The sequence below is a fragment of the Clostridium pasteurianum genome (assembly GCF_001705235.1).
Taxonomy (GTDB): Bacteria; Bacillota; Clostridia; order Clostridiales; family Clostridiaceae; genus Clostridium_S; species Clostridium_S pasteurianum_A.
This window is the reverse complement of sequence record NZ_MCGV01000001.1, coordinates 2,998,916-3,056,586: the sequence shown is the minus strand read 5'-3', so window position 1 is coordinate 3,056,586 and position 57,671 is coordinate 2,998,916. Positions and strand designations below refer to the sequence as shown.

At 29.8% G+C, this 57,671-nt stretch carries 52 protein-coding genes and 2 other annotated features (2 of these 54 running past the window's edge); of the genes, 12 read left to right on the top strand and 40 right to left on the bottom strand.

Going from position 1 to position 57,671, the window contains the following annotated elements:
- The 15 genes from BEE63_RS13700 to BEE63_RS13630 all read right to left on the bottom strand — a co-directional run.
- Positions 1-608, bottom strand: the 5' portion of a protein-coding gene (locus BEE63_RS13700; RefSeq protein WP_066021921.1) for a tagatose bisphosphate family class II aldolase. 247 nt of this gene lie to the left of the window's left edge; 608 of the gene's 855 nt are visible here — the first part of the coding sequence; the start codon lies at positions 606-608; the stop codon falls past the left edge of the window.
- Between the two features lie 105 nt (positions 609-713).
- Positions 714-1,235 (bottom strand): galactose-6-phosphate isomerase subunit LacB, encoded by a 522-nt coding sequence (lacB, locus tag BEE63_RS13695; protein ID WP_066021920.1) that lies wholly within the window; start codon positions 1,233-1,235, stop codon positions 714-716.
- Positions 1,236-1,255: 20 nt separating this feature from the next.
- On the bottom strand, positions 1,256-1,684 hold the full coding sequence (gene lacA, locus BEE63_RS13690) for a galactose-6-phosphate isomerase subunit LacA (RefSeq protein WP_066021919.1): 429 nt from the start codon (positions 1,682-1,684) through the stop codon (positions 1,256-1,258).
- 180 nt (positions 1,685-1,864) lie between these two features.
- Positions 1,865-2,632 (bottom strand): DeoR/GlpR family DNA-binding transcription regulator, encoded by a 768-nt coding sequence (locus BEE63_RS13685; protein ID WP_066021918.1) that lies wholly within the window; start codon positions 2,630-2,632, stop codon positions 1,865-1,867.
- A 207-nt stretch (positions 2,633-2,839) separates the two neighbouring features.
- A complete protein-coding gene (locus BEE63_RS13680) occupies positions 2,840-4,255 on the bottom strand; it encodes a PTS galactitol transporter subunit IIC (protein WP_066021917.1) in 1,416 nt (471 codons plus the stop codon).
- 167 nt (positions 4,256-4,422) lie between these two features.
- Positions 4,423-4,725, bottom strand: a complete 303-nt coding sequence (locus BEE63_RS13675) for a PTS sugar transporter subunit IIB (protein ID WP_066021916.1) — start codon at positions 4,723-4,725, stop codon at positions 4,423-4,425.
- A 51-nt stretch (positions 4,726-4,776) separates the two neighbouring features.
- Positions 4,777-5,268 carry a PTS sugar transporter subunit IIA gene (locus BEE63_RS13670; RefSeq protein ID WP_066021915.1) on the bottom strand — a complete coding sequence of 164 codons (492 nt, stop codon included), beginning with the start codon at positions 5,266-5,268 and terminating at the stop codon, positions 4,777-4,779.
- Between the two features lie 352 nt (positions 5,269-5,620).
- A complete protein-coding gene (budA, locus tag BEE63_RS13665) occupies positions 5,621-6,337 on the bottom strand; it encodes an acetolactate decarboxylase (RefSeq protein WP_066021914.1) in 717 nt (238 codons plus the stop codon).
- A gap of 308 nt (positions 6,338-6,645) precedes the next feature.
- Entirely contained in the window at positions 6,646-7,716 is a 1,071-nt protein-coding gene (locus tag BEE63_RS13660; RefSeq protein WP_066021913.1) for a mannose-1-phosphate guanylyltransferase, read from the bottom strand.
- 180 nt (positions 7,717-7,896) lie between these two features.
- On the bottom strand, positions 7,897-8,298 hold the full coding sequence (locus BEE63_RS13655; protein WP_066021912.1) for a PH domain-containing protein: 402 nt from the start codon (positions 8,296-8,298) through the stop codon (positions 7,897-7,899).
- 621 nt (positions 8,299-8,919) lie between these two features.
- The gene (locus BEE63_RS13650; RefSeq protein ID WP_066021911.1) at positions 8,920-9,282 is read right to left on the bottom strand and encodes a DUF6483 family protein; all 363 of its coding nucleotides are present in this window, start codon (positions 9,280-9,282) and stop codon (positions 8,920-8,922) included.
- Between the two features lie 119 nt (positions 9,283-9,401).
- Positions 9,402-10,019 (bottom strand): DNA-3-methyladenine glycosylase, encoded by a 618-nt coding sequence (locus BEE63_RS13645; protein ID WP_066021910.1) that lies wholly within the window; start codon positions 10,017-10,019, stop codon positions 9,402-9,404.
- An 8-nt stretch (positions 10,020-10,027) separates the two neighbouring features.
- Entirely contained in the window at positions 10,028-11,185 is a 1,158-nt protein-coding gene (locus BEE63_RS13640) for a MalY/PatB family protein (protein WP_066021909.1), read from the bottom strand.
- Positions 11,186-11,726: 541 nt separating this feature from the next.
- Positions 11,727-12,896 carry a tRNA uracil 4-sulfurtransferase ThiI gene (gene thiI, locus BEE63_RS13635; RefSeq protein WP_066021908.1) on the bottom strand — a complete coding sequence of 390 codons (1,170 nt, stop codon included), beginning with the start codon at positions 12,894-12,896 and terminating at the stop codon, positions 11,727-11,729.
- Positions 12,893-14,032, bottom strand: a complete 1,140-nt coding sequence (locus BEE63_RS13630) for a cysteine desulfurase family protein (protein ID WP_066021907.1) — start codon at positions 14,030-14,032, stop codon at positions 12,893-12,895. Before BEE63_RS13630 ends, thiI begins: the two co-directional genes overlap by 4 nt.
- Before the next feature lie 324 nt (positions 14,033-14,356).
- Between BEE63_RS13630 and BEE63_RS13625 the strand changes: the two genes are divergently transcribed.
- Complete coding sequence (locus tag BEE63_RS13625; protein WP_066021906.1) at positions 14,357-14,902, top strand: GNAT family N-acetyltransferase; 546 nt, start codon at positions 14,357-14,359, stop codon at positions 14,900-14,902.
- Positions 14,903-15,035: 133 nt separating this feature from the next.
- Here the strand turns inward: BEE63_RS13625 and BEE63_RS13620 are convergent, their stop codons facing one another.
- Positions 15,036-15,302 carry a hypothetical protein gene (locus BEE63_RS13620; protein WP_242874800.1) on the bottom strand — a complete coding sequence of 89 codons (267 nt, stop codon included), beginning with the start codon at positions 15,300-15,302 and terminating at the stop codon, positions 15,036-15,038.
- Between the two features lie 182 nt (positions 15,303-15,484).
- On the opposite strand from BEE63_RS13620, the gene BEE63_RS13615 reads away from it, so the two are divergent.
- On the top strand, positions 15,485-15,661 hold the full coding sequence (locus BEE63_RS13615; RefSeq protein WP_066021904.1) for a small, acid-soluble spore protein, alpha/beta type: 177 nt from the start codon (positions 15,485-15,487) through the stop codon (positions 15,659-15,661).
- 74 nt (positions 15,662-15,735) lie between these two features.
- Here the strand turns inward: BEE63_RS13615 and gatB are convergent, their stop codons facing one another.
- The 5 genes from gatB to BEE63_RS13590 form a co-directional block, all read right to left on the bottom strand.
- Positions 15,736-17,169, bottom strand: coding sequence for an Asp-tRNA(Asn)/Glu-tRNA(Gln) amidotransferase subunit GatB (gene gatB / locus BEE63_RS13610; protein ID WP_066021903.1), 1,434 nt, complete (start codon positions 17,167-17,169; stop codon positions 15,736-15,738).
- Between the two features lie 3 nt (positions 17,170-17,172).
- On the bottom strand, positions 17,173-18,609 hold the full coding sequence (gene gatA / locus BEE63_RS13605) for an Asp-tRNA(Asn)/Glu-tRNA(Gln) amidotransferase subunit GatA (protein ID WP_066021902.1): 1,437 nt from the start codon (positions 18,607-18,609) through the stop codon (positions 17,173-17,175).
- A gap of 13 nt (positions 18,610-18,622) precedes the next feature.
- Positions 18,623-18,919 carry an Asp-tRNA(Asn)/Glu-tRNA(Gln) amidotransferase subunit GatC gene (gatC, locus tag BEE63_RS13600; protein WP_066021901.1) on the bottom strand — a complete coding sequence of 99 codons (297 nt, stop codon included), beginning with the start codon at positions 18,917-18,919 and terminating at the stop codon, positions 18,623-18,625.
- A 355-nt stretch (positions 18,920-19,274) separates the two neighbouring features.
- Entirely contained in the window at positions 19,275-20,567 is a 1,293-nt protein-coding gene (gene aspS / locus BEE63_RS13595; protein ID WP_066021900.1) for an aspartate--tRNA(Asn) ligase, read from the bottom strand.
- A gap of 58 nt (positions 20,568-20,625) precedes the next feature.
- Positions 20,626-20,878, bottom strand: a binding site (T-box leader).
- 66 nt (positions 20,879-20,944) lie between these two features.
- On the bottom strand, positions 20,945-23,386 hold the full coding sequence (locus BEE63_RS13590) for a sugar phosphate nucleotidyltransferase (protein WP_066021899.1): 2,442 nt from the start codon (positions 23,384-23,386) through the stop codon (positions 20,945-20,947).
- 212 nt (positions 23,387-23,598) lie between these two features.
- Here BEE63_RS13590 and BEE63_RS13585 point away from each other — a divergent pair, with 212 nt between their 5' ends.
- Positions 23,599-24,099, top strand: a complete 501-nt coding sequence (locus BEE63_RS13585; protein WP_100369886.1) for a flavin reductase family protein — start codon at positions 23,599-23,601, stop codon at positions 24,097-24,099.
- A 389-nt stretch (positions 24,100-24,488) separates the two neighbouring features.
- On the opposite strand, the gene BEE63_RS13580 is transcribed toward BEE63_RS13585, so the two are convergent.
- From BEE63_RS13580 to BEE63_RS13540, 9 genes are all read right to left on the bottom strand, one after another.
- Positions 24,489-25,433: a DUF6263 family protein gene (locus tag BEE63_RS13580; protein WP_066021897.1), complete on the bottom strand. Its 945-nt coding sequence runs from the start codon at positions 25,431-25,433 to the stop codon at positions 24,489-24,491.
- A gap of 105 nt (positions 25,434-25,538) precedes the next feature.
- Positions 25,539-26,369, bottom strand: coding sequence for an Mrp/NBP35 family ATP-binding protein (locus BEE63_RS13575; protein WP_066021896.1), 831 nt, complete (start codon positions 26,367-26,369; stop codon positions 25,539-25,541).
- A 27-nt stretch (positions 26,370-26,396) separates the two neighbouring features.
- Positions 26,397-27,251: a hypothetical protein gene (locus tag BEE63_RS13570; protein ID WP_066021895.1), complete on the bottom strand. Its 855-nt coding sequence runs from the start codon at positions 27,249-27,251 to the stop codon at positions 26,397-26,399.
- Positions 27,252-27,332: 81 nt separating this feature from the next.
- Positions 27,333-27,971 (bottom strand): hypothetical protein, encoded by a 639-nt coding sequence (locus BEE63_RS13565; protein WP_066021894.1) that lies wholly within the window; start codon positions 27,969-27,971, stop codon positions 27,333-27,335.
- A 32-nt stretch (positions 27,972-28,003) separates the two neighbouring features.
- Complete coding sequence (locus tag BEE63_RS13560; protein ID WP_066021893.1) at positions 28,004-29,395, bottom strand: hypothetical protein; 1,392 nt, start codon at positions 29,393-29,395, stop codon at positions 28,004-28,006.
- 63 nt (positions 29,396-29,458) lie between these two features.
- Positions 29,459-30,292, bottom strand: a complete 834-nt coding sequence (gene rsmA / locus BEE63_RS13555) for a 16S rRNA (adenine(1518)-N(6)/adenine(1519)-N(6))-dimethyltransferase RsmA (protein WP_066021892.1) — start codon at positions 30,290-30,292, stop codon at positions 29,459-29,461.
- Entirely contained in the window at positions 30,279-30,836 is a 558-nt protein-coding gene (gene rnmV, locus BEE63_RS13550) for a ribonuclease M5 (protein WP_066021891.1), read from the bottom strand. Before rnmV ends, rsmA begins: the two co-directional genes overlap by 14 nt.
- Positions 30,837-30,995: 159 nt before the next feature.
- Positions 30,996-32,063 (bottom strand): G5 and 3D domain-containing protein, encoded by a 1,068-nt coding sequence (locus tag BEE63_RS13545; protein WP_175400849.1) that lies wholly within the window; start codon positions 32,061-32,063, stop codon positions 30,996-30,998.
- A gap of 329 nt (positions 32,064-32,392) precedes the next feature.
- A complete protein-coding gene (locus tag BEE63_RS13540) occupies positions 32,393-33,154 on the bottom strand; it encodes a TatD family hydrolase (RefSeq protein WP_066021889.1) in 762 nt (253 codons plus the stop codon).
- Between the two features lie 295 nt (positions 33,155-33,449).
- Between BEE63_RS13540 and BEE63_RS13535 the strand changes: the two genes are divergently transcribed.
- Positions 33,450-33,647, top strand: coding sequence for a cold-shock protein (locus tag BEE63_RS13535; protein WP_010966272.1), 198 nt, complete (start codon positions 33,450-33,452; stop codon positions 33,645-33,647).
- A gap of 57 nt (positions 33,648-33,704) precedes the next feature.
- On the opposite strand, the gene metG is transcribed toward BEE63_RS13535, so the two are convergent.
- On the bottom strand, positions 33,705-35,645 hold the full coding sequence (gene metG, locus BEE63_RS13530) for a methionine--tRNA ligase (protein ID WP_066021888.1): 1,941 nt from the start codon (positions 35,643-35,645) through the stop codon (positions 33,705-33,707).
- A gap of 56 nt (positions 35,646-35,701) precedes the next feature.
- Positions 35,702-35,949, bottom strand: a binding site (T-box leader).
- Positions 35,950-36,066: 117 nt separating this feature from the next.
- Between metG and BEE63_RS13525 the strand changes: the two genes are divergently transcribed.
- Positions 36,067-36,684, top strand: coding sequence for a 3'-5' exonuclease (locus BEE63_RS13525; RefSeq protein WP_066021887.1), 618 nt, complete (start codon positions 36,067-36,069; stop codon positions 36,682-36,684).
- Between the two features lie 453 nt (positions 36,685-37,137).
- Here BEE63_RS13525 and BEE63_RS13520 read toward each other — a convergent pair whose 3' ends face one another.
- Together BEE63_RS13520 and BEE63_RS13515 are read right to left on the bottom strand one after the other, a co-directional pair.
- Positions 37,138-37,986, bottom strand: a complete 849-nt coding sequence (locus tag BEE63_RS13520) for a metallophosphoesterase family protein (RefSeq protein ID WP_066021886.1) — start codon at positions 37,984-37,986, stop codon at positions 37,138-37,140.
- 13 nt (positions 37,987-37,999) lie between these two features.
- The gene (locus tag BEE63_RS13515) at positions 38,000-38,779 is read right to left on the bottom strand and encodes an SDR family NAD(P)-dependent oxidoreductase (protein ID WP_066021885.1); all 780 of its coding nucleotides are present in this window, start codon (positions 38,777-38,779) and stop codon (positions 38,000-38,002) included.
- Between the two features lie 158 nt (positions 38,780-38,937).
- Between BEE63_RS13515 and BEE63_RS13510 the strand changes: the two genes are divergently transcribed.
- Both BEE63_RS13510 and BEE63_RS13505 read left to right on the top strand, forming a co-directional pair.
- On the top strand, positions 38,938-39,939 hold the full coding sequence (locus tag BEE63_RS13510; protein ID WP_066021884.1) for a YceG family protein: 1,002 nt from the start codon (positions 38,938-38,940) through the stop codon (positions 39,937-39,939).
- A 5-nt stretch (positions 39,940-39,944) separates the two neighbouring features.
- Positions 39,945-41,084: a toxic anion resistance protein gene (locus BEE63_RS13505; protein WP_066021883.1), complete on the top strand. Its 1,140-nt coding sequence runs from the start codon at positions 39,945-39,947 to the stop codon at positions 41,082-41,084.
- A gap of 328 nt (positions 41,085-41,412) precedes the next feature.
- Here the strand turns inward: BEE63_RS13505 and BEE63_RS13500 are convergent, their stop codons facing one another.
- From BEE63_RS13500 to BEE63_RS13490, 3 genes are all read right to left on the bottom strand, one after another.
- On the bottom strand, positions 41,413-41,880 hold the full coding sequence (locus BEE63_RS13500; protein WP_066021882.1) for a PTS sugar transporter subunit IIA: 468 nt from the start codon (positions 41,878-41,880) through the stop codon (positions 41,413-41,415).
- Between the two features lie 155 nt (positions 41,881-42,035).
- Positions 42,036-45,245, bottom strand: coding sequence for a DEAD/DEAH box helicase (locus BEE63_RS13495; RefSeq protein ID WP_066021881.1), 3,210 nt, complete (start codon positions 45,243-45,245; stop codon positions 42,036-42,038).
- Positions 45,246-45,256: 11 nt separating this feature from the next.
- Positions 45,257-45,886: a uracil-DNA glycosylase gene (locus BEE63_RS13490; protein WP_066021880.1), complete on the bottom strand. Its 630-nt coding sequence runs from the start codon at positions 45,884-45,886 to the stop codon at positions 45,257-45,259.
- 545 nt (positions 45,887-46,431) lie between these two features.
- Between BEE63_RS13490 and BEE63_RS13485 the strand changes: the two genes are divergently transcribed.
- From BEE63_RS13485 to add, 4 genes are all read left to right on the top strand, one after another.
- Positions 46,432-47,520: a tetratricopeptide repeat protein gene (locus BEE63_RS13485; RefSeq protein WP_066021879.1), complete on the top strand. Its 1,089-nt coding sequence runs from the start codon at positions 46,432-46,434 to the stop codon at positions 47,518-47,520.
- Positions 47,521-47,607: 87 nt separating this feature from the next.
- Complete coding sequence (locus tag BEE63_RS13480; protein ID WP_066021878.1) at positions 47,608-48,399, top strand: thymidylate synthase; 792 nt, start codon at positions 47,608-47,610, stop codon at positions 48,397-48,399.
- The gene (locus BEE63_RS13475; RefSeq protein WP_066021877.1) at positions 48,399-48,869 is read left to right on the top strand and encodes a dihydrofolate reductase; all 471 of its coding nucleotides are present in this window, start codon (positions 48,399-48,401) and stop codon (positions 48,867-48,869) included. The genes BEE63_RS13480 and BEE63_RS13475 overlap by 1 nt, the downstream gene beginning before the upstream one ends.
- Before the next feature lie 50 nt (positions 48,870-48,919).
- Positions 48,920-49,918 carry an adenosine deaminase gene (gene add / locus BEE63_RS13470; protein ID WP_066021876.1) on the top strand — a complete coding sequence of 333 codons (999 nt, stop codon included), beginning with the start codon at positions 48,920-48,922 and terminating at the stop codon, positions 49,916-49,918.
- Positions 49,919-50,207: 289 nt separating this feature from the next.
- Here the strand turns inward: add and BEE63_RS13465 are convergent, their stop codons facing one another.
- Together BEE63_RS13465 and abc-f are read right to left on the bottom strand one after the other, a co-directional pair.
- Positions 50,208-53,138 (bottom strand): insulinase family protein, encoded by a 2,931-nt coding sequence (locus BEE63_RS13465; RefSeq protein WP_066021875.1) that lies wholly within the window; start codon positions 53,136-53,138, stop codon positions 50,208-50,210.
- Positions 53,139-53,244: 106 nt separating this feature from the next.
- Positions 53,245-54,831: a ribosomal protection-like ABC-F family protein gene (gene abc-f / locus BEE63_RS13460; protein ID WP_066021874.1), complete on the bottom strand. Its 1,587-nt coding sequence runs from the start codon at positions 54,829-54,831 to the stop codon at positions 53,245-53,247.
- 578 nt (positions 54,832-55,409) lie between these two features.
- Here abc-f and BEE63_RS13455 point away from each other — a divergent pair.
- Positions 55,410-55,811 carry a CBS domain-containing protein gene (locus tag BEE63_RS13455; RefSeq protein ID WP_066021873.1) on the top strand — a complete coding sequence of 134 codons (402 nt, stop codon included), beginning with the start codon at positions 55,410-55,412 and terminating at the stop codon, positions 55,809-55,811.
- Between the two features lie 80 nt (positions 55,812-55,891).
- On the opposite strand, the gene BEE63_RS13450 is transcribed toward BEE63_RS13455, so the two are convergent.
- Together BEE63_RS13450 and BEE63_RS13445 are read right to left on the bottom strand one after the other, a co-directional pair.
- Complete coding sequence (locus tag BEE63_RS13450; protein WP_066021872.1) at positions 55,892-57,205, bottom strand: DUF4179 domain-containing protein; 1,314 nt, start codon at positions 57,203-57,205, stop codon at positions 55,892-55,894.
- Positions 57,195-57,671: the 3' portion of an RNA polymerase sigma factor gene (locus BEE63_RS13445; protein ID WP_081312551.1), read on the bottom strand. It continues 48 nt past the right edge of the window; 477 of the gene's 525 nt are visible here — the last part of the coding sequence; the start codon falls outside the window, past its right edge — the gene reads right to left on this strand; it ends in the stop codon at positions 57,195-57,197. The genes BEE63_RS13450 and BEE63_RS13445 overlap by 11 nt, the downstream gene beginning before the upstream one ends.

The window sequence follows — 57,671 nt, the reverse complement described above, 5'->3', positions numbered from 1 at the left end:
ATTGATACCTTTTCTCTTATTTCCTTAAGTCTTTCAAAATCAAGCTTTGGTACACCCTTATATAATCCATGAGCAGTACCTATTGCAACTGCTAATGAATCTATTCCTGTTTTCTCTACAAATTCTTTTGCTGAATCAGGGTTAGTATACATTGCATCTTTATCACTTACAACTACACTTTCTTCTCTGCCGCCAAGCATTCCAAGCTCTGCTTCTACAACTGTACCATTTAAATGAGCATATTCTACTACTTCTCTTGTTGTTTTAATGTTGTCTTCAAATGGCATTCTTGATGCATCTATCATTGCGGATGTAAATCCTACGTCTACGCAGTGCTTAAGTCTTTCTACATCTTGAAAATGATCTAAATGCATTGCTATTGGTATATTTGTATGCTTTGCTGCAGCTGCTTTAGCTATAGCTACTAAATAATCCTCACCGCTGTAATCTATAGTTCCAGGAGTTCCTGCAATTATTACTGGTGAATTTAATTCACTGGCTGTTTCAACTACTACTCTAAATGTTTCAAGATTGTGTATATTAAATGCTGGTACTGCATAATGTTCTTTTTGTGCTTTAACCAATAATCCCTTTGTTGTTACTAACATAATTTGATACCTTCCCTTCATAATTTATAGGGTCTGCAACAAAATTTATTTGCAACAGTACGTACAAATTTATTTTTTACACACGAACCCTATTATTTTTAATATCTATTCTCTTGGATATCCTCCGTTGTCCCATTTTTCTAAGAATTCATCAAAGAAATGCTCATTTCCGAATTGCCCCTTATCGTCCTTTATTAGTGAATCAATTCCCTCTATTATTTCTTTATTTTCCTTAGTAGGCTTGTACTGTGCTTCAAGAAAAGCATCTATTATATTCTCAATTAAACCTATTCCTGTTATTCTTCCACCAACAGCTATAATATTTGCATTTAAATATTCTTTTGCATATCTTGCTGTTCCTACATCTCTAACTAATGCTGCTCTTACTCCTTTTACTTTGTTTGCTGAATTTGATATTCCAACTCCAGTTCCACACAAAATAACTCCTAAATCTGCCTCACCTGATGCAACTTTTTCAGCTGCCTTTTTACCATATATAGGATAATGTGTTCTTACAAAATCATAGGTACCATTATCAATAACCTTATGACCTTTTGATTTTAAATACTGTGAAATCTTCATTTTTATATCAGGAACTATATGATCTGAACCAATTGAAATTACCATTTTACTACCTCCTCATAAATTTATAGCATTTTATTTAGCATATCTACTCTTATTTGATGTCTCCCACCAGCGTACTTTTCAGCTATATAAGCATCAAGCATTCCCTCTGCAAGTCTTTTTCCAACAATTCCTGCACCAATTGCAAGCATGTTAGCATTATTATGCTGGCTTGTCATTTTAGATGAATGTTCATCTGAAACTTCCGCACATATTACTCCCTTATGCTTTGCTCCAACCATAAAAGAACCTGCACCATATTCATCTATTGCTATACCTCTTTCTACTTCTTTGTTCATAATTGCTTCTGCAACTAAATTTGCTGATTGTACAAGATTAAGACCTCTTTCTGGAGTTTTATCTATTACTTCAATTCCCTTACCTTCCAGATATTTTTTCAAATGCTCTTTTAATTCAAAGCCATCTGTATCAGATCCTATTGCTATTTTCATAAAATTGCCTCCTTTTATAAATTTCATTCTATTTTTTATATTAAAAACTTTTATATCATTCTCTTCTATGCTATAATGTAGTTTACACACAATATTAATCCACAGAAGAGGAAAATAAACTTTTTTCTTTTGTAATATTTATTTGTCTCATATTATGTATACATAATATGAGATTATTTTTTATCTACAGATTATCTTTACCTTTTTTCCATACTGTTCTTGTAAATCTTCATTTATATTTTCATCTGTAATAACCGCTGTAGCATCACTTAAATTGTAAAAGCTAAAGAAATCTTGCTTACCTATTTTACTGCTGTCACACAATATAATTTTTTTTATTGCATTGTCCATAATTATTCTTTGTGACACGCCTTCTTCTTCATTTGAAGTAGTTATATTATCACCATGTATCCCGTTGGTACCAACAAATGCCATTTTAACTCTCATACTTTTTAAATTTTCATTTGTAAAATTCCCAACAAAGACATCCGTACGTGAACGATATCTCCCGCCAACCAATATAACCTCATAGCGATTGTCATCTTTAAATTTCAAAAAAACTGTCATTGAATTCGTTATTACTTTTACATAAGAAACTTTTAAATAATCGTATATTAACTCACTAGTGGTTCCTGGACCGATGTAGATAATATCATTATCATTAATCATCCTACTGGCTAGCCGGGCAATGTACCTTTTCTGTTCTATATTGATCTTTCTCTTCTCATTATTGGAAAGTTCTTTAAATGTATCGTTAGCTGTTTCTGTGTTTACTTTTTTAGCTCCACCATAGATTCTTTTAATTAGTCCTCTTTCCTCAAGGACTTTTAAATCTCTTCTAACTGTTATTTCAGTAACACCCAACTTTTCATTAATATCCGTTGTTTTTATGATATTATTTTTATTAACACTTTCCAGTATTCTTTGGAATCTTTCTTCCTTAAGCATATTGTATTCCCCCGTAACTAACCATGTGAAATCATATACAAATTCTTTTTACAACTATATGTTATCACTTACTTGTATCCATTTCAATACTATTTATGATTTATTTTATTATTTTTTTGAACTTTTTTGTTCGAAGTTTGTATTAAGTAAATCCACCTTATGTAAGGTGGATTTATTTATTTTATTCAGTTTGTGTATTTCCATATACTATTTTGCTTCAGCATTTGCCTTTGCATATTCTGCATTACGTTTTTTCATTTGTTTAGCATACCAAATGAAGAGTAATACGTATGCTGCAAGTGCTAACGCAACATATAATCCTGTAGTAATATTACCAGTTCCAAAGAATTTACCAATAAGAATTGATATGAATTTTTCTACTGGTCCTTCACAAGTTGAATGAGATATCATAGTTGATGCTGCTAGTCCTTTTGGAAATGCTCCAACTTGTTTTGCTAAGTTTGTTACACAAGGTGCTATTGCAGTACCTGCCCATAAGAATATAGGTATTTCAAGTATTCCGATAATTATCATTCTTATCATTTTTCCACGAGTAACTACTAAAAGAGCTGGTGTTATTCCCATTGCTATAATTCCGCCTAAAGGTAAAAGTTTATTACCTGGTAAAAATAATGAAACTATCAAAAGTATTGGAGCCATTATATTAGCTACAGCCCATATTTCTGCTCTTCCGGCTACGAACGGCCAATCAATACCAATATTGAATCTTCTTCCTTTTAATCTCGTACTTAAGAAGTTAGTTATACCTTGTGATAGTGGTTCAACAGCTGCTATAAACCATGAACCTATTACAGAGAATAATTCCAAACATGTTGCACCTATGAACGCTAATGTGAATATCTTTATAACACTTTGATGTCCTAATACTCCAACAAACACACCAAGGTAAGCACCTATTGCAAATTTGCTTCCCCAGAAACCTATTTTGTTATTTAATTGAGCTGCATCAAAATCGTATTTATCTAAGAAAGGTAAAAACTTATCTATAAGCTTATCAAAAACCATAATTATAGGATTCATCATATAATTTAAATGTGTAGTAGTAGTAGGATTAGTCTCTGGCATATCCAGAAGATCATTAAATGTAGGTTTCATTAAGTCTGAATTGATTATCTTTAAAATTCCTAAGAATACAACAAATATTGTTGCTACTAATAGATTGTTACAATAAAACATTATTAATATTCCGCAAAATGCCGGATGCCAAACATCAAATATATCAACATCTAATGTATTAGTTTTATTTAGCACAAGCATTATAACATTTACAATTACAAGTATAAATAAGAAAAATAGCGTGTACATGGAACCCCATGTTATAGTAGCTACTGGTGCCCAGCCTAAATCTGTTATAGATAGGTTTATACCCGTAGATTTAACGAAAGCCTGCAAAGCATCTGAAAAGTTAGTAGTAAGTAACGAAATTATTTGCCCTATTGCTGTTAATGCAATTGCAAGTTTAAGACCACCCTCAATTGCTTTAGAAACTTTTACACGCATTAAAATTGCCAATACTGATAAAACGATGAACATCATTGGTGCTGCTCCTAGATTTATCAGTGGCTTAAAAATAGCATTTGCAAATTGAATAATTCCACTCATATAAATATCTCCTTTACTTTCTATCTAAAAGTTTTAAAGTATTTTATGCAAAAACATTTTCTCCATCTGCGTATCGGTTATATTTATATTTTATTTTTACCTTTTATCATCCACACACAATACTAATCCACAAAATAAGAAAATGTTAATGTCATCACTAATTTTAATTATTTTCCTATCTTTTTTATTACTGACTCAAGTTCATCAAATACAGGCTGTGCCATTGCTGGGATTCTGTATAATATCGCTCCTGCTTCAACAACCGGTATTTTGATTTCAAAACCAACATCAACTTTTGAGATTGGTGTAAATATATCATATTTTGATATTAATTCTTCTGTGATATCTTTAACCATCATAGCATCTGCCTTAACCTCATAACCTCTACTTTTCATTTCTTGTTCTATTGCATCCTTAATTTGATGACTTGAATTTACTCCTGCGCCGCAAGCTGCTAAAATTTTAATCATTATAATTACCTCCCTTTATTTTTTACAATTTATATTTTCTAAAACAATGAACTAAATATCCACTGTTTCTTTGCATGTAATAAATTCATAAATTTTTTTCTCATCATTCAATTCTAATAACTTGTCCATGTTTGATTTTTTAGTTATAAAATCCATTATATTTGCTAATATATTGACTTGTGCATCGTTTTCATCATTTATAATCATAAACAAATATTTTACCTTTAAGCTCTCATCAGGTGAAATCATATTTTTAAATTCAATTTCGTTTTTAAGTTTTACAAATACAATACATTTACTGCTGCAATATTCTCTTTCAGTATGTGGTATAGCTACATTGTATTTTTGTCCTTCTACCACACTTAAATCCATTCCTGTAGGATAATTTTTTTCTCTCTCTATAATTCCTTTAACAAAATTTTTTTTTACTAATCCTTTGTTAATGAGTTTTTGTCCTATTTTTTCAAATATCTCATTACTATTTTTAGCATCTTCAATAAAAATCAAATCTTCTCTAAATAACTGTGATATTTCCTTAATCATATTATCCTACTCCCCCTACAATATTAATTCATCACTTCAATACCATGTAATGTTTGTGTTTGTGTTTGTGTCCATTTATGTCTAAATATGTTTTGTTTTCGTTTACAGTTATATAATATTCCTTTATTATGCTTTTGTCAATAATAATTTTGTAATATTTTTATTTTATTCTTGTTCTATTTATGTATCACTTGTTAAAAATATTGTTATATATTAAGTTTTTAAATCTCATAAACACTTGCATGATAATCTTTTCAAATATAATAATGAGCTGTTAATAGCATTTTAAAATCCCTATTACAACAGCTCATCTTGTTTTTATTATATATTTTCTTATGATACCTTCTGTATACTACTTTTCAACACTGCTTATTTCATCATTTCTATCTTTTACTTTCATACTGTAGAAATTTTCATTTTCAGGTAATTCCATCCTAAAACATAAACAATTTTGAACAATACCATCCACCTGTTTAACTGAAAGCTCACTAACATGTCCTCCAAATTTTCTATCCTTACTCAAAAAATGAAAATGGTAACCTGGTACATTAAGTCCTTCTACATAATCCGGACATCTAAATCCAACTATATCTCCCTCAATATCTTTATACTGAAACATTGGCTGATCTTTTACAGCTTCAGCCATAGGTTTATATGGTCTCTCCTGTTTTACAACTGTTCTAGTTTTTACATAGTTAAATTTTCCGTGTAAATAAAAAGCATAAAATATGTTTTTACTTTCAATAAATCCATCAAGTTTATCCTTTAGTTCATTATAAGAATTACAATTTTCAATATTATATGTATTATAATCTTCAAATTCTGTAATAACTGCAAATGGAACTAACTCATTTTCAGAACATACATATACACTTCCATCTGGTTTTGTTCTGTAAAAAGTCCCATTTAAAAGCGTCATTTCACCATCTAATCCCCTAAATGTTCCTATACCGAAATTTCCCTTCTTTAAAAGTTTCTTAAGTGATGCACACCCATCATATAAACCCGAAACTAGTGCATTTATTGTAGACATTTGATATATATGGTTAGGAGTTTCTCCGTTTATCATTTTTACATTCACCTCAAAACAAATTATAACATATAAGATATTAAAGCAACATAAAGGATATAACAAAAATAATTAAGAGTTAAAAATTAAGAATGAATAATGATTTTCCCCCGCTTTACTCTGGAAAACCTAATAATATATAAGAGAACATTTACACCAGTATAAATGAAAAAATGTAAGTTTAAAAATTTTTCGTAGTGTAACGGAGAAAAAGTTACATTCATTCTCAATTCTTCATTCTTAATTTTTAATTATTAACGCAGCAACTCCAAGTATCAGTTATAATAAATTTTTTCCTTGCTTTATCCTTAAAGATAGTCTTCTACATCCTTGTTATTATTTAATTCTTCGACTAAATGCTTTAATTCTTGATCACGATTTTTGTCCATTATTAAAACTACATTTCCAGCATCAACGACTATTAAGTCCTTAACCCCGAAACAAATTATGAGGTTTTTGTCTCCAAATATAGAGCAGTTCTCTGTATCCTCTAAAAAAACATTATCAGTTACAGTATTCCCCCCATCATAGCTTTTTAAAAACCTTGCAAGAGAAGAGAAATTACCTAAATCATCCCATTCAAAATTTGATTTTACCACATAGGCTTTTCTAGTTTTTTGCATTATTCCAAAATCTACTGATATACCATCTATAGCTTTATACTGTTCATTTATTACTTCTTCCTCTTTATCGCTTCCAACTGACTCGTATATTTTTGTCATAGCTTTATACATCTTTGGCAGATATTTATTCATTTCTCTTAGATAAGTATCTGCTCTCCATACAAACATACCACTATTCCACAAATAATTTCCTTTGCTTAAAAGATCCTTTGCAACTTCAATATTAGGTTTTTCAAGAAATCTTTCAACTTTATATATAGATTCATAATTAATAACTTTATCACCAATTTGAATATATCCATACCCAGTTTCAGGTCTTGTTGGCGTGATGCCTATTGTTACGACACCCCTCCTTTTATCCACAATTTCAACAGCCTGCTTTATAGTATCTGTAAATTCTTTTTCGCTTTCAATATAATGGTCTGAAGGCAGCACTATCATTGTGGCATCGTTGTCCTTTTTTAAGAGTTTTACTGCTGAAAGCCCTATACATGTAGCAGTTTCTTTATTCTCAGGTTCTGTAAATATATTATCCTTATTTATTTCTGGAAGTTCCTTTTGTATTTTACTTATATATCTTTCATTAGTTACAATATATATATTATCTTTATCAACAAGAGCTTTAATTCTATCCACAGTATTTCTCAAAAAGCTCTTGTTATGCACAAACTTAAGGAATTGTTTTGGATTTTCCTTTCTTGACAGTGGATATAATCTTGTTCCCTTGCCTCCAGCAAGTATAAGTGCATATAACAAAAAAAACACCACATCACTTATTGCTTATCATTGTATAATATGAAAAACATAAGCGTATGGTGAATAAGATTTTATGTATTTTTCATTTCAAAGACTTCTCATCAATTATTCCTATCCTTATTGAAACAAATTTATTATTAGAATCACCTAAAAAAACATAAAAAATTCGAGTTAGCTATTTTACTTATATAATTCAACTAACTTTAATAAATTTTTTTTATGATTTGACAAGCCTACACATATATTATTAGGTTTAAATTCAAGCTTGCTGCCATTAGGAAATAATAATTTTATTTTAGTTTTAAGTATACCTTTTTTTACAATTACCTCAGTAACATTTTTCATTGAAATATCGCTAACATTTTCAGTTAAATCACCTGTTATTGGGTTTACCTCTGCAAGAATTATTCTTTTCTTTGTAAAGCAAACTATCAAATGTTTATTTAGTAGCATCGCAGAGCCACCATATAAAAGATATTCTCCAGCAGAAGCGAATGACATTGAATAGAAGTAATACCCATATTCATCCTCTGGTGATAGTATCTTTTTAAATGCATCATTTAAATATGAATTGTTAATCATTCTTTAATCTCTCCTTACAATTTATATATTGAACTAACTAAATATATTAATATTATAATTATTAATATATTTCTAATTATTTTATTTCGCTGCTCTTAAGTTTTATTTTTAATAATGAAACCTAATGGGCCAAAGTTTTTATTAAGTATAATTGGAATCATTAGTCTAGCGAACATATATGCAGCATATTTCTTTAAGACCATTGCTGTAATAATACTAGTATTGTTGAATACAAAGCTAATAAAAGTCATTAAAATATGGCTTATCCAATAACCGCTTCCTCAAAAGCAGCAATTATAGGTATTTTATCAGTTGGATTTTCATTCTTTTGAAAATTATATAGCCCATACCCTTCTCCATTTAAACTACCTCGCACATTTTTCTACAATATATATTATATACAATTTTTATCATTATTTCTATATAACTTTATTTATTGCTATAATAATACTAATTTGTATTTAAGACATTGTAAAAAAGTATCATACTGTGTCGCTTCACAATATGATACCTTTTATATAAAATCATAAATTTAACCTTACCACTTATTGCTTATCATTTTATAATAATATGGCAAACATAATTATGTGGTGAATAATTCGCTAAAACATATCAAGATTACTATTCATACAGTTTTTTCACATCTTCTATTCCTTCAACTATTTCGCGCTTTGAAAAGTTACATTGTTTAAGTCTCTTTTCACTCCATTTACTAAGATTTTCATAAAATAATAAGGCTGTTTCTAAATTTGATGCTGATTTGCATTTTTCTATTTCCTGAAACAGCATATTTTCAGCTTTATTAATTTCGCCCTCTTCTATATATTTATTTATCATAATTGAAAGCATCTGACTTTCAGAAATAGATACACTATTCTTCTGCTTACCCACTAATGATTCCATAACATTTTTCCCTGTAACAATCGTAGCTGCCAATTGTGTACATGACTTTATTAATCTTAAAATATAATCCTTTTCTTGCATATAACGCCCCACCCCTATACTTATTTTAAGTATATATAGATAATTTATAAATAGTATATAATTATCATAATTTCAATACTTTAAGTACTAAATAATTATACTGTTTATTTTATATCACATTATTCCTTTTTTAGCACCGACACATACTTATTACCTTTTATATAAAATCTCCATAAATAATCTTTGGCTTCCTCTGCATAGTCAATTCCAACTCTTTTAGCCTCTATTATTTCAAAAGCTCCACTGTCTCCATCTTCAATATAAAGTTCATCACCTAATAAATCCATAGAATTCTGCTCTCTAGCTATATCCATAGCACTGCAAAGTTTAGAAGGTCCATTGGTTAGATTTTTAAGCTGATACTTATTAAGCTCACTGTAAGGTTTCTTAAACCTTCTTTCACTCATAGTTTCTATGCCAGAAACAGGTTCTATTGCCCTTATAAGAACTCCCTCTGGAATACCCTCCTTCATGGCAACTACATTCATGCAATAGTATAATCCATATATAAAATATACATAAGAGTACCCAGCTGGTCCATAAAGTGCTTCATTTCTGGGAGTTCTTCTTCCACCATAAGCATGAGCACCTTTATCTTTAATTCCCCTATAAGCTTCAGTTTCCACAATCTTGCCTGAGGTTTTTACACCATTTATTTCATGAACTAATATCTTTCCCAAAAGCTCCTTTGCTACAGCAATTGTATCTCTGCTATAAAATTCACGCATAAGCTTCAAGTTATCACCTACTTTTCATTTAAAGCATTTTTAATTCTTATGAGTGCTTCCTTTAAGGTACTTCTTGGACATGCTATATTTATTCTTTCAAATCCATTTCCCTCTTCTCCAAATATATAACCATCATCAAGCCATACCTTTGCATTTTTAAGCATAAACTCTTTAAGCTCTTTAGGTGCCATATTAAGACTCGTAAAATCAAGCCAAACTAAATATGTTCCTTCAGGCTTTATAACTTTTATTTTTGGCATATTTTCATTTATATATTCTTGAAGAAACTTTAAATTTCCATTTAAATATTCCATAAGTTCATTTAACCAGGCTTCGCCCTCATTATAAGCTGCTATTGATGCTTCAATTCCAAAAACATTTGGCCAGATAGGTATACTTCTCTCCATAACTTTTAAAACTTTTCTTCTTACTTTTTCATCCGGAATTATAATACTTGAAATCTGAAGTCCTGCAAGATTAAACGTTTTACTTGGTGATATGCATACTACAGAATTATTCTTAAAATCATCACTTATTGAGGCAAAAGGTGTATGTTTATTAGGTTCATAAATAAGATCTGAATGAATTTCATCTGAAATAACTGTAACATTATTCTCAAGGCACAATTCTCCGAGCTTTGTGAGTTCATCCTTAGTCCATACCCTTCCTGTAGGATTATGTGGACTGCATAAAATCATAAGCTTAACCTTTGGATCCTTAAGTTTTTCTTTAAGATCTTCAAAATCCATCTCATATCTTCCATTTTCAAATTTAAGAGGATTCTTTAAAACGGTACATCCATTATTTTCAATTGCACCATAAAAAGGATAGTATACTGGAGTTTGAAGTATGACTTTATCTTGAGGTTCCGTTAAAGCATTTACAATTAAATTTATCCCTGGAACTATTCCCGGTGAAAAAACTATCCAGTCCTTTTCTATATCCCAGGCATGTCTTCTTTTAACCCAATTTATTATAGAGTCATAATACTCATCACTCATTTTTACATAACCATATATAGGATGTTCTGCTCTCTTTCTTAAAGCTTTTGAAATTTCCGGTGCAACCTCAAAATCCATGTCCGCAACCCAAAGAGGCAAGATATCTTCAGTTTCCATATCCCATTTTGCTGAATTAGTATTTCTTCTGTTTACTACTTTATCAAAATTATACATAACAAAACCCTCCCTGATTATAATTTAAAAATTGCTTTATCAATAATCCATCTATTTAAAAAATCAATTAAGAATTAAAAATTAAAAATTAAGAATTAATGATAATTTTCCGCCGATTTTCTCTGGAAAACCTGATAATTTAGGAAAGAACATTTCCACCAGTGGAAATGAAGGCATTTATAATTTTAAAAGTTTTTCGCAGTAAAATGGAGAAAAAGTTACATTCATTCTTAATTATTCATTCTTAATTTTTAATTATTACCGCAATAGCGCCAAACCTTCGTGCATAACACCACTTATTTATCCAAATAATATACTATAAAAACCCGCATCTAAAATTCCGTAGGTACGGATGAATTTTTTCCTTACACTATTGTAAAAGATAAGTAATAATGCTGAAGGAACAATTTAAAAAAATTCTAATAAATCTTAGTAAAAAAATCATAAAATACTTAGATATTTAAATTTGTCTGACCGATAGGGAGTTATTGAAATATCTTAGGATTTTAGGATTTTTTTACTTTAGATTTATAGAATTTTTTTAATGTTCCGAAGCATTATTACTTATCTTTATTACTTCCATATTGTTTACTGCATCTTCAATTAGTTTTTGCTTATCAAGTACCTCTTCTGCTTTTCTTATCTCTCTTAATATAGGTCTTGTTTTAGGATGCTTTGGAACAAATATAGTACAACAATCCTCGTAAGGAAGTATTGATGTTTCATAAGTTCCTATTTCTCTTGAAATATCCATTATATCAACCTTATCAAAAGATATTAATGGCCTAAAAACAGGTCTATCTGCGCAATCATTACTTACAACTAAACCTTCCATAGTCTGACTTGCTACCTGACCTATGCTCTCACCTGTAGCAACCGACTGTATTCCCTTATCTTCTGCTATTTTACAAGCTATACTCATCATAAATCTTCTCATTATTATAGTAAGCTCATCTTCCCTGCATTTTTCAATTATCTGCATTTGAATATCTGTAAAAGGAACTACATATAAAGTCATTCCACCAATGTATTTTGTAAGTATCTTGGCCAAATCTTTAACCTTATCCTTTGCTCTCTCACTGGTATATGGTGCACTGTGAAAATATACTCCACTGACTTCAACGCCACGTCTTGCCATCATGTACCCTGCAACTGGAGAATCAATTCCTCCTGAAAGCATTAAGAGTGTTTTACCATTTGTCTTGTATGGCATACCATTTACACCTTTAATTCTCTTTGAATACACATATGTATTGTTGTTCCTTATTTCAACCTTAACTAAACATTCTGGCTTATGTATATCAACCTTGACATCTTCGTCATTTTGAAGTACATATGCTCCTACTTCACGATTTACATCCATAGAGTTTATAGGAAATGCTTTATTGGCTCTATTAGTTTCGATTTTGAATGTAGTTTTTCCACTTTCTTTAACTTCTAGAAGTGCCTGCTCTTTAATCTTTTCAAAATCATTTTCTATTTTGGTAACTAGGCATACCTCTGCTACACCAAAAACATTTTTAATTCTATCTATGGCTTCATTTACCTCACTGCTTTTTATAAACCATCTTCCTGAATCAGAAACAAATTCATACTGAACGCCTCTTAAAGAAGCTTTTATATTTTCTCTCAGTCTTTTTTCAAATTTGTTCTTATTTAATCCCTTTAAAAAAATTTCGGAAGCGTATTTTACCATCAAAAGTTCATTCATATCTTCAATCTCCTTAAAAATTTGAGTGTTTTTTCTATATTATCTACTGTATAATCTACTTCTTCAATAGTATTTTCTGGTGAGAAGCTAAATCTTATTGCCCCTTCAATATCCCTGTCAGAAAGTCCAATGGCACAAAGCACATGGCTTTTATGCTGCTTCTTTGAGGAACATGCTGATCCTGTTGATACATATATATCTTTATCTTCAAGTGCATGAACGAATACTTCTCCTCTAACACCTTCAAAAGACACATTTAACACATGAGGAAGATAATCCTCTCTTACCTTACTGTTAATTTTAAGATCATCAATTTTTTCAAGCTTATCTATGAAATATTTTTTTAGCTCGTTAACTTTTTTATAGTTATCCTGCATTTTTTTATGTATATCCTCTGCTGCATAGGCAAAAGCTGCAATAGCAGGCACGTTTTCAGTTCCAGATCTAAAATTGCGTTCCTGTCCTCCACCGCATATAAGAGGTTCAGGCATAAGACCCTTTCTCACATAAGCAAAACCTATTCCTCTAGGTCCATATATTTTATGAGCACTTACAGACATTAAATCAATGCCCATTTCCTTTGGATTTATTGGGAGCTTTCCATAACTTTGAACTGCATCTACATGAAACTTTGCCCTTGAGCTCTTTTCATGTACAATTGAAGCTATGTTTTTTATATCCTGAATTATACCCGTCTCATTATTGACATGCATTATGCTTACCAGAACTGTATTCTTTTTTATACTATTTTTAAGTTCTTCAATATCTATTTTGCCTTCATTATCTACATTTATGTAAGTCACTTCTACTCCGAACTTCTTTAACTGCTCACAGGTATTTAATACACTTGGATGTTCAATTTTAGAAGTTATTATGTGTGTACCCGGTTTCGCAAATCCCTTTATTAAGAAATTATTACTCTCACTTCCACCTGATGTGAATATAATCTCATTAGGTTCAGCCCCTATAGTATTTGCTATTATCTTTCTGCTTTCTATTAATTTATCCTCAGCCTTTTTACCAAACAAATGGAGTGAAGAGGGATTTCCGTAATAATCATAAAAAACCTCTTGCATTATTTCTGCAACTTCCTTAAGAGGCTTTGTCGTTGCACTATTATCAAAATAAACCACTATGTAGTCACCACTTTCTATAAACTATATAGATTCAATTAGTAAATCACTATTTAAATAATTATTTCTACAAAGTTTGTAGAATTTAAACAGCTTATTTACTTTATTATCTATTTAAAAATCAAAAGGGCATACGTCCTCATATTAAAATATATTACATACCAGCATAAGCATATATTATTAATAAAAAATTGTCAACCTAAAAGGAACTTAAGATGTTAAACTAACACATTTTTGTTCATAAAAATTTATAAGGTTGATTTATAAGTATGGTGAATGTTATCATTTAAAATAACAATTATTTATATAATATAGGAGAAAGCTAGTATGAGAATAGAAACAAATCACTTAATAATTAGAGACTTTGAAAGAAAAGACGCAGAAAACCTCTATAGAATTGCTAGAGAAAAAAATATACTTCGATTTATGCCTGATTGGGCGGAAAACAGTAATTCACCTCAAGGTTATTTTAGCTATATTGATTGGCTACAAGTTCAAACAAATTCAACAGACATTTATGAAAACAAAAGATATGTAATAGCATTACCTGACACAGATGAAATGATAGGTATGGTAGGAATGGGACTAGAAGATACGCTAAATGAAGTTGAAGTAGCCTATTTTATGTCCGAAAAATTTCAGAGAATGGGATACACAAAAGAAGCAGTAAATGCTTTAGTCAATTGGTGCTTTAGCGTATCAGATATAAAGTATCTTATACTAACTATTGATTGTGCAAATACACCTTCTTGCCATCTTGCGGAGAAATGTAATTTTGAACTATTCGAAAAACGAACACCTATTGGACATAAGCAGCCTAACATGGAAAGTGATAGTTACTTCTACTACAGACAATATAGAAATTTAATATAATTACTATGGTCTTTCATATACACTTTTTCTGTGTTTTATTAATAGGTATTATTCTAAAACATGTATATAATAAAGGCACCGAAAATCCAACTGTAATTTCAGTGCCTTCATATATATATATGTTCCATCCTTATTAATGTTTAACCTCTGTATAATCCACATCAATTACATCACCTTGTTCAGAATCAAAGTTATGTTCACCTGCAAAATTATCTTCCTTAAAATTATCGATTTTATCCTTCTTCTTATTTTCCACAACCTTTGATATCTTAGATATGCCCCATATAGCTAGTCCAGCTACTATTATGAATGGCAATAATTTGATAAATAGCAATGCAACTATAAAAATTATAACAGCAAACAATATCGTTCCCCATATGCCTTTATTTGAAAAGCTCATTTGTCTCACTCTCTTTCATAAAAATATAATTTAATTTATGTGTATAGTATATCATATATTTTATAAGTAGTATATAATATCACATAAAAAAGTATTAATAATCTGTTAATTGTATTTTTTATTTTTTTGGGCAAAATTGAAGTGTAACAAAATTCAAATTATTTTTTAGGAGGCAGTTTTTAATGTCACATAAAGAAAATAAAAATTCAAAATCAAACAAAAAGGCAAGTCAAAAAACAAAAGCAGAACTTAGTAAAATGAATGAAGAAACTTCAAATGAAATAGGATTTTCAAATGAATCAAGAAAACTAGGTAAAGATGGCAATAGAAAAAGAAAGATCAACGATCCTAGAAGCTAAAGCTCTCTCATAGTATTTCAAAATTTTCATTTATACTTAATAAAAGCTAGAGAATGAATTCCCTAGCTTTTTTTCTAACTTAATGCTTTTTCAAGAAGTTCTTTAACCATAGGTGGATTTGCCTTGCCCTTACTCTTTTTCATTACCTGTCCAACAAGGTATCCAATTGCCTGTTTCTTACCTGCTTTATAATCAGAAACTGATTTTTCATTTGCAGCAATAACTTCCTTAACCATTTCTTCAAGAGCACCTGTATCACTTATCTGTGAAAGCCCTTTTTCCTTAACTATGTCTTTAGGATTCTTTGAAGTTTTAAACATTTCCTCAAATACTTCTTTTGCTGCAGTATTACTTACTTCTTTTCCCTTTATCATACTTATTAGCTCATTCATATTTTGAGGTGTTATAGGTATATCCTTAGATTCCTTTTCCCACTCTCGCATTAATCTAAGCATATCACCAAGTATCCAGTTAGCTGCTACCTTACTATCCGAACCAAGCTTTACGAGTTTCTCAAAATAATCGGATAACGCTTTATCATCAACAAGAATTTCTATTTCCTTATCTGTCAGTTCATACTGTTCTTTAAATCTTTGAAGCCTCTGCATTGGGAGCTCAGGCATTTCATCCTTTACTTGATCTATAAGTTCATCCTTTACTACTATAGGAATTATATCTGGTTCAGGGAAATATCTATAATCATTAGCATCCTCCTTAGTTCTCATAGTTACAGTTTTTCCTTTACCTGCATCCCATCTTCTAGTTTCCTGTTTAATTCTAAAACCTTCATTGAAATCATAAAGTTCCTTTTGACGTTTTTCTTCCTTTTCAAGAGCCTTCTGAAGTTCCCTAAAGGAGTTTATGTTTTTGATTTCAACCTTAGTATTATACTCAGTAGAACCAACTTCTCTTAAGGATATATTAGCATCACATCTCATTGAACCTTGATCCATACGGCAATCAGATATATTTGCATATTGAAGCATAGCTCTAAGTGTCTTCATAAATTCAACTGCTTCTTCTGGTGAACGCATATCTGGCTCTGAAACTATTTCAATAAGCGGTACTCCAACACGATTATAATCTATAAGTGAAAAAGGTTCATATTCCAAGTGGACAAGTTTTCCTGCATCTTCTTCTATGTGAATTCTGTTAAGTCTTATCTTCTTTTTACCGTCCTTAGTTTGTATCTCAACATATCCACCACTGCACATTGGAAGATCAAACTGTGATATCTGATAAGCCTTAGGTAAATCAGGATAAAAATAGTTTTTTCTATCCATTTTGTTTAATTTATTTATTTTGCAGTGTAGTGCTTCTCCTGCCTTTACAGAAAGATGAACAACTTCTTCATTTAAAACAGGAAGAGTACCTGGAAGTCCCATGCATATAGGACAAGTATGTTCGTTTGGTTTTGCACCGAATTCAGTTGAACAATTACAGAATATTTTAGTTTTTGTACTTAACTCAGCATGTATTTCAAGACCAATTACGGTTTCATAACTCATTTTTTATCTCTCCTTTTCAAGTGCTCTTGCTGCTCTAAATATTTTCTTTTCACCAAAGTGAGGTCCTAAAAGTTGAAGTCCTATTGGAAGTCCCTCTTTACTTACAGCACATGGCATTGATATTGCAGGTATTCCGGCAAGATTTATGTTTACTGTATATATATCTGCAAGATACATCTCTAAAGGATCTGCTTTTCTTTCACCTATTTTGAAAGGGAGTACAGGTGATACAGGGCTTAAAATCAAATCGTATTTCTCAAAAGCTTCCTTAAACTGATTTTTTATTTTCTTTTTAAGTTTAAGTGCTCTCTTATAATAAGCATCATAATATCCAGATGATAATGCATATGTTCCAAGCATTATTCTTCTCTTTACCTCATCTCCAAAAGCCTCTGTTCTTGAACTTTCCATTAAGTCATATACATCTTCAAAGTCTTTAGGTCTGTATCCATATCTTATTCCATCAAATCTTGCAAGGTTAGAACTTGCCTCTGCAGATGAAATAATATAGTAAGCTGAAAGTCCCTCTTCTGTTATTGGAAGGCTAATATCAATAACCTCTGCTCCAAGGCTTTTAAGCTTTTCAATTGTATCATAAACAGCTTTTTTTATTTCAGGATCAAGTCCCTCTCCAAAGAATTCTTTAGGCATTCCTATTTTCATGCCTTTGATGCCATCATCTATTCCATCAAGATAATCTTCTGTTTCAAGGCCCTTAGCACTTGTGTTATCAAGTTCATCTTCTCCACAAACAACCTGCAAAAGCTGTGCACAATCCTTTACTGTCTTTCCAAAAGGTCCAATCTGATCAAGAGATGATGCAAAAGCTATAAGCCCAAATCTCGAAACCAGACCATAAGTTGGCTTAAGGCCAACAACTCCACAAAATGCAGCAGGCTGTCTTATTGACCCACCTGTATCTGAGCCAAGAGATATAGGCGCCATTTTAGCTGCAACTACAGCCGCTGAACCTCCTGAAGAACCGCCTGGAACCCTAGTTATATCTCTAGGATTTTTAGTAACCTTAAAAGCTGAATTTTCTGTGGAAGATCCCATTGCAAATTCATCCATATTAGTTTTTCCTATTATTACAGCATCTTCTGCCTTTAATTTTTTTATTACCGTAGCATCGTAAGGTGGAATAAAATCATACAACATTTTTGATGCACAAGTTGTTTTTATTCCATCTGTACATATATTATCTTTTATAGCAATAGGAATTCCTGCAAGGCATCCAACTTTATCCCCAGCTGCAATTTTTTTATCCACAATTCTTGCCTCTTTAAGTGCATAATCTTCACATAATGTTATATATGCATCTATCTTGGGCTCTGTTTTTTTTATATTATCAAAATAAGCTTTTACAATATCTTCTGATTTAAGCTCTTTATCTAAAATAGCAGTCCTTAGTTCCTCTACTGTCATACTCAGTATATCCATATATAAAGCCTCCCTACTCTTCAATTATCTTAGGTACCTCAATTGCACCGTCTCTTAAACTCTTTACATTCTGCATAAGTTTCTTTTTATCTTCAAAAACTTTTGGAACATCTTTTCTAAATTCAGTGTTAACCTCATCAAATTCATTTACGTTAACATCTGATAAATCCACTTTATCTATAGTTTCAAAATGTCCAAGTATTGATTCAAACTCACCTGCAAGCTTTGCTGCTTCTCCGTCTGTAAACTTAAGTTTCGCAAGTTTAGCAATATATTTAACCGTGTCTAAATCCACATGTTTATCACTCAAAATAATCAGCTCCTTGTTTTTGATAATCAATTAACTGTTAATGACACTTTTTCTTAATTTCACTTTACCAAATTTTTAATGTATAAAAAACTAATATCAATTTTTTGTAGTGAAACGGAAAAAAATTTTCATTAACCTTAACTTTCTTAATAATTATGTTTGAATAATGTTGATATTGTATGTTGGAGTTTACAGACTCTTAGGATTTGCGACTTATAATTGGCGTAATTTCGCACAGGACGTGCGAAGCCATTTAAGCATCAGGATGATACATTTAAATGGGTAGACAATTATAAACGAGCAATCCTTAGAATCTGTTAGCTCCATAAATTTTTATCAATATTTTCAAACATAATTATGGTGTTATTCTCTTCATATCTCTTGGCAATAATGATGCTTCTCTTATATTTTCAAGTCCTAATATCTGCATTGTAAGTCTTTCAAGACCTATAGCAAAACCTCCATGAGGTGGCATACCGTATCTAAAGTTTTCCGTATAGAATTCAAACTCTTCTGGTTTAAATCCTTTTTTCTTTATAGCTTCTACAAGCATATCATGATCATGAATTCTTTGACCACCTGTTGTTATTTCAAGACCTTTATATATTAAATCAAAGCTCTTTGAGGCTCCTTCTATTTCATCATCAGGCATTGTATACATAGGCCTTTTTGAAAGAGGATACTTTGTAAGATAAGCAAAATCACTATCATACTTCTCCTTAATATACTTTCCAAACAATCTTTCACCTTCAGCATTCAAATCTCCCTTAGGTGATCTTTTACCATATTCTTTATAAACAATCTCCTGTGCTTCTGAAAGAGGAATCCTTGGTATGTTAACTTTTTGGGGTAAAGTTATATTATACATTTCAAGTTCCCTTGCACAATTCTCTCTTAATTTTTTGAATAAATAGTTCATAAATCTTTCTTCAAGATCCATTATTTCAGTCTCATCTTCTATAAAGCCCATTTCTGCATCAAGACTCACATACTCATTTAAATGTCTGTAAGTATTATGAAGCTCTGCTCTATAAGCATGACCTACCTCAAAAACTTTTTCAAATCCAACTCCAACCATCATCTGCTTGTAAAATTGAGGACTCTGAGCTAAAAATGCTCTATGATCAAAATAATTTACAGTGAAAAGCTCACTTCCACCCTCAGTTCCTGATGCCAATATTTTAGGTGTATGTATTTCTGTAAAGCCATTTTCTCTTAAAAAATCTCTAAAACAATCTCCAATTTGTTCTTGAATTTTGAAAATTGCGAGTATATTAGGTTTTCTAAGACTTATGTTTCTATGATCAAGTTGAGTTTCAAGTGCTGCATTTATTTTTTTACCATTTATATCAAAAGGTAATTTATCATAATAAACTTTTCCTAAAATTTTTATATCTTCTACTTGAACTTCCATTCCATTAATAGCTTTTTCATTTTTACTTAGTTTTCCCTTAACTTCTATACAAGTTTCATTTCTAAGACCTTCTAATTGTTCCTTAGTTGTTACTAGCTGAGCAATTCCTGTTTTATCTCTTAGTCTTATAAAATTAACATGACCGAGATCATAAATTTTATGAACCCATCCTTTAAGTACTATTTCATCCCCTTCATTCATGGAAAATACATCTTTGACATAAAATTTTTTCATACATAGCCCTCCAATTTTTTTACATAAAAAATCGCCCCTATACCAAATATAATATTGGTATAGGGGCGATTGTATATAACGCGGTGCCACCCTACTTAGCAAAATGCTAACTCAATTCAGTACAAAATGTTCTCTAAAAACATCAATACCTATTCCCTTTAACGATGGACATCCGTTTAAGCCTACTTTCAAAAAGATTTTGGTTAACTACTCCAGAATGTTCTTCAATTTAATCTCGCTGCCGGTTCACAGCTTAAAGCCCGGCTCTCTGAAAGCTCAGTTAAATCTACTCTTTCCTTCATTGCAATTTTATAGCTTTATATTTAAATAATAAATACATTATAAAACTAATCATGAGTAAAATCAATAGTTTTTTGTCAACTTCTTAAAAACAAATGTATTTCATTCTCAAATCTATCTATAATTTTCTCAGTTTTCTCTTCATCACAGGACTCTGCATATATTTTGCATATAGGTTCATTAGAATCTGGAATTACAAGTGCCCATGAATCATCATAATTAAATTTAATCCCTTCTATAAGTTCCACCGGATTTCTAGTGCTTTTTTCCATAAGTTTTCTCATTATACTTCCTTTTTTATCCCACGAACATGCTATTTCCTTGTTCTTTAAAATATAATTTGGTATATTCCCTATAAATTCAGAAATCTTCATTTCATTTTCCAGCATAATATCGATTACATTTATTATTACACTTAATGCATCTATACTTGAAAGATACGAAAGCAGCACCTTTTTTCTATCCTTATCTTTCTCATTTTTGATATATTCATTTAAAATATGTCTTTCTGAAATCTTAGTTCTAATATACTTACAGTTATATCTTTGTGCTATTTTCTTCAATGCAGCTGATGAATTAACCGGCACCGCAATAGTCTTAAATCCGTAAGCATATATAAGTACCAACGATTTTATACTCTCATATATTTGTTTATTTAATATTGTGCCTTTCTCATCAATTAATATAGCTTCACTACAGTTTTCTGAAATATTAACCCCAAAGTCCAATTTTTTTGTTAAAACTTCTTTTTTTAGGCCATCCAAACTTATATAATTATCATACTTAATACATTGAATATTAAGCTTGTTAAGTACTCTTATAGCAATTTTTTTTATAAATTCATTGGAAGCCCATACTGCAATTTTTATCTCTCTATGTTCATCTTTTAGCATCTTCAAATCACTTATAATGTATTCTTCATAGTAGCTTGTGAATTCTTTTAATTTTCTTATTCTTTTAAAATCATTTGATCTCATTCTTATAAAATCTTCTTTTACAAAATTATTCACTATCTTTCTTTGCATAGATTTTGATATAGCTATTCCATCTTTGTCAATGAATAATATATTGACCTTTTCATAAGTATCTTCCTCACAGAATAAATACACCGCAGCGTCCATATTAAATTTAACTGTTGAAAGCCTAATCATTGGGATTGTCATTTCTTCAGCAGAATAAACCTGCATGCCCATAGATACTAGACCAGACATAAAAGAATATTTTAACATTTCACATGAAGAATCAGAACTCGAGCATACTATTACCTTTGAGTTCAGCTTCAAAATTGCAGCAAAAGCTGATGCTAATTTTGACACAAATTCCGGTGTGATCTCAACATTTACCTCACCGCATACTCCATTTTTACCAAATAATACTTTAGGGCTATTCTTCCCCCACATAATGCTTGTTTTTATAATTGCTCTACTTCCTATAACTTTATATGGCCATATTTTTACACCTGCTTTAATAATACTTCTCTCTCCTATTAAACTTCCACTGCCAATTGAACATTCTTCAAAAATTGATACTCCTTTTCCGATTTGAACATTATTTGATACTATAGCCCCCCTTAATTGAGTGTATTTCCCGACATAGCAATTTTCAAACACTATACTTCTCTTTAATGCTGCCATTTCAGATACTATACTATTTCTTCCAAGTACAGTAAAAGGTCCAATTTCGGCATTAGATAATATCTTACAATTATCTCCTATATAAACTGGTGGAATTATTTTTACATTAGGTTCTATTATACAGTCTTTTCCCATCCACACTCCGTCTTTACATTTTTCAGCATCAATTTTCACATTTATTTCTTCATTAAGTACATCAAAATTACACTCCATAAACTGCTCTATATTTCCTATGTCTCTCCAATAAGTATTAGTTACATATCCATACACAGGCTCATTATTTTTTAAAAGAACAGGAAATAAATCTTTACTAAAATCAATCTTTTTATTCTTATTATATAGTTTAAAAATCTTAGGCTCCATAACATATATACCGGTGTTAACTTTATCGCTAAAAATTTCACTCCACCCGGGTTTTTCAATAAAATTATCTATTTTGCCACATTCATCTGTAACTGCAACACCATATTCTAGAGGTATATCCACTTTCTTTAAAACGATTGTAACTGTAGATTTCTTCTGTTTATGATATTGTAAAACTTTAGTTAAATTTATATCTGTAAGAGCATCACCACTTACAACTACAAAGGTTTCATCAAGAAAATCCTCCGCACTTCTTACACTTCCCGCAGTTCCTAGAGGACTTTTTTCTATAAAATACTGTAAATTCACCCCAAACTTTTTTCCATTTCCAAAGTAACTTGTTATTTCATCAGAAAGATATTGAAGTGTAATACCTATTTCCGTTATATCATACTTTTTTAATAACTCAATAATATACTGAATAATCGGCTTTTGCATAATTGGCATCATGGGTTTGGGAATATTACATGTAAGCGGTCTAAGTCTCGTACCCTTACCTCCTGCCATAATAATAGCCTTCATTGTACCATCCCTCTATTATATTTCTACGAACAATTAAATACGGTGCTCATATAATCATTATATTAATAACTTCACTCAATTTTACAATTATTTTTATATTAATTTATTATCTAAACAATGATATGAAAATTTATACTTAAAATTTCAAAGATACAAATGAATTTTTTTTCTTATATGATAGAATAATATTATATATTCAAATCAAGGAGGCTATACAAATGGATTTTACTAATAACTTAGATAAGGCTATGGAATATCTTCATAAACAAGGTGCATTTTTAACTGTAAAAAATGGTGATAAAACTAATACAATGACTATAAGCTGGGGCAACATAGGTTACGAATGGAATCGTCCAATATTTATGGCATTAATAAGAACTTCAAGATATTCTTATGACTTCATAAAAGAATCAAAAGAATTTACCATAAGCATACCCACTAATGACAAATTGAAAAAAGCACTTTCAATCTGTGGAACAAAATCAGGAAGGGACATAAATAAATTTAAAGAAGCCAATATAAAAACGAAAGACTCAAAAAAATTATCTGCGCCAATTATAGATGACTGTGGAATTTATTACGAATGCAAAGTAGTATATTCTAGTGATATTGATCTTTCAAAAATTGATAAAGACATAAAAGATAAAATTTATAGTGATGGTAGATTTCACACACTTTTCTTTGGAGAAATAGTTGAAAGCTACGAGAAATAGAGCGAATTAACATTGATTTGTAACATTAAAAAAATCTAATAAATCTTATCATAGCTGGGGCTTGGGTCAAAGACCCATTATCCTTCTTTATAAAATATAGGCTATCTTAATGTTTACGCCTAATAATTTTGATCTATAAATATTTTAAGATCTATCTAAACAAGCACTCTCATAATATAGAGAGTGCTTATATTAGATTAAGAAGGATAATGGGTCTTTGACCCAAGCCCCAGCCTCTTGTATGATAACATTCATTAGATTTTTTTAAATTGTTACTTCATCAATGTTAATTCGCTTTTGGAGTAAAACATGGACATCTTTCCTCCGTTTCACTATGGAAAGCTTTTAATTTAAATTTTCCTTAACCTTTATCGCATCAGACCTATTTTTTATTTCTTTATAGTTTTATAATTAATATTTATTTTCATTGTTACTGGAAATTTAAGATCTGTTGGAACATTATCACTTGCAGGAACATATATTGTACCTTTTAATGTCTCAGTTAATTTTCCATCACCTAAAATACAATCATCTTTATTTATATTTATATTACCATTTATATTTCCATTTAATTTTACTTTTGCTTTAATTCCATCAATCTCTCCATCTTTGGATCCACTGTCTGTAGCAAGTTTTGAATTTACATCTATAACATATTGATTATTTTGGACACTTGATAATTTATATTTACTACTTACAGAGACAGGTAATATAATATTATACTTAAATTTATTTTCCCATGTGTCTCCTACATTTATCTTATCTTTTGGATAAAATCCCATGCTCTGCTGCAAGCTTGATTTAATAGTATCGTCTCCAAAATTCTTTGACAATATGTCTTTAACCTTTTGCTTTTGACTATCATCAGTAACAGCTTTATCAGCTATAGAATCAAGTATTTCACCTATTCCTTTTATAGATAGAACTTTACCTTTATTCGTAAATTTCACAGAAAAGCTCTTTCCAATAAGATCTTTATATATCTGAGCTTCACCGCCGCTGCTAGCATTTAATTTTTTAGTATCATAGCTTACAGTTTGTCCATTGGATTCTTGTTCAATCTTTATATCAGCATATTTGTATTCCATAGTTACATTATTATTCTTATCTACATCAGTTACTTTAACATCATAACTTGTGTCAAGCTTTTGTTTTGTATTAACATTTTCTCCATTCACACTCATTGAAGTGCTCTCATTTTCAGTAAGACTAGAAACATATTTATCGCCCTTTTTGACATTCATGCTTATATCTTTTGTATTGTCACAACCACTAATTGTTAGTATAGTGGCTGCTACACAAGCAACTGCTATTAACTTCTTTACTTTTGTCATAATTTATTTCCCCCCGTATAAAATTAAAAATTGGTATATCAACATAAAATCATCCAATAACACACATTGGATGATTTTTATTCATACATATAAGTTTTAAAACTTCTATAAAATATTATCTAAAATATTTTCGTACTTATCATTATCATATATATATTCTTCAACAGTACCTTTTTCAAGATTGTCTACCAAATCTAAATCTATTGGCATCTCACACACAAGTGGAAGTCCTAAATATTCTGCCTGTTCCTTGGCGGATTTCTTACTGAATACTCTCATTTTTTCTCCGCACTTCTCGCAAACTATATATGACATATTTTCAACAACTCCAAGTATATTAACATTCATTTTTTTAGCCATGGTAACCACTTTTTTAACTATCATAGATACCATATCTTGAGGCGTTGATACTATAATCATTCCACTTAAAGATATATTCTGCATTACTGTTAAAGCTACATCACCTGTTCCAGGAGGCATATCTATAATAAGATAATCTAAATCTCCCCACTCAGTGTCTGCATACATCTGATTTAGTACACTATTTATAACCGGTCCTCTCCAAATAACTGGTTGGTCTTCACTTTCAATCATTAAATTAAGTGATATTACTTTTATCCCCTTTGGAGTTTCAACTGGAACGAATTTTACATCTTCGCTTCCTTTATTCTGAACAATAAGACTTCTCTTATCATTTATACCAAGTATTCTTGGCATAGATGGTCCTGTTATATCCCCATCAAGAATTCCAACTTTAAATCCTTTTTGAGCCAACTTAACTGCAAGAATTCCAGTAACTGTAGATTTTCCAACTCCACCTTTTCCACTTATAACACCTATTATATTTTTTATATTCCCATATTTGCAAGCTAGTTTAGAACAATTGCCATTACTTTTACAATTATTTTTACTAGAACAGCTATCACACTTATTCATAAATTTTCCTCCGTTTTTTACCAAATATTAAAAATTATTAGGCTTAGTTTCAGAAATAGATATATTCCAATAACTTTTTATATATTTTCCAGTCAAATAGTATTTCTTTTGCTCCATAGTCTTCTTATTATAAAAAGTGGCAGTACACTTATATATTGTTTGATCATAGCCTTCTGTAGTTAAATTCAATGTAGAGTCTTTGCTTGTATCATCGTCTGTACTTTCTACAAGTGTAACACCGGAAGGCAATTTCTTCTTAAAATCTTCTAGCTTAGTAGACTGAATAAACTTAGCTGCATTAATATCATTGTCTACTTCTATTCCTATACTACTGCTTTTACTATAAGCAATATACTTATCAACTACGTCTGAAATCATTTTATAGTAAACAGAATTAAAATCTATTAAACTTCTTGTTCCATCTATTTCCCAAAAATTCTTTATTATATCACTATCTATTCTGTTTGAAACCACATAACTTTTACTATTGTTATAAAAATTTCCTCCGTCCTTTTTGTCGAGACCTGCTATATAATTAAAAGTAGCATATACCTTCTTATCATTTTTATATAATTGAAATGTATAATCAGGCTTTAAAGATGATCTACTATTCACAGCTTTAGCTGAAGAAAGCATATCATATATATCATTAATTACATTTTTATCAGTAACAACAAATCTAAATCCGCTGTCTCTTGTACTTTGTACAACTATCTTACTTATTTTACCGTCTTCTATATATTGGAAGTCATTATTTTTTAAACCTAATTTAACTTTAATGTTACTTATGTTATTGCTAAAACTTTGACACCCGGTAAAAGTCATTGAACTAAGAGACATAACTAAAACTAAAAAAAAGCTTAAGAGCTTCTTACGCTTCAACTGAATTCCCCCTAATTGAAGTTTTTTGTACTAAAATCTACAATCTACATCTATTTAAGCACATTAAAAAAGAAGAAGTGCTTAACTTCTCCTATTATAATACTTAAAATTAGTTTTATCAATTAAATTTACACTCTTTTCATATTTTAGAGTGTTAATTATAGCTTTAAAAAGTGGCTGCATATTATTTTTATATTTTTCACTATCTACATAAAAAGCAAATCTTATAAATTTACTTCCCGCTTTTATAAAGTACTCATTGGCAACATATTTCTTTTCATATTTATCTTTAATTATATATTTAACTAAAAATCCATTACCGATTTTTGTACTCAAATTTTGAATCGTATAATTCTCTATAACATTTTGCTCCATACTAACTTCTTTGCTGTTATTTAAAAATGTTTTCAAATCCTGCTTAATATTCCATACCTCAACAAATCCATTAATACCTTCAGCCGTATCTGTAAAATCATTGTGATATATAATTTCGCCGCCACCAAATTTTTGAATCTTCGTTACCCATTTTTCTGGAAGCATATAACTTATATTTAACTCATTTATTTTATACTCTTTCAATTTTCCCATATTGCTCTGGATATAAGCTGTGGATCTTATTTTATCATTAAAATTATTTCCTATACCGAATAATACAAGCATGAGTCCAATAACAACAATTATAGCTCCTAGTTTCTTACCGTCTACCACTACAAACTTCATATTATCACCTACACATTTTAAATATGCTTTTGTTATCTTTTAGGTACTGCTATAGTTGCATTTTTGAAATCATAAAACATAAGCCAATATCCAAGAGAATCCTCTTTTTCATCACCATCTACAAGCGGAATCCATGAAACAAAACCAGTTTTTCCTCCAAATGGCTGCTCTGTTCTTTTTTTCGTTCCTGGAACTGCATATACAATGTATTTCATATTGTCATTTTTATCACACTTATATCCTAGCAAATAATGTCCATATTTTTCGATGTACGGATAATACATTAACATTGGGTAATATATCACAGCATATCTATTATAACTTTGAGAATCAAACATGTTTTGAGGATATTCAGATGATATTTTATACCACTGGCAGCGCTTTACATCTGGGAAAACATCTCCTAGATCTTCAAGTCCATTAGTAAGACTTCTAAAGAATTTTCCTACTCTTCCCTTAGGAAGTTCACTCAAATCTTCTTCATCCTCATTTACACTTTGATATGAATCATAATTATTATCTTCTATATCACTAACTTTATTAATTTCATCTGTATTATCATTATCTTCTAATTTATTGATTCCCTCTACTGTACTAGTTTCTTCTACATTATTGTTGCTTTCATCTTCGCTGCTACTATCCTGCACACTATCTTCTTGTGCATTGTCCCTTTTATCTTGGTGTCTCTCTTTGGTCTTTTCCTTGGTCTTTTCTTTACTAATTTCTGTATTCTCTGATTTTACTTCTTTTACTGCATTTACTTCTTTTACTTCTTTTACTTCTTTTACTGCATTTACTTCTTTTACTTTGTTTACCTCTTCATCTTGTTTGTCTGCTTTCGCCTGTACTCTCTTTTCATATTCATCAAATACATTAGTTGTATTCTCTTTTTTCTTTGATACTGCTTCCTGAGCCTCGTCTTTTCTAATATCATCCTTATGAGATTGTTCTATATTCTCACTTACTTTATTTGTTTCATCAGTTTCCTTTTTTACTTGAGCCACAGGATATGTTTTCCATGAATCTGATACATCTGAAGCATTAAATCCACTCATAACAGCAATGATATTATCCTCTATAACCTGTGCAATAGATGCTCCTACAACTCTATCTACAGGTATACCGCTTCCTGCTATATCGCTTTCCTCAAATTCTCTGCTTATTTCTGATCTCCCATATTCATCTATATTAATTTTTCCCAAATGAATTAATTTTTTTGTATTTTTTTTATCACAAACAAGCAGCATACTATATGGTTTAGACATCTTCTTTAAATTTTGAACATAAAAAGATACCTTGCATTTGCCATTTTTTATTTCTATCTTTGCATAACCTGTAGGAAGTTTATCAGAAGATATCTCATATCCTTTTTCATTCTCTTGAAGAATTATAAAACTTCTACTGTAATTCTTTTTCTGACTCAACTTATTTGTCCTCCCATAAAATTTATTTATTATAAATATATGAAAGTTTTTTAAAAAAATGAACTAATACTTATATATTTCATCAGATAATTTTCCAAATTCCTCTATACTCAAAGTTTCACCACGTCTTTTGGAATCAATACCTGCATCATTAAAGGCCTGCTCTAAGTCTTCCTTGGATAGTTTAAAACCTTTCATTGCATTCCATAAAGTTTTCCTTCTCATATTAAATGAGCTTCTAATAACCTTAAAAAATAGCTTTTCATCCTTCACTACGATTCTAGGCTTTTGTAATTTATCAAGCCTTATAATAAGTGAATCAACTTTAGGTTGAGGAATAAAACATGATGGTTTTACAACTCTTATTACCTTAACATCACAATAATACTGAACTAAAAGTGAAAGTGCTCCATACTCCTTTGTATCAGGTTTAGCAGCAATTCTATCTCCAACTTCCTTTTGAATCATTATAGTAAGTGATTTAAAATTATAACCATTATTGAGAAGTTTTGAAATTATCGGTGTAGTAACATAATACGGTAAATTTGCAACTAACTTAACATTCTCCTCATTTCCTATAATCTCATCAAAGTCAACCTTCAAAGCATCACTATGTATTAATGTAAAATTTTCATACTCCTTCATTTCTTCTTTTAATATTGGAATTAAACTGTCATCAAGCTCTATAGCGCAAACATGTTTAGCCTTATCTGCAAGCCTATGAGTCAATGTACCTACACCCGGCCCTATTTCTATAACAAAATCATTTTTGTCAACTTCAGAATTGTCAATTATATCATCCAATACAGTATCATCAGTTAAAAAATTTTGACCAAGCTTCTTGGAAAATTTAAAATTATATTTTGATACTATTTGCTTTGTATTAAATTTCTTCATTATAATATCTCCTATTGACTTTATTTACAGCTTCTATCATTTCCTCTTTTGATATGCCATAATTATTAAGTCTCGATAAAAATTGTGCTCCATTTGCATACCCTATTCCTAGTTCATTTCCCACTAAATCTCTTCTTCTTCTTGCATCAGGATCTCCTACTAATTTGAAAAATATCATATCATCTATTGTAAAAACAATATCTTTTTTCTGAACTTCACATTTAGCATTTTTAAGAGCCTTCATTATTGTTTCTGGCGATGCATTTTCAACTCCTATGTCCCCATTCTTAGTACCTTCACTTTGCGATATGCGAGCATGCTTAATTCCTTTAACTCTTTTACTTATTATGCTTCTTATCTTTTCACCTGCAAAATCAGGATCTGTAAATACAATAACTCCGCATCTTTTCTGTGCTTCTTTTATTTTGCTTATAACTTTAGCATTTATTCCAAATCCACCAACTGCAATCATTTCAGCATTAACAGCCCTTTTTACAGCTGTTATATCATCTCTTCCTTCAACAACAATTACTTCTTTAATCATATATATATAAAGAATTCCTCAAAATAAATATAATTATTCTGAGCATTCTTTTCTCCTTTCAAATATTTTCTATAATTTATTTTATACTATAACACCCTAAAGTCAATAAAAAGTGAATTAACGATGCTTTGTAACATTAAAAAAAAGGAGCCTAAGCTCCTATTTAAGAATGTATACTGTAACGTCTTTAGCTCCCCAGCTGTAGCAATCTTTTTCACTTGTAAAAAACAAGTCCACTCTATTGCCTTTTATGGCACCACCAGTATCTTCTGCAATACCATAACCATAGCCAGGAACATACAGTTTTGTGCCAAGCGGAATAACACTAGGATCAACTGCTATAGAGCTATAACCACCAGAATCTCTTTTAACTTTCGTACCTGATGCTGTTATACCAAAACCGAAATCATCAGTATATGCAGTTGCAAGCGCATTGATAGATGACTTATATAATACACGTCCACCTCTATCAGGCTTTAAAACTCCTAAAGTTCCAACTTTAAAGATCTGTTTTATAGGTTCCTTATTTACAATTTCAGCCACCACTTTTTTTGATACAGCAACTCCGTCTTCGTAAATTATCTTAGTGAAAACTTCCTTTTGACCAGCTTGCCCTTGCTGAATAACTTGTTTTTCATCATTTCCCATATTATCATCTGAAACAACTTCAGTTGGAAAATCAATCTGCTGATTTTCATTTATAATCTGAGAATTAACCCTTGTTATAGAAATTTTCATATTCTTTTTTAGTGGTGCATTCCTTGAAACATTGACTTTGTCTACTTTGCTAAGTGCAATTTTTTCCGCTTTAAGCATTTTATTTACCGTTTTTTCTGCCGATTTAATCTTTCGCACTTTCTTGTCTACCGCAACTTCAATGTTTACTGCCCTTTTTATATATATTTTGTCTCCATCTCTTAATTTTGTGCCTATCCCTGGTTGAATCTTATCCTTTGGTCCCACCAGTACATTATTTTTACTTAAAATATCTTTTTCATTGCTCTTATACGTAACAACTTTCAATATTTTACCATCAACATTAATAGTAACATCTTTTTTCATGGAATGAACTGTAAAAAGCACAATTCCAACTACAATCAAAGCTATTAATGAAGATGCGGCTAATACCCTAGGACCACTTGAAAAGTAAGTTTTAATTTTAGATTTGAAGTTGCTCTTGTTTAAATTTAACTTAAGCTCAAACTTACTTTTCAGCATTTTTAACATAAATATACCTCCCCCCAACAGGCAAAAGTCTTTAACATTATAACAACAATTTTGCAATAATGTCAAATTTCAAAGCCTGAATAAACATAAATCAGTAAATGCTCTAAGCATTTTTATTAAAAATTTAAGGATAATAGCGTTTAAAAAGTTACTGATTTTTTCGTTTATGAGATTGATATAAATTATGATATATTAATGATTATATGAAAAAGTTATACTTTTTAGAAGTACAACTATTCATGCTATTCTGATAATGACCTAAAAAACATTATGTCATTGCTTATCCGATTTATCTAAGAAATGAAGTATGCACTAATTGTACACTAAAATTATATATTAATCAAGTTCCTGGCATTGTGTACAGTTTGTTCTTTTACATTTATTGGAAGAATACTCTTTATCTCTGCTATTTTGTCTATTATATATTCAATATATTCAGACCTGTTTCTCTTTCCCCTTTCCGGAACAGGTGCCATATACGGACAATCGGTTTCAACAAGCATTCTATCGAGTGGTACTTCCTTTACAACCTCAATTACTTTTTTCGCATTTTTAAAAGTAACCACACCAGTAAATCCAAGATAATAACCTAGCTTTAAACATTCTCTTGCAAATTCCACGCTACCAGAAAAGCAGTGAATTTCACCTTTTACCTCTGGAAACTTCTTTATTATATTAAGTGTATCACCATGAGCATCTCTATCATGAATAATCACGGGCAAATTAAGCTTTTCTGCTAGTTCCATTTGTTTTATAAAAACTTTCTTTTGGATTTCTCTCGGTGGATTTTCATCATAATGATAATCCAGCCCTATTTCACCAATTGCCTTAACTTTACTATTTTTTGTGAGGCTTTCTATTTGTTTTAGTGAATCATCATCAACTTTATCTGCATATTCTGGATGTATTCCAACAGCTGCATAAAAAAAATCATACTTTTCTGCTAGTTTAACAGATTCTATGCTTCCTTCCATTGAAGCACCACAATTTAATACTCCAACGATACCATTTTCTTTAAGTTCTCTTATTACTGTCTCTCTATCTTCATTAAATTGTTCATCATCATAATGTGCATGAGCATCAAATATCATTTTAAAATCTCCTTTATGGTAAAATTATTTTCTAAGCAAAATCTTATTTATAATAAATTATATCACTATGTTATATCCTTATTAAATAGCTATATATATGCGATAATTTAGCATTAATTATATATGTAATTATAAAAATAAAGTATTTCTTAAATTATCTTTAATAATCATCATCTGTTTATATATTATAATAATTTAAACAAAAACAGTGAATATTATGCAGATTTAGTGGTATACTATTAAGTGGATGAAGGTAATTTATTCATCTTATATTCAATTTACGGAGGTTTTTTTTATGTTAGGAACAGTTAAATGGTTTAATTCTCAGAAAGGATATGGTTTCATCACTACCCAAGAAGGTAACGATGTATTCGTTCATTATTCAGGTATCAAAGACAATGGATTCAAGACTTTAGAAGAAGGTCAAGAAGTTGAATTTGATTTAACTGAAGGTCAAAAGGGCGAGCAGGCAGTTAATGTTGTAAAACATTAAACCTTTCATATAAATTAAATTATAACAAAAAATAATCCTCGTGTGAGGATTATTTTTTTATCTTATAATACTTCCAGTAGGCATATCTTGCGGTATCTCTACAGTATACAATTTACTATCGTCATCAGTTGCCACAGCAAGTATCATGCCCTGCGAAAGTTGACCCATGAGTTTTGCAGGTTTTAAGTTAGCCACAAGCACAACCTTCTTGCCAACCAATTCTTCTGGCTTATAAAATTGAGATATACCTGATAACACCTGTCTCTCTTCTCCACCTAATTCAACTTTAAGTTTAAGAAGCTTTTTAGATTTTTTTACCGATTCACATTCAAGAACTTTAACAACTCTTAAATCTAATTTATCAACATCATCTATAGTTATTTCCGGTTTAAGAGGTGTCATTTTATTTTTGTTGCTAGCCTTCAATTGTTCCTCTTTTATTTTGTTAAGCTCTTCTAATTTTTTGTCAACATCAATTCTAGGGAATATTACCTCTCCCTTACAAACTTTAATTCCAGCTCTTGTTCCATCAAAAGCTGATAAGCTTTCCCATGAATCAAGTTCTATATTAAGCTGTTTTTTCATCTTTGCACCTGTATCAGGTAAAAATGGTGTTACTGTAGCTGCTACAAATCTAAGACTTTCAACTAAATTATAAAGTACAGTTCCAAGTCTCTTTTTCTTATTTTCATCTTTAGCTAATATCCAAGGAGTTGTTTCATCTATATACTTATTTGCTCTTTTTATAACATCCCATATGTGATCTAATGCTTCTGGTATTTTAAGAGCCTTTATGTCTTTATCTAAAACTTCTGGAAGATTTACTGCCAAATCAATTAGTTCATTATCTATATCATCTTTTTCACAAGGAGGCTGAATTACTCCATCAAAGTATTTTTCAATCATAGCTATAGTTCGTGAAACAAGATTTCCAAGATCATTTGCAAGATCTGAATTTATTTTCTTTATGAATATTTCGCTGTTATATAAACCATCAGATCCAAATGGTATCTCATGTAATAGATAATATCTAACTGGATCTGTTCCAAATTCATTTATTAGAACTACTGGATCTACAACATTCCCTTTAGATTTTGACATTTTTCCACCGTCAACTAAAAGCCAGCCATGACCAAAAATTTGTTTAGGAAGTGGAAGTCCAAGGGCCATTAGCATAATTGGCCAGTATATTGTATGGAACCTTATTATATCTTTCCCTACAAGATGTAAATCACAAGGCCAATAATTGTTAAATAAAGTGTCATCGTCACTACCATATCCTAGAGCTGTTATATAATTTGTAAGTGCATCCATCCAAACATAAATTACATGCTTTGGATCAAATGTAACTGGAATTCCCCAGTCAAAAGAAGTTCTTGAAATACATAAATCCTGAAGCCCTGGTTTTAAGAAATTATTTAGCATTTCATGTTTTCTAGATTCAGGTTGTATGAAATCGGGATGATCTTCTATATATTTTATAAGCTTATCTGCATATTTTGACATTTTAAAGAAATATGCTTCTTCTTTTGTCTTTTCAACTGGTCTACCGCAATCTGGGCATTTTCCATCAACAAGCTGAGTTTCAGTCCAAAATGATTCACACGGTGTACAATACCATCCTTCATAATGCCCCTTGTAAATATCACCTTGATCATAAAGTTTTTTAAATATCTTTTGCACAGCTTTTACATGATAATCATCTGTGGTTCTTATAAACTTATCATAACTTATATTCATCATTTTCCATAAGTCTTTTATTCCTGCAACAATTTCATCAACATAAGCTTTTGGTGTTATACCCTTTTCTTCTGCAATTCTTTGAATCTTTTGACCATGTTCATCTGTACCTGTAAGTAAAAAAGCATCATAACCTTGAAGTCTTTTAAATCTTACAAGTGCATCTGCTGCAACTGTTGTATATGTGTTTCCTATATGCAGCTTTGCAGATGGATAATATATAGGCGTTGTAATATAGAATTTTTTCTTCTCTGCCATTAAAATCACTCCTTTTATTAAATAAAAAAGCCTCTAAATAAAAGTATAAACTCTTATTTAGAGGCGTAATTTCGCTCTACCACTCTAATTCATTTTCATCTCACAATGAAAATCTCAACAAGTGACTCCTAACTTAAAATTATTTATCACCCTGCAGTGTAACGTCTGCTAACGTAATACCCTACTAAACTTCAGATATTCTGCTCCGGGGCCATGTTCATAAACCTTAGCACCGCTGAATCTCACCAAGCATCAGCTCTCTTTAACTGCTTCCATTTACTACTCTTCCCATCAATGCACTTAATAATTATATTAGTATACAATTTCATTATTGTCAACTCTATACTATTCATTATTTGCCATTATCTTTTTTTTATTCTATAATACTAAATAGTTTTTAGTATAGGAGACCTGATTTTTTATGAAAATGATATTTTTTGACACGGAAACAACTGGATTAATGCCCGGAAGCATTTGTCAGCTAAGTTATATCCTTGTTGATACAGATGTAAAACCGAATAAAACAATTGGTGAAAATTTTTTCTTTTCAGTTGATTATATAGAGCCAAGTGCAGAAAAAGTTCACGGTTTTAGCGTAGATGATTTGTACAAGCTAAGTAGTGGAAAATCTTTTGAGGACAGTTTAGAAAATTTGCTTCCTGATTTTCTAAATGCAGATATCTTTATAGGGCATAATGTTAATTTTGATTTAAAGTTCATGAAACATGAATTATTTCAATGTAAGAAACCTTTTAATCCAAAACACATTTTTTGTACTATGAATTATTACAAAGGTATATGTAAAATTCTAAATAACCATGGCAATTATAAAAAGCCGAGGCTGGAAGAAGTAGTAAACTTTTTAGGCATAGATGAATCTTATATTAACAGAATGAGCCAAAAGTACTTTGAAGAAGACGGAAACTTTCATGATGCTAGATTTGATACTACAGCTACCTATTTATTGGTTGTGGAGGGAATTAAACAAGGCTATATACCAAAAAGATATTTTTCAAAACTAGTTGAAAAAGCCGAGTAACAATGATGAAGGAACATTAAAAGAATTCTATAAAGCTAAGTCAAAAAAATCATAAAATCCTAAGTGTTTTTAATAACTCGCTGAGAAAAAGCTCAAACAAATTAAAAACACTAAGTATTTTATGATTTTTTTACCAAGCTTTATTAGAATTCTTTTAAATCATTCCTTCATCATTGTTATTTGGCTTAAGAAGTAAAGCAATGTAAAAATTCCTCCGTACCTACGGAATTTTAAGTGCGAACAACTTTTTCTAACATTTAAATAATTTAATGCATTATATAGTTTTAATTTCAGATTTTCCGCCACTTTTCTCTTGGAAACCCTCACAATATAAGATAACATCACTATTAGTGCGAATTGCGGTGTTTATAAATTTAAAAGTTTTTCTTAGTGAATTGTAGGAAAAGTTGCCACTATACTTAATTTTTAATTTCTTTAATCACATTATTTTGCTTAAGAATTAAACCAAAGTTTTTCTGCCATATCCCAAATGCTATTCGGCACAAATTTCGGTTCACTAACTCCACCATTTTGAGCTAATTTATAAGCATATCTAATAAACTCTATTGTTACATTCCTACCTTCTTTTATGCTTTGAAGTGTTAGCCGGGACCAAGCCTGACATTTCTCAAAAAGTTTGTTTTCAAGAAACAATTGCTGTAACTCTTTTAAGTCATACTTTACTTGATGATGGGAAACTTTCCACTTAGCACCACTCCATGTTAAAACAGCGTATTCAGCAGATTTATTTTCATTAAATGGAACACCCACAGATCCTGGATTTACTATTAATTTATTATTTATCTCTTTACTCCATGCATAGTGTGTATGACCACAAATTAAAACTTGCTCTTTTAAATTTTTAAGTGTTTTTTCTAACCTTTCAAGATGCTTGTCTGGAAAAAGTTCCTCATTAATTCTATACGGTGAACCATGCACTACTCTTATATCATCCATTTGTGGTAAGGAAATTCTCAATTGTTCTGGTAATCCATCAATATATTTCATATTGTCTTCACTTATGATATTGTATGTATATAATATAGCTCCCATCTGCTTATATTTATTCCATTCATCATGTTTTCCTTTATAATAATCTAGTAAATATTCTTCTCTATTTCCTTTTATAATATATGCATCTAAAGTTTTAATTTTTTCTAATACTTCATTTGGATTTGGGCAATCTATGATATGGTCACCAGCAATTATAAACTTATTAATGCCTAATTTTTTAATATCCTTAAGTACAGCATTAAGAGCAGTTAAATTCCCATGTATATCTGACAAAACAGCAATTTTCATTATTTCACCGCCTTTACCCTATGTGCAACTTTCTTTGCGTTTTTCCAATTACGTATGCTAAAATCCTTCTAGGGAGAAATTTTGAAAATAATAATCCTACTTTATTAAAAAATCCTGGAATTATAACTTGTTTTCCTTTCATAAATTCTGTAAAGCCAATTCTAGCCACACTTTCTGCACTCATAGCTCCCTTAAGTTCTAACTTTCCTGCTCTCTTAGCAAATTCAGTAATAGTAGCCCCGGGGCAAAGCGCCGATACCTGTATATTAAATTCTTTAAGTTCATTTGCAATAGCTTCAGTAAATGATAAAACATAAGCCTTTGTAGCATAATAAACTGCAATAAATGGTCCTGGCATATATGCACCAGTTGAAGCTACATTTAATATTTTTCCGCTGCCGTGTCTTACCATATCTTCAGAAAAAATTCTGGTTAAAATGGTCAAAGAAGTTATATTAAGTTCAATCATTTCTGTATCTTTATCCACACTAGATTCATGAAAAAAGCCACAATCTCCCATACCTGCATTATTTACAAGTGTATCTATTTCAATATTCTTCTCTCTTATTTCATCAAAAAGTTCTTTAGCTGAATTTTTAATAGATAAGTCCTTTGGCATTACTAAAACTTCTACCGTATACTTCTTTTTAATTTCATCAGACAGTTCAATCAATTTAGACCTATTTCTAGCTGCAATCACAATGCTAAATCCATTTTGAGCAAATATTTTTGCCATTTCACGTCCAATCCCTGTAGAAGCCCCTGTTATAAGAACCATATGTTTTGTGCTCATAATCATTTCTCCTAAAATTATAATAACTATAGTATATCATTAATATATGAAAGATTTTTTTAATTTGCATATATCTTTAGCCTATAATTATGTTTTTTTGATATAATATTTAATAACATATAAATTAATTTTTATAATTATCTGGGGAGGGGAATTAAGTGTCTCACTTAAATGAAGACAATAATAAATATGAAACAGACAATCGAACCGAAACTTACGCCTTTAAAGCTACAAAAGAATTCAAAGAAAAATTTCATGATAAAGATTCTTATTATTATGAACCATGGCAATTTGCTGACTATGAAGTTTGTGCAGATACTCTAAAAACCACTTACGATGAAATAAATATATGGAGCTCTGAAGAAGCAGTTATACGTCCTGGATGGAAAATAGAAGGTAATAAAGTTCATGTGCCTAATATTTTTTCTAAAATAAGTGGTGTATATGAAGATGTAGTAAAATATAGAGATGATATAAATACTCTTGTGGATCAGCAAAATGTACTTTTTTTCAAACGCTTTCCAATGTTTCGTATCTTTCCTCCAGGCAACATAGTTAAAATTTATTCATCGCTTTTGAATAAAAAGGGCCAAATAGATAAGGAGAGGCTCCTTACTTCAGAATACTGGAAATATACTTCTCTAAAATCAGGGCTGCAGGAAAATATAGCTGATAGGATACTTGAATTTTGTGCCTTACCTGATTTTTGGAAAGCAAAATGTTTTTCCATAAATATAAGATTTTCTTTACTTGATAAATTCACCAACTTTCTCATGTACAAAAATGATAAAAGTGCTAGAGAAAGACTTATGATGAAAATATCTATATTAAGTATCATGCTAAATCTCGACAACAGGCTGCTTAATATATTGCAGAATTTTGATTACCCTCTTAATGTTCCTAAAATCATATTATATAACAACGGAAAAAGCGGTAATTTTTCTTTTTCAGATGCTGTAATATTGATGTTCATGAACTCCATGGGCGTAGATGTTGTAATCTTTAATCCTGCTGGAACAAATGATATAGAAAATTTTATAGATGAATCCTATTTTGATTTACATAGACTTCAATTTATAAATCAAAATCTTAGATATAAAAGAAACAACTTTTTTACATACCTAATTAGAAAAATTAAAATATTCTTTAAAAGGGGATGACTTTAATGAGATTTAATTTTAATAATGATAAAGAAGATAACACAGTCATAAAAAATGATATCTCTAATAATGACAATAATAACATTTCCGACACAGATAAAGAAATAGAAGATAAAATAAAACAAATAAATGAAAAACTAAAAAACTCTCCAGAAGTAATTGAAATTTCAAAGAATCTGAACGTAATGGATATAAATTCAATAATGCAATTTGGTAATGCTCCTGCTGAACAAATTTCACAGTTTTCAGATAGAATATTAAAAACAATGAAGCTAAGTAGTGTTGAAAACTCCAGTGCTCTTTTAAAGGAATTGACTATAATAATGAGCAAATTTGATAAGCAGGAACTTGAGGAAAAACCAGAAGGATTTTTTTCAAAAATATTTAATTCCGGCAAAAAAACAGTTCAGAGCATTTTAAAGAAATATCAGAGCTTTGGAACTGAAATAGACAGAATCTATTCTAGGATAAGCTCCTACAAAACAGAAATAATGGATACTAACAAAATGCTTGAAGAAATGTTTGCTCAAAATTTTGATTATTACATAGAGCTTGAAAAATATTCTGCTGCCTGTGAACTTACAATACAAGAAATAGAACGTGAAGACATACCTTATTGGACTGAAAAGGCAGAAAGTGGTCTTCAAGAAGATGCCCTTAAACTTCAAGAAGTGCAGTATTCACTTGAAATGTTAAAACAAAGACTTTATGATCTTGAAATGGCAAAAATGGTTTCTATGCAAACAGCTCCTCAAATACGAACAATACAGAAAGGTAACTATAAACTGATAGGTAAAATTCATTCTGCTTTTATAGTAACTCTACCAGTATTTAAAAATGGTCTAATACAGGCTATAACTTTAAGAAGACAAAAATCAGTAGCAAAATCCATGGAAGCTTTAGATAAGGCTACAAATGAACTTCTTTTAAAAAATGCCAATAATATAAAAGACCAAAGTATTGATATAGCAAAAATAACCGGTTCTCCATCAATAAAAATCGAGACACTTGAAGAAACATGGAAAATAATAATGGATGGAATTAATGAGACAGAAAGAATAGAAGAAGAAAATAAAAAGCTCCGTGATGAGGGTATGAATAAACTTAATAATTTAAAAGTTGAATACTTGAAAAAGATGAAGTAACAGTATTTTGGCAACATTAAATAAAACTCATAAGTCTAAGCTCCAAATTATAAAAGGACTAGGAAATTTTGATAACTCGCTGAAAAGATGCTCAGACAAATTAAAATTTCTAAGTCCTTTTGTAATTTGAAGCAAGACTTATTAAGTTTTATTTAAATCGTTGCCAAAATACTGTTACTTCATTTAGAATAAAAACAACGAAACCTTTTCTCCGTTTCACTACGGAAAGTTTTTAACTTTAGTATTAATTTTTTTAGTTACTTACTTAAGGCTAAAAGGGGCAATGGAATATAGTTCCATCGCCCTTTCATATATTAGTCCAAGCTCTTTATATGCTTACAGCAAACAAAGGTTCTTCCCTTGAAACCATGTGATCAGAATTTTTGTGTATTTCTTTAACATCATTCATATTGGTAACTATTACGCATAATGTCAATTCCTCATTTTTAAGAACACTGTCATCTATGCAAAGAATATCATCGCCAATATTTACCGTATCACCTTCGTTAACCTTTAAACAAAATCCTTTTTTATTAGCTACTTTTTCAACATTTATATGTAGTAATACCTCAATCCCATTCTCACTTTCTATTCCTACTCCGTTTTTTGTGCATAATACCAACTTCACAATTCCATTGATAGGTGAAGTTATTTTATTTGTCTTAAATCTTACAGCAACTCCATCTCCTGCAAGTTTTTTGGAAAATACATAATCATCGACTTTAGAAATATCAAGTATTGCTCCATCAACAGGTGATTTTATTTCAAAATTTTTTTCATCAGCATAGTAACTCAATCATATTCCCCCCCTAATTATAATAAGAATCAATGCTAAGCATAAGTTAATTATTAAGCTGATCCTGATATGTTTATAATTATCATCACTAATTATGCCCTTTTAGTAACCATAGTATATTAAAATTATATACCTTAAATTATCATTTTACAATTTCAGCCTAATATTTTTTTTATTTCTGTTTCTTTCAAATTTAATAAAATATTTTCATCAGTATAATTAACCTCGTCAACTACTGCATTTGCAATCATTTTCTTTTTTTTCTGGAGATTATATATATTTTCTTCTATAGTGTCACGTGCTATAAGTTTTATAATTTCAACATTATGCTTTTGACCTATTCTATGAGCTCTATCAGAAGCTTGCTCCTCTACAGCTGGATTCCACCAAGGATCAAAGTGTACTACAATATCAGCCCCTACTAAATTAAGTCCTGTACCACCAGCTTTAAGTGATATTAAAAATACCTTTCCATCTCCCATATTAAATCTATCTGCAAGTTCAACTCTTTCCTTCATTTTAGTACTTCCATCAAGGTACATATACGATATATTTTCTTCATTAAGTCTATCTTTCACAATTTTAAGTACACTTACAAATTGTGAAAATACCAATATCCTGTGACCATTTGCTATCCCATCTGTTAAAATATCCATAAGCACATCCATTTTAGAATTTTCTCCACTATAATTTTTAATAAATGAAGCGGGATTACTGCATATTTGTCTTAATCTTGTTAAAAGGCCTAATATTATAAACTTGCTATTATTTATGCCCTTATCTTTTATATTTTCATATACCTTATTTCTTCCATTTTTAAGATATGAATGATAAACTTCTTTTTGCTTTTTAGTCATATCAACTAAAATCTCATGTTCAATTTTATCTGGTAATTCCTTTACTACATTCTTCTTAATTCTGCGTAAAATAAACGGTCTAATATGTCTATTTAATTCAATTGCTGCCCTGCTATTTTTATCCTTAATAATAGGCTTCTCATAATTTTTTACAAACTTTGAATGACTTAAAAGATACCCAGGCATTATAAAATCAAATATAGACCATAATTCTGAAAGTGAATTTTCTATAGGAGTTCCCGTAAGTGCAAAACGATTTTTAGCCTTTATTCTCTTTACCGCTCTAGCTGAAATTGAAGCTTTATTCTTTATATACTGTGCCTCATCTAAAAAACAATATTTAAATTCTATATTACTATACTCCTCTATATCAATTCTTATAAGAGGATAAGAAGTTATAATAACATTGTAATCCATGCAGTTTTTTATTAATTTTTTTCTTTCGTGCTTACTTCCGCTTATAATTAAAACTTTAAGCTTAGGAGCAAATTTTTTTATTTCCTCCTGCCAGTTGTATACTATTGATGTAGGCACAACTATAATACTTGGTTTCCTGTATTCTTTTTCTGAGCATATAAAAGCTATTGTTTGAAGCGTTTTACCTAGTCCCATTTCATCTGCAAGTATCCCACCAAATCCAAAATGGTCAAGTATCTTAAACCACCTAAACCCCTTTTTTTGATATTCTCTCATTACATCTTTAAACTCAATGGGTAATTTTATTTCTATATCATCTACATTTTTTAATGAATTCACTGCTTTTTTAAGCCTTTTATTCTTATTAAAAAATACCAACTTTTCTTCATCAACATACTTATCCACATAAAAACTATTATATTTTGAAAGCACTACGCCTGTTTGAGCTGCCTTTAAAGGACTTATGTCAAGATAATGAAACATATCTCTAACACTTTTTATAGCTTTGTTATCTAAATCAACAAATTTGCCTTCCTTTAATTCGTAGTACTTCTTTTTTTCATCAATAGCATTAAATATGTTTTGAAGTTTTTCAGCATCAACACCTTCTATTTGGAAATTTATCTCAAGCTCACTTCTATCATTTAGCCTTATATTTCCTCTATAACTTGACTCAGAATATACTTTATAGCTCTTAAAATCTTCAGAATAAAAAACCTGGCAGCCCTTTTTCTGAATTTCAACGATTCCATAAGCCATAAAGTGAACTATATTTTCTAAATTAATATTTACATATCCTGTCTCTAACTTTTCAAATTTAAACTCTTTTAAAATACGTATAATTTCTACCTCAAGCATTATATCCTTAAGAATAATACTTTTTTCATTATTTGCATTTGTATTATCATAATTATATCTAACATTTATTAGCATGCCTCTATGAAATTTATCTATATAAATCTCAGGTTTTAGCATTTTATTATAAAGTTTTTCATTGATTTTATCATCTACATTCTTTCGTATTTCCAATTGACTTAAAATAGGAAGTATATATGATAATACTTCCTGAGATTTTTCCGCACTAAATTTTATTATGTTACTATTTCTTAAAAATTCGCCAATCAGTAATTTAAAAACACCCATTTGATATTCATTTAGCCTATATATATTTTCTTTATAATATATGTATTTGCTGTCATATGTAAGTGATATAGGAGTGTCTCCCATTAATATTAATTGAAGGAATTCATTTTTTTGTTCTAACTTTATGTATATTGGAGGAAATTTATTAGTTATACTTACAGAAATATCTTCCTCTCCATCAATAGAGAACTTGAACATTCTATCTTTCATTGCTTCCATTATCCTTCTAATATCGGTCCCTATGAGATATACCTTCTTGCCTGAAATCATTTTTTCGTTATCTTGTACAAGTCCTATAATGTTATTCTTATAGATTTCATAAAGACAATTAATAGTCTCTTTATCCTCTGATTTTATGTAATATTTATCACGATTGTATGTAAATTCTTTTCCTAATTCAATATTTTTATTTAACAAAACTGAATTTAGAAACTTACTTATATCTCTAACTACATACAATTTTTCTTCCCCTGCTTTTATCTCCGCATAACTCCTATTAAATTCTTCTGTAAAATAATGAATCCTTATTTCCATATTAACAGGAATTCCTGATTTACCACGCCTTATAAGATCACATTTTATCCTATCTAAAAACTTTTCGGTAAAATAGTCTTTTGATTTATCACTAATGTATCCTTTTTCCCTTACATATTTTATTAAAATACCACCAACATGACTGCAAATATCATCAATTTTGGATTTTTTGCAATCGCATTTAATAATATTTATACCTGTTTTATCATTAAATAATAAGAGAGCCTCATGTACATTTCCATTTAAATCTTCTACTTCTCCTTTTAGTTCAACGAAATTTGCATTATAAAATTCATTATGGCTCTCGTTTATTTGTATGCTACTAATATTATCATTTTCATAAAAGCTTAAGGATTCCGTGTATATTTTGGGTTTCATCCACTGTTTAATACTATCCTCAGTTACATTAAACATAATAAATCACCTCACAGCTCATCATACTTAGCTTTAACTAACTTCAAATCCTCCCAAAATATTTTTTTCTTAGCTTCATCCCTAAACAATGCTGCTGGATGAAAGGTTGCCATCATATAAATTCCTTTAACTTTAAGCCATTTTCCTCTATCCCTTGTAATCCTCATTTGACCACCTTTTACAGAGTTTTTAATTTCATTATTTATATCGTCTTCACTGCCATTCTCTAAAACTTTTTTTAAGGCTGGCTCCATCACAAACTTCATGGCAGTTGCTCCTAATAATACAACTATTTTGGGTTTTACCAAGGCAAACTGATTTCTTAAATATGGAAGACAACTATCTGCCTCATCCTCATACGGGGTTCTATTTTTTTCCGGTCTGCATTTACATATATTTGCTATATAATAATCTCTTTCTCTCAATAAATCTAAAGTAGTTAATCCCTTAGTTAAAAGTTGACCTGCTCTTCCAACAAAAGGTCTTCCAAGCCTATCCTCGTCAGCTCCTGGAGCCTCTCCTATAAACATCAATTTTGATTCAAGATTTCCTTCACCAAAAACCATATTTTTTCTATTTTCACCAAGTGCACATTTATGACATTCTAAACACTCATCATACAGTTCTCTCCATTTAAGCATTGCTATCACCTCATTTCTAGTATAGCATATTAGGGAAGGAGTAGTATTTAGGAAACATTAAATAAAACTCATAAGTCTAAGCTACAAATTATAAAAGAACTAATAAATTTTAATAAATCGCTGAAAAAAAGCTCAAACAAATTAAAATTTCTAAGTTTTTTTATAATTTGCGGCAAGACTTATTGAATTTTATTTAAACCGTTCCCCCAATACTATTCCTTTCCTTAAAATAAAAACAAGGACACCTTTCCTCCATTTCACTATGGAAAGCCTCTAATTTCAAATTTTAAATTTTCCGTAGCGTCAGCAGAAGGATACTTTCATATATGACGTTCGGGCTTTAGCAGATTACAACCTTTTTCGTCTCGTTAGATTACAAAAGACCCCATTCTTAATTCAGCAGTTGCTTCATTTAGTTGTTCTGCACCATAAACGGATTTATTTTCAAACGTTCAGCTTAAAAAATATATATGATTAGCGATTACATAAATGATATAATTGTATTATAAAAATGGTCATATTATAAATATACAGGGGGAATCTTTATGAGAAAAACCAGAATGAAATATATATCAATTCTGTTGATACTTCTAACTGCTACTCTATATGGGTGCGCTTCAAGTAGCGACAAATACTTGCAACAGGGTAATACAGAACTTCAAAAAAAGCAATACGTTAAAGCAGTTAAAGATTATTCTTCAGCAATTGATTCTAATAAAAATAATGTAGAGGCTATAGCCAATAAAGCCTACGCTTTTATACTTTTAAAACGATATCAAGATGCATCTTCCTGCGCTGAAAGTGCCATAAAAATAAACAACAAGTTTGGCAAAGCTTATGCCTATAAGGGGCTTGCACTCTCAAGACAAGGTTATTACATTAATGCCTTAAAATACTTAGATAAAAGTTTAGATTTAGGATTTAAAACAGCAGAAACTTTAAATGAACGAGCAGTAGATTTAATATCCATAGATAGAAGCGATCTTGCAATCGATCCGTTAAATGAAGCATTAAAGCTTAATCCAAAATATTATGAAGCATATTTAAATAAAGCTTCTGCCTTAGCTAATACTAAAAATTATACAGAAGCAAATAAATGCTTAGATGAAGCTTTACCACTAAGTCCAAGTAATGTAGATTTTTATAACAAAAAAGGCTTAATTTTAAAATCTGCTGGACAATATGATGATGCCGCTGCAGCTTTTGATAAAGCCATATCTATATCCCCTAAAAATCCTGTTTTATACTATAATAAGGGCCTTACTCTAACTTCTAATGAAAAATATGATGAAGCTATAGCAGCTTTTGATAAGGCCATATCTATAGACCAAAAATACTCTAATGCATATGATGCAAAAGGACTTGCCCTCCGAAATATGAATAAAAATACCGAAGCACTAGTTCAGTACAACAATGCAATAAAGTATGATGATTCTAATAGTTCAGCTTACAATGATAAAGCATGCTCACTTTCTGATATGGGCAAATTAAACGATGCATTAAGTAGCATTAACAGTGCAATAAAAATAAATCCAGCTTCAAAAACCTTTTACACAAACAAAAGCTATATATTGCAGAAAATGGGTAAGAAAAAAGAAGCAAACGAATGTCTTAAAAAAGCTAACAGTTTATAACGAACGCCACTCATTCCAGTTTTGTGGTCCACTAAAATTATATGTATAATATATAAATACAGTCTAAAAATATTGGAGGAATTTTTAATGAGTGAAGCTGATAATCAATACTTAAATATAGTAGAAAACATATTAAAGAACGGTTACTATGCTAATAATAGAACTGGAATAGAAACATATAAATTGCCTCACCAAATAATGCAATTTGATTTATCCAAAGAATTCCCCATACTTACAACGAAATTTGTAGCTTTCAAAACCTCTGTAAAAGAACTTCTTTGGATATACAAGGAGCAATCAAATGATGTTAGAAAACTACAGGCAGAAAATGTACACATATGGGATGAATGGATGCTAGGAAATGGAACCATAGGAAAAGCATATGGATATCAGGTAGCAAAGTTTAAGCAGATTGACAATTTAATTCACACACTTAAAACTGATCCACAAAGCAGGCGTATGATAATATCACTATGGAACATCGCAGATTTAAAAGATATGTCTCTTACTCCATGCTGCTATGAAACCTTATGGGATGTGGAAGATGACCGATTAAACTGTATGTTAGTCCAAAGAAGTGGTGATATGCCGCTGGGAGTTCCTTTTAACATGTGCCAGTATGCTGTTTTAGTCCACCTAATAGCACAAGTTACAGGCTTTAAGCCAGGACTTTTCACACATATCATAAATAATGCCCACATATATAAAAATCAATTAGAAGGCATGAAAGTTCAACTTCAGAGAAAAAATAATGCATATGCTGCACCGACACTTTGGATAAATCCTGAAATCAAGAATTTTTATGATTTTACAATTGATGATATTAAATTAATCGATTATAAACATCATGATAAAATAAAAATGGAGGTAGCAGTATAATGTTAAGTATAATAGCCGCATTAAATGAGGACTTTGTAATTGGAAATAACAATAAATTAATATGGCACCTTCCTGAAGATTTAAAAAGGTTTAAAACACTCACAATGGGTAAGACAATCATAATGGGACGAAAGACTTTTGAATCTCTTCCAGGAATACTTCCAGGCAGAAAACATATTGTACTGACCAAAAATCAAGATTATTCACATGAAAATGTAGTGATTGTACATGATATAAATAAGATCATAAATCTTAAAAATACCAGCGAAGAGAACTTTATAATAGGCGGAGGTAAAATATACAAAGAGCTTCTTCCCTATGTGAGCAAATTGTATCTTACAAAAGTTCATTCAAAACAATCTGGGGACACATTTTTCCCGAGATTCAATGAAGATAACTATACAATACTTGAAGATATAAAACATGCTGACTATGATTTTATTACACTAAAAAAACAATTTAGAAAGTAGGTGAAATATTTAGCGAATTACCTAAGCTTCATTTTCGCTAAAAATAAAATATGGATATACGTGAACAAATTAGAAATATCCCAAAAGCAGAACTTCACTGTCACTTAGATGGCAGCCTAAGACCAGAAACAGTATTTGACTTATGTTTAAAAGAAAATATTGAAATACCTTATAAAACATCAGAGGAATTTAAAAAATCGCTTAAAATTTCCAATGAATGTGGTTCTTTAAAAGAGTACTTAGAAAAATTTTATTTTCCAGTTAAAGTAATGCAAAGTAAAAAAAATATATATAGAGTAACTATGGAACTTTTAGAAGATGCTAAAAAAGACGGAATAGCCTATATAGAGATAAGATTTGCACCTTTTCAGCATCTGGAAAAAGGCTTAACCCCTAATGATGTGGTTGAAGCTGCACTGGAAGCTATGAAAGATGGAGAAAACAAATTAAAAATACGTTCAAATTTAATATTATGTTCTCTTCGTCATGAGCCATGCTCAAGTTCCATAAATCTTGTGAATTTATCGAAGCAGTATATTGATAAGGGCGTTTGTGCTGTTGATTTAGCTGGAAATGAAAGTGACTTTCCTCCTGAACTTCACCAAAAGGCCTTTGATTTAGCCTACGATTCAGGTCTTAAAATAACAATACATGCTGGTGAGACAGGCATAGCCAAAAATATTTTAACATCAATAAAACTTCTCCATGCTGACAGAATAGGACATGGCACTTTTGCTTATAAGGATAAAGAAACTCTAGATTATTTAATTGAACACCAAATTCCTCTAGAAATATGTCCCAAAAGCAATCTTGATACTAAAGCTGTAAAAAGCTATGCCGAGCACCCTATAAAAAAATACTTTGAAGCCGGTGTAAAAGTAACCTTAAATACTGATAACAGAACCGTTTCAAATGTATCATTAATTGATGAATATATTAACATAATGAATAATTTTTCATTCACCATGAGTGACATAAAAAAAATCATCCAGAATGGAATAACTTCTTCCTTTACAGATGATGATTTCAAAAACTCTCTTTTGAAGTAAAAAAATCGTAAATAAACTTAATAAAAGGTGTTATTAACTTTTTGACATATTCAAACCTCGTATATGATAATATTCTCCTTGCTTTTATTTTAAGCTAAATAATAGTATTTTAGGAACAATTTAAATAAAACTCAATAAGTCTTGCTTGTAATTATAAAAAGACTTAGAAATTTTAATTTGTCTGAGCATTCTTTTAGCGAGTTATTAAAATTCCTTAGTATTTTTATAATTACAAGCTTAGACTTATGAGTTTTATTTAATGTTCAGAAAATACTATTATTTAGCTTCTTTACTCAAATACCTTTATAAGCTTGCTAAATACTTCCTTGCTTGCATTCATTTTAACATCATTACCAAGCACACATACATATTTTTCATTCATAACATCCTTAAGCAATTTTGAGTATGCCTTTATATCCTGCTTTTTTGTACTTAAAATTTCATCTCTTTCTTTTTGTATATCTTCATAAGTCAATTTACTAAAATAATTAGAATCAGATTTTTCACCTATTATTCTAGGTACAAGAGGCTGATCTATGGCAGATATAGTTCCAAGTATATATTTTGTCATATCATAATCATCTGCTTTAAAGTTTTCAATATATTTATATACATCTTCATATACCTTTAAAGTCTCTGTTAAATTAGGATCTCTATACGACGTAAAATATATATTACCATTTCTAAAAATGTATGCAGAACAGCCATATGCTCCACCCATTACTCTTACGTTATTCCATAGATAATTTAAACTTATTATACTTTTAAGTACCTTCATCTTCCCTGAATATTCATATCCAAGTCTTCTGTAATTAAAACCCTTAGCTACATACTGAACTTTGCTTGGTGTAATTAATCCTTCATTTATTGACTTTGCAGTTTTTTCATAACCACTATCATTTTTAGCTACTTTTAAGCTCCTAAGCTGAAGTTTAGGCAATTCTTCTTTAAACTTAGAATAAATATCATCATCGCCAGTTACACTTATGACGAGTTTATCTTTATTAAACAGCATTTCACATATGCTCTTTAATTTATTCTTAACTTCATCAAATTTCGTTTCAAAATTCTTATCTATATCACATATAAATTTATAAAAACTAACTCCACTGGTTCTCTCACTGTACTCTCCAGATGGTGAAAAATAAGATTTAAGTCTTATTGCAGCAACAGAATTTCCGTTTTGATTTATAATCATTTCAAGTCTTGATCTGATTTCTTGAACTATTTCCTTTATTCTCTTTTGATTATCAAAAATACTATGATACATAATTTGATCTAAAAGTTCAAAAGCTTCGCCTACCTTATCTAAAATAACCTTAGTTTTAGATGTAAATTTCATACAATATGTCTTATCATCATTCTTGGAAATAAACATATTATTTTCAAAGCTTATATCCCCTGTTTTTATGTTTATTTCATTTGCAAGATCTTCATATTTATATTTTTCCGTATCTACTCTTCCAAGTATATTCTCAAGCAAAGCTAGATATGGAACATCATCATAATTTATAACTGAAGAATCAAAGTATAGATTTAAATACAATATCTTATTAGTAAATACCTTGTGATGAAGTACTTTAATTTTGTCAACCTCTTTTTCTTCAAGTGGAAGCTTTTCAGCTTCTTTATTTACATCACTTAAAGAAAGCATAGGTATTTTCATAAGATCTTCTTTAGAATCCTCAGTTGATTGTCTCTCTTTTAATTTTTCAGTACTCTGAATAATTTCATTTAACTCATTATCATTCATAGAAGACTTCAGTTTACTTAATTTTTCATGTATCCTTTTACTTCTTTCTGCTTCCACAGTTTTAGATGGTTTTACAATTACCATAGTGCTGTGATTTGAGTTTAAGAAATATTCATCTATTAGCTTTTCAAAATAATTTTCAGTAAGTGCCTTCTTTATATTTTTAAGTGCAGCCTCAAACTTTAAATTATTTGTTGGATTTCCATCATAAAGCCAACTTTCCATAGCCTTAATGCTATAAACAAGGCCTTTAGGATAAGTTTGAAATTCTGCTTCTCTAAGTTCAAATTCCTTTATATTTATTGCAGCTTCAATAAGCTTTTTATCTATACCATTCTTAACAAGACTTTTAAGTGTATCAAATACTACCTTTTTAAATTCATCTTTCTTATCCTCATTAGAATTTTTAACTATTACACTAAAATAGGTCTGCATTATACCATTATCGTAAAGCCCAAAAACATCTTTTCCAAGTCCTGCATTTAGAATAGCTTTTTTGAGTGGGGCACCCTGACTCTCAAGTAAAATATACTCAAGTATTTCAAAGGCTAAGTATTTTTCATTATCTGTTGACTTTTCAGTCACAAAATTAATACTCAAATAAGTTTTATCAGTTTCACTTTCATCGTTTAATATAGGATATTCACATGTCTTTTCAATTAACTTTCCAATTGGTTTTTGAGGTTCTATTTTAGAATCAACCTCTGTCCTATTATAATTCTTCAAATATTTGTCATCAAGATATGCTAATTTTTCATCTAAATTCATATCTCCATACAAATATATATAACTGTTACTAGGGCTATAATACTTCTTATGATTATTTAAAAATTCTTCATAAGTAAGCTTTGGTATATCATCAGGATCTCCACCAGATTCAAATCCATAAGGTGTATCTGGAAATAATGAATTCTGTATTCTCCTCATTAAAATCCCTTCTGGAGATGAAAATGCACCCTTCATTTCATTATAAACAACACCCTTATATGCAATGTCTTCATTCTTATTATTTAATTCATAATGCCATCCTTCTTGCTGAAATATTTCTTCATATTTATATATATTAGGATGAAAAACTGCATCTAAATATACATCCATCAAATTTAAAAAATCTTTATCATTTTTACTGGCAACAGGATACATTGTCTTATCGCTAAAAGTAAAAGCATTCAAAAATGTATTTAAAGAACCTTTTAAGAGCTCCACAAAAGGTTCTTTGACTGGATATTTATCAGAACCACATAAAACAGAATGTTCAAGTATATGAAAAACCCCTGTACTATTCTTTGGTGGAGTCCTAAAACTAATGGAGAAAACCTTATTCTTATCATCATTTTGAAGGTATAGAAGTCTTGCACCACTTTTTACATGTTCAAACATAAATGCTTTTGAATTTATCTCTTTAATATCTTCTTCGTTTATAAATTTAAATCCATGATAAATGCTATCTTTTTTTAAATCATTCACTCATATCACTCTCCTCAATGTGAACTAAAACCCTTATGGTAATATATACTATATTATAAAATAAGCAAACTCAATATTACAAGTTTATTTATTTTAATAACTAATATCATTCAATTTCTTTAAGTTTTTTTAATATTATTTTATATTCCATATCTAATTTTCCAATTTCATCATCCCTTGAAGGCATAGATAATCGCCCTATTATTTCTGATAATCTATTTTTGAGAACTATCTTAGTATCTTCTATATTTCTATTTTTATCCTTTCCATTCATTAAATCCATGTATTCGCTGTAATTACAATTATACTCACTTATCTTATGATTATTAATACTTATTATACAATCTGCAATATTACTTATAAACTTTCTATCATGAGAAACAAATAATAAAGTTCCTCTATATTCCTTAAGTACTGACTCTAATGCCTCCATGGAATATACATCAAGATAATTTGTAGGCTCATCTAATACAAGTATATTACTTTTACCAAGTATTATTTTAGCAAATGAAACTTTTACTCTTTCTCCTCCACTTAAATTATAAACCTTTTTATAAACATCTTCTCTTTTAAATAAAAGTCTTGCAAGAGTATGTCTCACAAACTTTTCATCATAAATAGAATCTTCCATTACATTTTCAAGTATTGTTTTATCTTTTGAAAGCACATCAAGTTCTTGACTAAAATATCCTATTTGTGCTTTTCGAGACACAGCTATGCCCTTCTCGTCATTCATTATCATTCTAATAAGCGTTGTTTTTCCACATCCATTATTCCCAATAAGAGCTGTTTTTGAACCATTTAATATATTAAACTCAGCACCTTCAAATATTACTTTTTTACCAAACCTTTTATTTATATTATTGCCCTTTATAATTATTTTAGAATGTATTTTTTCAGAATATGCAAAATCTATTTTAGTTTTCTCGTTTTTAAATGGTTTTTCTTTTATCTCAAGGTGCTTCATTCTAGCTTCTATAGCTTTTCTTTTTTTATCTAAATTTGCCTTAGCTCTTTGATCCCCCATTTTGTGAAGTCTTGCTTCTGAATTTCCCATCCTCCTTGGAGCTTTATTCACACTTTGCATTTTACCATACGTATCGTGGATAGCTCCTTCAAGCCTTGATTTTTCTTTAATATAATTGTTATATTCAAATTCTTTCCTCTGCATTTCAATATTTTTCTGCCTTAAAAACTCTGTATAATTTCCTTTGTATAAAGTAAGTTTACCATTTTCGATTTCAATTATTTTATTGCAAACTGTATCAAGAAGTCCTCTATCATGTGAAACTAGAAGTACTGCGCCTTTAAAGCCTAAGAGCATATTTTCTAGTTTCTTTACAGATGATATATCAAGATTGGATGTAGGTTCATCTGCCATTAAAATAGATGATTTTTTATGAAAGGCTTTCTCTATTTTTAATTTAGTTTTTTCTCCCCCACTTAAATTCTCTATACTATCTAATTCATCTTCAGCTAATTGATATATATATGAATATTTTTCATATACTTTTATAAAACCTTCCTCTGCCTTAACTTTTCCTGAAATTATATTTAATAGAGTACTCTTGCCAGCACCATTTACTCCTATAATTCCTACCTTATCTTCGCTATAAATTTTTAAGTTTTCTATATCAAATACTAATTTATCTCCAAAATATTTTTTTAAATTACTTATTTCTAAATACAACAAAAAAAATCCCTCCTATTATCAACCAGTTTATAGTAAACCTAATTTACTTAACCTTATAAGAGAGAATTACCTAACAATATATTTATCAGTTCATTTTGAAAATACGTGCTCAACTTACACTTATTTTAAAAATAATCTTCTTTAAGTATTTCTAGTACGCTTTAAAGCGTTGATATTGATGCATAAACTTATAATTACTCTTAAGTCACACATCAAAAATCACATAAATAGATATAAAAGTAAATCTATATAAATGACATAAATTTTATCTATATTATACTGAGTAATCCTCTCTAGAATTTTTAAATATAACAAAAAAATGTATAGTTATAACCATATTTTTTGTTATTATCGTTCTAAAAAAGATTACTTTCGCACTATTCCATACCTTACCTTTCAATTTACTTATTTTTATTTTATATTATAATGACTTTTTTATCAACCTTAAGTTCTATTATTAATTTATCATTTTTTTGCATTATTTTTATTGATTTATCAATAAACATATGGACATTTTTAAAATTTATGTGTATAATAGATATTGTAATAGTAATTAATTAGAAAAGAGGTTAATAATTATGAATATAGCGTTTTTTATAACTCCTAAAAAACAAATTGTATATGCAAAATTAACTTCTACGCTTAGACAAGCTCTAGAAAGAATGAAATATTACAATTGCAATGAGCTTATAATCTTAAATAGTAAAGGTGAATATGCTGGTTTTATAAATAGAGAAGATATTATTAGAAAAATTAAAAATTCACCTAACTTGCATTTTAAAGATTTCAATAAGGTTGGAATTTTAGATATAATAAAACATGTAATAAACAATCCCTTAGGTATAAATTGCGATATTGAGGATATTGCTTTTCCAGTAACCAATGTCAATTTTTTACCTGTTGCGGATGATAATAATAAATTTATCGGAATAATAAAAAAAGACGACATCTTAAATCATAAAAGTTGTTATGCAGTATAAAACTTCTAACTATGATTCTAAGTTATCCATACATCATCCGAAAAAATAGCTGTCCCAATTTTACTTGAGACAGCTATTTTCTATTTTATTATAATCTCATCTTCATCGTATAAATTATACTTTTGAGCTTCTTCAATCCAAAATTCATTTACTTTTTCAGCAGCTTTAACTGTATACTTTTCAGTACTTGAATCATATGAATAAAGATTCTTATATTTACTCATATTAGGTATTTCATTGTTTAGCTTATTATAAATAGCATCTCTATTTTTCTGATCAACATATGTCAATTTCTTATGGCCACTCCCATTAGACTCATATCCTATTGTATCCCCAAAAGAAAGCATAAGACTCGTATATGTTCTATTATCAGACTCATATTTAAAGTCTATTTCTTTAGATTTATCTTTATTATTCTTTATAGATGTAATGCTAAATTTATTTCCTTCAAAATCATAGCTGCCTTTTTTAAGAATATATTTTTTAGGTACTGTACCAAAATCATATCTTACATTCATACCTATTAATCTTATTCCAACTTTATCCACTTTGGTATAATATACAGATTTAAATTCAAAGTTTCCTTCTTCTCCTGCTCCTACAGAAGTATCAACATATTTATTGTTTATTCTTATCGCAAAATCAGGTTGTACATCATTTGCCACATTCTTATTATTAGGTACAAATTCATATTCTATAATACTTTTAAGTACTCCTTCCTTTAAACACTTTAACTTTAAATCTCCCACATCAAGCTTATAATTCTTATTAATTGGAATTGTTTTTACCTTTTGCACCATGAGCTTAGTATTAAGTGTCCAATCAACTTTAACACTTTTTCCGTCAAGTGCTAAATTTATCTTGTCCATTATGCTTCCCGTGCTATCGTAATGAAGTCCTTTTATATGAAGCTTCACTGGATTATTCATAATATAATTTATACTATCTTTATCTAAAGTTATATTAAATGCCTTTTCATTTTCCTTTGGATCCGGTGTTGGCATAGAATATCCGTATATTATACTTTTATTATTTGCACCTGAAAATCCAAAATTACTTATTGAATACTTTGGATTGGATGAAGAATATATAACTTCAATTCCAGTTTCATCTGCAATTATTTCCTTTATATTAAAAGAAACATTTTTATATTTAAAGGTTTTATTTATCTTTGAAATATTATTATTTTTAACAGCAAGATCAACCTCCTGCTTATACGGAATGCTGCTCTCATATCTGGCGTATGCAAACCCTGAAAGTGGTAAAACAATAAACACAGCAATAAAAGCGGCAGCTGCCTTATACATATAACTTTTTCTCCTTTTTTTTAAAATGTGATTTCTCAAATTTCTCTCCACATTGTCCATTAAATCATCAGGAATATTAGTATTCATTTTTTACCTCCCTATTTTTATCTCTTAAAAATTTAAGACTTCTATATATTTTTGTCTTAACAGTACTAAGAGGTATGTCCATAATACTAGCAACTTCTTTTATAGAGTAATCTTTTAAATACCTAAGTACTAATATATCTCTTTCATCCTTTTTCAATTTATTAAGTAAATCCTGTATTATAATCTTATCCTCGATAGAATTATAAGAGAACTCATCTTTAATACTATTTAATTCTTCATCTGATGCGGTTCTTTTACTTGTCCTAAGATGGTTTCTACATACATTTATTAATATAGTTGTAAACCAACTATAGAATTTATCCTCATCTTTTAACTGTTTTATTTTATCAAAGCCCTTTATTGCAGCCTCAGATATACAATCCTCTGCATCATATTGATTTTTTGTATATGTAAAAGAAATTTTATAAATCATATCTTCTTTATTACGCAAAAGCTGCATGAATGC

Coding starts and splice junctions, on each gene's coding strand:
- lacB (WP_066021920.1), bottom strand. CDS start 1,235: ATGGTAATTTCAATTGGTTCAGATCATATAGTTCCTGATATAAAAATG.
- lacA (WP_066021919.1), bottom strand. CDS start 1,684: ATGAAAATAGCAATAGGATCTGATACAGATGGCTTTGAATTAAAAGAG.
- BEE63_RS13685 (WP_066021918.1), bottom strand. CDS start 2,632: ATGCTTAAGGAAGAAAGATTCCAAAGAATACTGGAAAGTGTTAATAAA.
- BEE63_RS13680 (WP_066021917.1), bottom strand. CDS start 4,255: ATGAGTGGAATTATTCAATTTGCAAATGCTATTTTTAAGCCACTGATA.
- BEE63_RS13675 (WP_066021916.1), bottom strand. CDS start 4,725: ATGATTAAAATTTTAGCAGCTTGCGGCGCAGGAGTAAATTCAAGTCAT.
- BEE63_RS13670 (WP_066021915.1), bottom strand. CDS start 5,268: ATGATTAAGGAAATATCACAGTTATTTAGAGAAGATTTGATTTTTATT.
- budA (WP_066021914.1), bottom strand. CDS start 6,337: ATGATAAACGGAGAAACTCCTAACCATATATATCAAATGTCTACAATA.
- BEE63_RS13655 (WP_066021912.1), bottom strand. CDS start 8,298: ATGATTAACAATTCATATTTAAATGATGCATTTAAAAAGATACTATCA.
- BEE63_RS13650 (WP_066021911.1), bottom strand. CDS start 9,282: ATGCAAGAAAAGGATTATATTTTAAGATTAATAAAGTCATGTACACAA.
- BEE63_RS13640 (WP_066021909.1), bottom strand. CDS start 11,185: ATGTATAATTTTGATAAAGTAGTAAACAGAAGAAATACTAATTCAGCA.
- thiI (WP_066021908.1), bottom strand. CDS start 12,896: ATGAATGAACTTTTGATGGTAAAATACGCTTCCGAAATTTTTTTAAAG.
- BEE63_RS13625 (WP_066021906.1), top strand. CDS start 14,357: ATGAGAATAGAAACAAATCACTTAATAATTAGAGACTTTGAAAGAAAA.
- BEE63_RS13620 (WP_242874800.1), bottom strand. CDS start 15,302: ATGAGCTTTTCAAATAAAGGCATATGGGGAACGATATTGTTTGCTGTT.
- BEE63_RS13615 (WP_066021904.1), top strand. CDS start 15,485: ATGTCACATAAAGAAAATAAAAATTCAAAATCAAACAAAAAGGCAAGT.
- gatB (WP_066021903.1), bottom strand. CDS start 17,169: ATGAGTTATGAAACCGTAATTGGTCTTGAAATACATGCTGAGTTAAGT.
- gatA (WP_066021902.1), bottom strand. CDS start 18,609: ATGGATATACTGAGTATGACAGTAGAGGAACTAAGGACTGCTATTTTA.
- aspS (WP_066021900.1), bottom strand. CDS start 20,567: ATGAAAAAATTTTATGTCAAAGATGTATTTTCCATGAATGAAGGGGAT.
- BEE63_RS13590 (WP_066021899.1), bottom strand. CDS start 23,386: ATGAAGGCTATTATTATGGCAGGAGGTAAGGGTACGAGACTTAGACCG.
- BEE63_RS13580 (WP_066021897.1), bottom strand. CDS start 25,433: ATGACAAAAGTAAAGAAGTTAATAGCAGTTGCTTGTGTAGCAGCCACT.
- BEE63_RS13575 (WP_066021896.1), bottom strand. CDS start 26,369: ATGAATAAGTGTGATAGCTGTTCTAGTAAAAATAATTGTAAAAGTAAT.
- BEE63_RS13565 (WP_066021894.1), bottom strand. CDS start 27,971: ATGAAGTTTGTAGTGGTAGACGGTAAGAAACTAGGAGCTATAATTGTT.
- rsmA (WP_066021892.1), bottom strand. CDS start 30,292: ATGAAGAAATTTAATACAAAGCAAATAGTATCAAAATATAATTTTAAA.
- rnmV (WP_066021891.1), bottom strand. CDS start 30,836: ATGATTAAAGAAGTAATTGTTGTTGAAGGAAGAGATGATATAACAGCT.
- BEE63_RS13545 (WP_175400849.1), bottom strand. CDS start 32,063: ATGTTAAAAATGCTGAAAAGTAAGTTTGAGCTTAAGTTAAATTTAAAC.
- BEE63_RS13540 (WP_066021889.1), bottom strand. CDS start 33,154: ATGATATTTGATGCTCATGCACATTATGATGATGAACAATTTAATGAA.
- BEE63_RS13535 (WP_010966272.1), top strand. CDS start 33,450: ATGTTAGGAACAGTTAAATGGTTTAATTCTCAGAAAGGATATGGTTTC.
- metG (WP_066021888.1), bottom strand. CDS start 35,645: ATGGCAGAGAAGAAAAAATTCTATATTACAACGCCTATATATTATCCA.
- BEE63_RS13525 (WP_066021887.1), top strand. CDS start 36,067: ATGAAAATGATATTTTTTGACACGGAAACAACTGGATTAATGCCCGGA.
- BEE63_RS13520 (WP_066021886.1), bottom strand. CDS start 37,986: ATGAAAATTGCTGTTTTGTCAGATATACATGGGAATTTAACTGCTCTT.
- BEE63_RS13515 (WP_066021885.1), bottom strand. CDS start 38,779: ATGAGCACAAAACATATGGTTCTTATAACAGGGGCTTCTACAGGGATT.
- BEE63_RS13505 (WP_066021883.1), top strand. CDS start 39,945: ATGAGATTTAATTTTAATAATGATAAAGAAGATAACACAGTCATAAAA.
- BEE63_RS13495 (WP_066021881.1), bottom strand. CDS start 45,245: ATGTTTAATGTAACTGAGGATAGTATTAAACAGTGGATGAAACCCAAA.
- BEE63_RS13490 (WP_066021880.1), bottom strand. CDS start 45,886: ATGCTTAAATGGAGAGAACTGTATGATGAGTGTTTAGAATGTCATAAA.
- BEE63_RS13485 (WP_066021879.1), top strand. CDS start 46,432: ATGAGAAAAACCAGAATGAAATATATATCAATTCTGTTGATACTTCTA.
- BEE63_RS13480 (WP_066021878.1), top strand. CDS start 47,608: ATGAGTGAAGCTGATAATCAATACTTAAATATAGTAGAAAACATATTA.
- BEE63_RS13475 (WP_066021877.1), top strand. CDS start 48,399: ATGTTAAGTATAATAGCCGCATTAAATGAGGACTTTGTAATTGGAAAT.
- add (WP_066021876.1), top strand. CDS start 48,920: ATGGATATACGTGAACAAATTAGAAATATCCCAAAAGCAGAACTTCAC.
- BEE63_RS13455 (WP_066021873.1), top strand. CDS start 55,410: ATGAATATAGCGTTTTTTATAACTCCTAAAAAACAAATTGTATATGCA.
- BEE63_RS13450 (WP_066021872.1), bottom strand. CDS start 57,205: ATGAATACTAATATTCCTGATGATTTAATGGACAATGTGGAGAGAAAT.